This is a genomic window from Pontibacter rufus (assembly GCF_015694705.1).
GTDB lineage: Bacteria > Bacteroidota > Bacteroidia > Cytophagales > Hymenobacteraceae > Pontibacter > Pontibacter rufus.
This window is the reverse complement of record NZ_JADQDR010000009.1, coordinates 173,015-230,685: the sequence shown is the minus strand read 5'-3', so window position 1 is coordinate 230,685 and position 57,671 is coordinate 173,015. Positions and strand designations below refer to the sequence as shown.

Genomic DNA, 57,671 nt, shown 5'->3' with positions numbered 1-57,671 from the left:
AACAACTTCCGGTATAGGCCTGCACTTTGCCATTGGAGGCATTATTCTGGTTCTCGGAAGCATTCAACTGATGAGTAGCATCAGAAACCGTTCTCCCGCGGTTCATTGGTCGCGTGTATATCCTCGCCTCTTTGCTTGCCGCCATCGGCGGGTTGCTGTTTATACTTGTTAAAGGAACCTTCGGCGGCACGGTGATGAACATCGGGTTCTCGCTCTGTGGGCTGCTGATATTCATGGCGGTCATAGAGACTTACCGGCATGCGGTGGCAGGGCGGCTGGAGAGGCACCGGGCATGGGCTTTGCGCCTGTACGCGCTGGCAATCGGTTCGTGGCTGTACCGCATGATTATGGATTTTGGTTGTTGCTGGCAGAGGGCATGGGGCATACGCATGGTTTCAGCGGGCCATTGACAAAGCCATGGCCTTCTGCTTTTATCAGCCGAACTTACTTGTAGCCGAGGCCTTTATCCGAGCACACCTGTAGCGCTTCTACTGATGGGGTTGGACCTAATGTATCGCAAAAGCATTCTACAGATTCGATTTTGCTGATGATTTTATAGTCACACTTTCTAACAAAATTGGCTGAATCAATTCTTAGGCTGAACGCATAAGGCCAGCCGCTGCTGAATGACAGCTCAATTGATTCGTACACCGATTTGATTGTTGCTGAATTGCATCCAGAAAGTAATATAAGAAGCAAGAATAACTGAATAGACTTTATCATTCTTATTATTGCCAACGCCATCGCATCATCTATTAGTACATTTGGAAAGTTTCCGTGCTGCTTATCTTAGCAATACCATAATTTTCTTCATCGCGGAATTTTACCACACCTGATTTTATATTTCCCTTATCTTCTCTAAGTTCCTGCGCTATCTTTCCGATTTCTTTAGAAATTTGTTCTTTTCTAGCTGAATTATAATCATCAAATTTGGGGTCTATGAGTGATACAATTAATTCACCATTGTTTTTGATGTTAATTTCAATTTTCTCAGTTTCATATTTTTCCGATATAGATTCTTTTAATTCATACATATATTTTAATTCTCCGGTCATTTCTGAACAGCTGAATATAGTAATTAGGAGAATTGTCAAGATTGCGGTAGTAATTCTTTTCATTCTGTCGGCTTTAGATTTGTTATTAAAGTTTTTGTGGAACTTACGCCTAATGGGTGGTACAGGCTGTAGACAAGGCGTTGCCGAGTATGGAGCCTGTGCCGTGTTAGTTGAGGCCATTTTTATTGCTAAAATGCTCGCCTAACTTTAGATTCATAGGATATTATTTACTATAAGCTCTCTTCAAGTTTATTTCTCAGGTCAATCCTGGAAATATCGACGGCTATTATCTTCCCTGTCGCGTCAACCAGCATATTGGCCGGAATACCTTTTATCTCAAAGCGCCTCATGTCGTCTCCGTTTGGCCCCTTTAGTTCTGATATGTGGTGTACATCCAGCCCGTCTTGCGCAATGGCTTTGAGCCACATGTCCCGCTTGTTGTCCATCGACACGGCTATAAAACCGAAGCCTTTGCCTTTATACTGCTCGTAGAGGGTGTAATACCTGGGCATCTCCATGCGGCAGGGCCCGCACCAGCTGGCCCAAAATTCTACCAGCGTCAGTTTATTGTGCTTGAAGATGGCCGACTCATCCACCTCCTCTCCCTGAGGCGTTTTGCCCAGCAGGTCGAGGTTGCGGATGCGGCTATGGACAAAGCGTTGGTTATTTTTGTTGCGCTCCTCATTCTCCTTTAGATACTCATCCAGGCAGCTTCCCTCATGGCCCTTGCGGTAGGCGGCAGGTAAAGCATTGAAGTACTTCCTGAAGCGTTCTGTCGCCATGCGGTCATTCCTGTTGTCGATTATGGCAAACATGGTCGCCTCGGGACCTGCGCCCTGCCCGATAAACAGGTCGGCGGCATAGGACAAGTAGTTGGGGAACCGGTAACGCATGTTCTCCACTGAATCCGCCCACTGCTGCACCAGCGCCTGATCACCAGAATCATAGGTCTTCCTGAACTTGACCACCATCGTATCCTTGTCATCGAAGAACTTGGCCCATAGGCTGTCCCGCATCAGCAGATACTTTTCCAGTTCCGCCTGTATGGGGGAGGCTGAAGAGACAAAAACATGAGCAAATGGAGAAGGCATTTGCTCATTAACATAGAACTTATTTGTTCTAATCTTATGCTCAGCATCTATGGTCAGATGGATGCTGTCGGAAGGCAGGAATACGTTCACTCCGATAAATGCTGCAGGGGTTTCCAAAGTAACTTCGTAGAAGCCGGAATCGGGTAGCTCCCCTCTGAAAGAGAAGCTGCCGTTTTTCACGAAGGTTGAGTCAACCAGCTCGAAGTCACTTGTCACATCTGACTTAAGTTCCACCTCGCATCCCTCACAATTCCGGACGTTCCCTGTGATGCGGTAGGGATATTCTGCCCGCTCTTTTTCCTGCTTGGTGCAGGAAAGCAGAAGGAGCAGACCGGCTACAACTTGGAATGCATCGCGGAAGGAAATCATTTTGTCATGTTTTATGGTATCAACGGCTGAGCAATGGTGCGTTTAGGCACTATAGTTTTGTTGGGCATAGATTTACTTTATTTCATCACAGGGTATCATGTATCTAATGAAAAAGACGCCATCGAACATATCTGCCCAAACACCTATCGCATTTTGTTGCCCGAATCCTTTCATAGGGAAATAATCTGAAAATGAAGGGTTCTCACTTCTAAACCGCTTGAAATCAATAAAAGCATAAGCAAGCTTTTCGTCTATCCAAGTTTCAAAACCATTCTTTTTCGGCTTTGGTACAGTTTTACTTTCTGACTGACCCACTCTTTTGTAGCTTCCTGCTTTGGATGAAAAGCCCAGCACATACGTCTGCTGATTGCGAAGACTATCTTCTGTAAAAACTGTTCCCATCCAATCATGCGCATATTGTTTGTACTTCAATGCTGAGTCTGCATTTTTCATAATATGTACATTGGCAGCCCAAACAATTATTTTTTCGTTTGGATACTCTACTTCTGCAAGCCAGCGTAGGTTATCGGCCATTTGTCTGTCTCTTACAACAGCATAGGCATGGAAGTCATCCATATAAAGAAGCTCTTTGGCGTGCTCTTTTATATTTTTAAGGAGCATGTAATCAAAAGTTTCTAATTCAGAACTGTCAATCTGGGAGAGTACCGTTTCAGCCATAACAATGAACCGTGACAGGGCAGCTTTATCAGCAGTCATTTTTATTCTAAGCTGTCGCTGCGTGAGGTTATGCAACGCTGGTTTAAATTCATTTACATACTCACTGCTTTTTACAAAGGGGATATTTAGCCTGTGTAAATAACTGTCTATGGTAAAGGTGAGGCTATCTATGGTATGTTTAAATATTAGCTGATTATCAAAACCTGCAATTTCTAAGGGAGTATCAGACTTGTAGGTAAATGGAATATAGGTGTAGAGCAAATCAGAGCATTGCTGACATGCAGTCCAGACCCCAAATAGGTTTTGCTGAAGGAACCGCTGTATATTCTGCTGATTTTTGGGCAACTGCTTCCAACCTTCATTTAATCCGTAGAAGTCACCTTCAAAAGCTAACACGTTAAATCCCTTTTTCTCATGTAGGAATTTTATAAGCCGTGTCTTCGCCTGCATGGTAGCACCATCACCATGGTCCTGCTCCCCGAGCATAACTACTCTTGCATCACCGATTGCTTTGCTTATTTCTTCTAAGTCAGAATCATCGGCATAATCTGCCTCTATTGAATTGATAGGCACGGTACTCTCCTGCACATATTTCTTCAGTTGCCCTTGCGCAAAAGATTGAAAGGATAAGATTACAAGGAATAGAGGTAAGTGATACTTTTTCATCTAATATAATTTTTGCCTAACGGTTTAGGTCGAGTTGACAATTAATTTGGATGATTTTTAGTCGTTGTTGTTAGTAGTTAAAAAGCTTATGCGACGCTACGAAATCAGTGACACTGATTGGCAGCGCCTTTCCCCACTATTGCCTGGCAAGTCCACCGATGTGGGACGCACGGCCAAAGACAACCGCCAGTTTATCAATGCCGTGCTCTGGATTGCCCGCAGCGGCGCCCCTTGGCGGGACCTTCCCGAGCGCTTCGGCCCCTGGAACTCTGTCTACCAGCGATTCCGCCGTTGGGCCAGCAAGGACGTATGGCAACGCATCTTTGATGCTTTGCGGGAGCCGGACCTGGATTGGCTCCTGCTCGATTCCACCACCACCAGAGCCCACCAGCACGCGGCAGGACAAAAAAACGACAGCTCAAGCCGAGTCCTTAGGTCGTAGCCGCGGCGGCTTCTCCACCAAGATACATGCCTGTTGCGATGCGCTTGGCAACCCCCGCCGGTTCATCCTCTCTGCTGGTCAGCAATCAGACCACCGGCAGGCAGCGGCGCTTTTAGCTCAGGATGTGCCGGGAGCAGTGATAGCAGATAAGGGCTATGACAGCGGCAGCTTCGCTAAAGTCATCGCTCAGCGTGAAGCCCAAGTAGTCATTCCCTCCAGAGCCAATGCCAAAGAAGCCCGACCCATTGATGAGAACCTCTACAAAGACCGTAACAAGATCGAGCGCTTCTTCAACAGAATCAAACACTACAGACGTATCGCCACCCGATACGTTAAAACCGCAACATCTTTCATGGCTTTCCTAAATCTCGCGGCTGCTATGACATTGCGCCTCTAATTGTCAACACAACCTAGTACATGAGGTGAGCAAGGCATCGCCGCAGCTTTGCTCATGTGCTTTGTTAGCGGCCACAGTTCTTTAGTTTTCTGTTTCGTCAAACCACTCTTGCCCATTTTCAAGACGCTGCAAGAAATCAGTAAAGGAATCTCCAATGTTGATGTGATATTCTTGACTTAGGTCAATCAAAGATGTTAGCACAACTCGAGAATCACTTTCCTTATTTTCTTTCTAAAGCTATTAACTCACCAGCTCTATTCGAACCTATACCAATAGTATTTGGAAGGTTTTTAAGAATAAGATACTCTTCATTCTGCTGCTTTAACTCGTTCAAGTCCCATAGGCTCACATACTCTTCGCCAACTAAATCTTCGAAGCTCTGATAGTTGATAAGAAAACTTTTATAATCTTCGGGCAAAGTGAAACCTACTGCACTCTCTAATTCTTTGATGGCTTCATTGGAAGCTTCTTTCCGCTTAGGGACTTTATATTTAGCGAGCATAGCTTCTATATGGGGAATAAGATATTCTTGTTAAAGCCTTTTTTTACTTCCTGTTACCGCTAAAGGCTTGGCCATAAGGCGGCGCCGCTGGCTTATGGCCAAGCCTTTAGCATATTTTGTTCTTTTATGATTCAGGAAACCACCAACCTTCATGTTTGTGCTTATACTCTTTTCCCCTATCATCAATAATTTTTATTACACAGCTGAATGGATTTTCAAGAAAGTTATCATCATTCACGTATGGTCTGGACTTTTGTAAATCAAATTCTATCACCATAGTCGCTGCTTTTACAAATTCTATTGTTGAGCCACTACTTTCTACCAAAGAAGGAAACCATTCATTCCAAAAGCCGGTTAAATTGTGCATTGGTTTAGTGAGCAATTCTTCTGGTTTAGCTGTCTTGTTTAAGATGTCCACTTCAAGCCTATTCAATTTGGTTTCCCTTATCTGCTTCAGCAAATGTCCCAAGAAGTAATCATCATTTATGTAATTCATGAAGCTAATAAAAGAATGGCCGAAGTTATGAGAGATACTTTTTAATGGTTTGTGGCTTGGCATCTTTGTCTTTTATTACTTTCTATTTATGCTAACTATAGTGTATAAGGAGTTGCACCGGTTATTGGCCCTTTAGCTGGAGTGCTCGGAGCCTGCTTTTTACAATCTTCAGGCTTCAGATAAGGTGCCGGCTTCATGCTTATATACATTTTGAAATAAAGATATAACATTCCTATAAATTATCAAGTGAATTAACAATACTTTCCAGTCCATGGCTGGTGATGTGGGTGTAAATCTCTGTTGTCTTGCTGCTCTTGTGCCACGCAGCGACTGGATGTAGCGCAGGTTTATGCCCTGCTCCAAAAGATGGGTGGCAAAGGAGTAACGCAATGAGTTGGGCGTCACTTCTTCTGTAGCCCTGACTTCTTCAGACGGTCTCATAGGTAAGGCTCCTATGGAATATCTGTTAAGAAATCTTGAGGCTTTTCATACTGTTTTATGCAGGACTTTCATGCTTGTTCTGCTAAAATCATTTATTTATTGTTTAAAAGGTTTTGCACGTTTGAGTAGCCTATCCAAGTTCCTAACAAGACCTATTTAGGAGAAATGATTGCTCACCATTGTCTATAGTTTGAACTTATTTTTAAGCAACTGCATATCCTCACTTACTTTCTGGTCCAATATTTTAGCATAGTGCTGCGTGGTTTTGATGTTAGTATGGCCCAGCATCCGGCTCACTGACTCTATAGGCACTCCATTTGAAAGCGTGATGGTGGTGGCGAAAGTGTGGCGGGCGATATGAAAGGTCAGCGGCTTATGGATACCGCAAAGATCTGCTATCTCCTTCAGGTAAGCGTTCATCTTCTGGTTGCTGAGCACCGGGAGCACCCTGTCCAGATTTAGACACTGCGGGTGTTCATTATATTGCTCCAGGATGGACAGGGCAACAGACAGCAGGGGAATTCTGGAGACTGTATCGGTTTTCTGGCGGCTGGTATAAACCCACTTCCCTCCATCCGGACCAGTAACAATTTCAGTACGCTTCAGCTTCTGCACATCAGCGTAGGCAAGGCCGGTAAAGCAGCTGAAAAGGAAGATATCCCGGACCTGACTAAGCCGCTCTATCTCAAACTCCCTTGCTGCTATCTTTTGCAGCTCTTCTTTTGTGAGGAAAGCTCGCACCACTTCCTTTTTGCTCATCCTGAATCCCAGAAAAGGGTCCCGCTGCAACCAGCCATTCTTCAGGCAGATGTGGATCACCTTCTTGAAGTTGCCCAGGTATTTCATCGTGGTATTATGAGCGCAGTTCCTTACGCTCTTGAGCCAGAACTCATAATCTGATATAAACCCGAAGTCAAGCTTTTTGACATCTATGTCCGCTGCTTTGTACTTCCATTTGATGAAGTTACTCGTATGTAGCAATGATGTTCTGTAGCGCTCCAGTGTACCCGGAGCAAAGTCCTTGCCCACCAGCTGCTTTACCTGCTCATTATGCTTTTGGAATACCTCCAGCAGCATGACTGGCTTCTCCTCTACTCCCAGCCACTTGTCTTTGATTGCCTCTATGGTTACCTGCTTATGCTCCTGCAGAAGCTCTTGCTGGTAAGCATATACCCTGGACCTGAGCATGTCCAGGTAGGTGTTAATCCTCCTGGCCTCCTCAGAGCTTCCTTTCATCCGCCCTGCCTCTACAGACCATTTGCCGGGGGTGACAGTACGGTGCGTGCAGGTTTCAAAGCGCTGTCCGGCGATGGTGACGCGCAAGTAGATGGGCAGCAGGTTGCTTTTGGTTATCCTGGATTTCTTGCCATAGAACAGGATGCTGATTTTAGTCTCCATTTCGTTTCCTCCTTTTCTGTTTAAGTTAACATTCATTTGCAGGCTCCACAAGATGTACATTATCTGTACATCTATCTGAAAACCAGAAGGATATGGTAAATTCGGGTACCAAAAACCAAAACTGTTTTTGGTACCCGAATTTACCCCCTTAGGATAGAGAAAAACTGAATAATTTAGCTAAGGTGCGGAAACGAAAAAGCCCGTAAATCAACGATTTACGGGCTTTTTGCTCTTTTTGGTATTGCTACCGGCAGAGAGAGCGGGATTCGAACCCGCGATACCCTTTTGAGGTATACACACTTTCCAGGCGTGCTCCTTCAACCACTCGGACACCTCTCTGTTTCTGGTGCAAAGATAAAAGATAAACTCCCATACTTGCAAACAAACCGCAGCTTATACTTGTGGTTCCGTCAAATAGTCACTTCGCCCCGCAGGTTACGGCTGAGCATCCGGTTTGCCTGGGCCTGGCCGAGGCCAAAACTCAGCACGTACATCATTTTGCTGATAGCAGCTTCGGTGGTGATATCAGCGCCGCCTACTATACCCATATCCTGTAAATGTTTACTCGTTTCGTAACGGCCCTGATCCACGCGCCCTTCATCGCACTGCGATACGTTCAGGATCAGCATACCTTTATTTAGTGCTTCCTGCAGCAGTTCCAGAAACCAGGCTCCCGTAGGTGCATTGCCCGCCCCGAATGTTTCCAGCACCACACCGCGCAGTTCCGGGGTATGCAGGATGCTGCGCACCACCTGCGATGTTATACCCGGAAACAACTTCAGCACGGCCACCCGATCGTCCAGCAACTGGTGCGCCCGAAAAGGTAGCTTTGGATGTGGCAGAATACTTTTGGTGTTATAGTCTATTTCTATACCTGTTTCGGCCAGAGGCGGGTAATTACCGGATTTAAACGCATCGAAGCGCGTACTCTCCGCTTTCTTGGAACGGTTGCCGCGCAGCAGCAGGTTACGGAAGTAAATGCATACTTCAGGCACCATGCTTTTACCTTCCTTTTTGGTCGCTGCAATCTGCAGGGCCGTAATCAGGTTCTCGCGGGCATCTGTGCGGATGCGGCCAATTGGTACCTGTGCCCCAGTGAAGATAACGGGCTTTTGCAGGTTGTCGAGCAAATAACTGAGTGCCGATGCGCTGTATGCCATGGTATCGGTGCCGTGCAGTACCACAAAGCCATCGTAATCATTATAATTTTCAGCTATAAGGCGGGCCAGCAGCAGCCAGTCCGACACTGATACGTTGGACGAATCGATGGCCGGCTCGATGCTCAGCACCGTGAGGAGGTAGTTAAACTGGCGCAGTTCAGGCACATGGTCCATGATCTGTGTAAAATTGAAAGGCACCAGATGTTTTACAGACTTATCGAACACCATCCCAACTGTGCCACCGGTGTACATGATAAGTATGGAAGCTTCGGGATGCAGCGGGGCTGCCGTATCAATATCAACTTTTACGACCTGCATGGCTATTTGGCAAAAAGGTTCAGGGCATTAGCGCTGGTCTGCGCAGCTACTTCCTCCACAGGTTTATTCATCAGCGCCGCCACCCGTTCCGCCACCAGCGGCAGGTAGGCAGGCTGGTTGCGTTTACCCCGGTGCGGCACGGGCGCCAGGTAGGGGCAATCCGTTTCCAGCACCACATCAGCCAGTTGCAGGGAGGGCAGCACTTTGTCCATACCACCGTTTTTAAAGGTAGAGACCCCGCCGATGCCCATCAAAAAACCAAGCTCCTTCACCTTAGCGGCCTGCTCCACAGAGCCGGAGAAACAATGGAAAATGCCCCGCAGCGATCCGTCCTGTGCCGCGGCGACAAGTGCATAGGTTTCATCAAATGAATCGCGGGTGTGCAGCACGACCGGTAAGTGGTGCTTTTTGGCAAGCGCCAGCTGCACTTTCAGGGCCTCCTGCTGTTCAGTCAGGAAAGTTTTATCCCAGTACAAATCAATTCCGCACTCGCCTACGGCTGCAAAGGCACGTTTATCCAGCCACTCCTCCACCAGGTATAATTCGCGTTCAAAATCCTTTGCCACCGAAGTCGGATGCAGTCCCATCATGGGAATACATTGCTGTGGATATTTTGCCTCCGCCTCCAGCATGGCATCAATAGAGGTATGGTCGATGTTGGGCATGTAAATCTGAGCCACACCCGCTGCGGCCGCATCGTCTATGGCCGCGGCTCTGTCCTGGTCAAATTCTTCGGAATAAATATGGGCGTGTGAATCAATGAATTTCATAGGATAATTATTTTGCAAAGCTCAAGCAGGAAGAACCGCTTTCTGCGCTGCAAATTATGGATAAATTGTTTAATCGCTTAATGGTTATATGGCTGCAGGCTGTTTTACGGCGATAATTTCAGGTATAGCCGGAAAGTTTTTCAGTATACCGATAGAATTTCTGCTAACAGATAATGACTTTTTTGTGAGAAGATACCAAAGCAGCTCTTTACCTTTCTAACGCTTTCAATACCTGCGTCCTTTCCAGATGACTTTTATTGGCAGGAAGAAAAATATGATAAGTATAACAGAGGACACCACCAGGTATAACTCAAATAAAATGTAGAGCCACCAGGGAGCGCTGCGGCCCAGCCGCCGCAGGCAAACGGCCGCAAAGATGCTCTGCAAAAGCAGCTTTGCCCCCAAAATAATAAGCGCTGTGCCTACGGAAGTATACAGAAAAAAAGGCAGCAGCACCGGATAATAAGCCCCATGGAGTATAAAAATGGCTGCCATGTAAAAAGGCAGGTGCATTGACCCTCGCATCCAGCGCAGGCGCTGGTGCAGAAAGCCGGCAAAGGAACCGGCCGGTGTAGACAGCGCCAAGACATCCTGATCGTAGATGTTACGGAAATTCCAACCCTGTGCAAGCACCTTGTTAAAAATGGCGATATCCTCCGTAATCGAGAAATCTATACTTTCGAAGCCTCCCACCTGCTCATAAGCCTGCCGCCGCAGCAGCATGTTGTTGCCCATGGCCGTAACCGGCAGCCCCAGATCCGACACCACCTGCATCAGCCCCAGCGCATAAAGCCAGTCCAGTGTTTGCAGCCGGTCAAAAACTCCGCTGCCTACCGTGGTGGTGATGCCGGTAACTACGCCAACTCCTTCCTTCAGTTCTGTCAGCATGGCCTGCACCCACTGCGGTGGTACGGCAATGTCCGCATCGGTATAAAAAAAGTAATCGGTGGAAGCGAGTTTAGCGAGTTGTGCCAGCACGTTGGCCTTGCCCCGCGCTTTGCCGAGGGTATGTGTAACAGGAATACAGGAATAAAGGGGCCTGTCGTGGATATAAGCCTCCACTACACCACGTGTAGCATCGGTAGAGGCATCGTCGCCAATCAATACTTCAACTTTTTCCGGAGGATAGTGCAGCTTGCTTATGGCCTCTAAGCACCTGATAATTGTATGTTCTTCATTTCTGGCAGCAATGAGGATGCTGATACGGGGCTGATATTCCGGATGCGAAGTATAGCGCCTGCGGTTGAACAGCAGCAACCAAAACAGGGCCAGAAAAAGCAGAAAGTAAAGTATAAAATAGGCAACCGATACAATCATAGGGTTTTAAAGCTGTAACCGAGCCCGCAAAAGTGATCCAGAAAACGCGGCAAGGCATACATCATATTGCGCTTTGCTTTCAGGCTATCGTGAAATACGATGATGCTGCCGCTTTGGGTGTGTTGCAGCGTGTTTTGCAGGCACTTTTCGGAAGGCAACGTGTTGTCGTAGTCGTTGGTGAGCACATCCCACATCACCAGTTCATACTTGCCCCTTAGCTGCGCTGCCTGCCGGCTGCTGATACGGCCGTAAGGTGGCCTGAAAAGCTGGGGGCTCCGCGCTGGTTGCAACTTGTCGAGTGCTGCCTGGCAAGCCGCCACATTTTGCAGGTAGTCCTGCAGCGGCGTCCGCCAGCCTTTCAGGTGGTTATAAGTATGATTTGCCAGCACATGTCCTTGCATGAGCACCTGCCTGGCTACTTCCGGATGTTTTACCAGGTTATCGCCTACACAGAAGAAGGTAGCTTTTGCCTCAAACTTCGCCAGCTGTTCCAGTACCCAGGGCGTTACTTCCGGAATCGGGCCATCGTCGAAAGTCAGGTATAAGCTTTTTCCCCTGGCTTGCCGGCTCCAGGTATAGCCGGGCATTAGCTTTTTCAGCAGTGTCGGGGTTTTGTAAAGGCGCAGCAAAGGGGTAGTTGGAAGATTTGGAACCTTGAAGATTTAAAACTCAGAAGATGGAATCACCACTTCAAAACATACGTAGCGCAGCTATACTTTAACATTTTCAAATTTACACATCTTCAAATCTACAGATTTAAAACTATTTAAACCGGCAGGAGAGCAGCGTGATATCGTCGTTAAAAGAGGCTTCTTCGTTGTAGAGATTTATTTCGTGGAGCAATTGCAGGTGCAGCATCCTGGAACTCAGAAAACGGTTGCGCTGCATGAACTTAATGGTGCCTTCAATGCCAAACTCCGCTTCGTTCGCATCAAACACTTCTGTCAGCCCATCGGTATAGCACAGCAGCACCGAATTATGGGGGATAGACACTTTAATAACGGACAGAAACGGCAGCTCATCAAAAACGCCCAGCATGGTGCAGCCATCGTGCAACAACTCATGCACATGGTTGCCGTGCAACAGAATCGGTGCGTTGTGCCCGGCATTTACGTAGGTCAGTTCGCGGGTCTTCCGGTTATAGACGGCGATAAAGGTTGTAATAAATTTTTCGGCAATGGCATTGCGGTAAATGAGGTAATTGAGTTCCGTAACAACGGTTTTCAGGTCTGAGGTCTGGCGCAGGATGGTGCGCAGTCCTGCCTGGAAGTTCGACATCAGCAGGGAAGCCGGTACGCCTTTTCCCGACACATCGGCCACGCAAAACAGAAACTGATCCGCATCTATCTCTACAAAATCGTAGTAGTCGCCGCCGATTGAAGAATGTGGTATGTAACTGGCATGTATGGCTACGTCGCTGTCGTTGGGCAGGCTCTTGGGGAACAGCATGGCCTGCACCTCGCGCGCAATCTCAATTTCACGCCGGATAGACTCCTGTGCCAGCCGTTGCCGCGCCATTTTGTGGTTTTCGATGGCTACCAGCATGATGTTACTTACCGTCTGCACAAAATCCAGCGCATCGGTATTGTGATAGTGAGGCTGCATTTTGCCTATCATTACAAAAGCCAGCACTTTGCCGTTGTGCAGAATAGGAATCACGATCTCAAAAGCCAGCCATTTTTTACCCACGCTTAGCTCAGAAGTATACGTAATCTCAGTGATGTTTTTTATCGAATCCGGAAGCTGCTGTTTTGAAAAATCCTGATCCGTGCCGTAAGATGCCTTACAATCCCAGCCTTCATCGTTCACAAAGAGCGAGAGACGGCTGATATGGAGTTGCGCCAGCAGTGTGAACCTGTAAATTTTGTACAGCGCCGCCTCAGGCAGGTTGTCGTTGATGGCGCGGGTTATTTCCAGCAGGGCCGTTAATTCCAGTTTCTTCAGGTTAAGCTCCTGCTGCATGTTGGGTACAATGATATCAGGCATTCGAAATCGGGATTTTATGATCGTAAGCATCACGGAGGCCATTGCCCGGCGGGTTAAAGGCCAGCAGCGGTATACGGATGCCAATGCTCGGTAAAAATACTAAAAAAAGCACAGCCCTGACATCAATTAAGAAATATGCTCATCTGTTAATGTGATAATGTACCAATCATCAAGCTATTATGTAGCAGCTCCTGCAAGTTTGCTTTTACCTGACCGCCTAACCAAAAGCCTTGCTACAACAGCATGATGCGGCATTGGATGAAGACACGGGCCCCGTTGCCATTTAAAGAGAATTGTGCACCATAAGGCCGGCCTTGGTTGCCAGGAAATAATATTCCCGGCATTGCCTGCCAAAATCCGCCTCTACATAGGCATGTTCAGTATCCTGGTCCGGGTACAGGATTTTAACATAGCCCTTCCGGATCAGGGATTGTAGGGCCGCGCAGATTTCCTCATCGCTTAAAGAAAGCGTACTTTTCAGGTCAGGGTATGATGTAACGAAGTATAGCTCGTCCAGAATATCGAATTCGTTTTCGCTCATGGGGTTCGGATGATTCTTCCTTTCCAGCGGTAACGGCCCGCCAGGCCTGCAACTGCTGTACAGATTACGTACGGAATGTATACGCACTGCAGCGGCAGCATGTACCAAAGATAGCGCCGCCTGCCCAGGAAGGTAAGTATACGCTCTAAAAATATAAAATCTATTGCAAACTTGGCAACATAGGCCGCAATAAACCAGAGTAGTGGCAAGCGGCCCAGCCACAACAGCACCACAGCAGCAAACAGCAGCAGGTTAACCACAAACACAACCGCCGCCATTACCTGCACATTTATACTTTGATAAGCTTTCCATTTACTGGCCCACCGCACCCGCTGCGACAAAAAGGAAGCCAGCGATTTACGGGCGCAAGTATAAACTATTGCTTTATTATTTTTCAGGAAAGCTATTTTGCCCGGATATAGTTTGCTGACCTTGTGAAGCAGAAATTCGTCGTCGCCGCTGGCTATACTTTCGTTGCCGGAAAAGCCGCCGGCCGCTTCAAATATTGCTTTGGTATAGGCCAGGTTCGCGCCGTTGCACATGTTCGGTTTCTGAAGCCGGATGGAAGCGCCGCCCACGCCTATCAGGGCAGCAAACTCCACCAGTTGCATCCGCTCGAACAAAGTATAGGTATGGTGAAAACAAACCGGCCCGCTGATGAAGTATGGCTGCTGTGTCTGGTACAGGTAAGCGAACTGCCGCAGCCATTCCGGGCCCACGCGGCAGTCGCCGTCGGTAAATACCAGCAGTTCACCCTGCGCCAGCTCCACCCCTTTTGCGACAGCAGCTTTTTTACCATACAATTTAACATAACTATTCAACCTTATACTTTTTATGACCATGCCGGCGCTAAGTATAAATTCCTCCACCAGCTCCGCAGTTCCGTCCTCAGAATGGTCATCTATTATGAGTACTTCCAGTAACTGCTGCGGGTATACCTGCGTCGCCAGGTCCTGCAGCAAAGGCAGCATATTTGCGGCTTCGTTGCGAACAGGAATGATAACAGAAATGGCTGTAGCTGGACGAAAGCCGGCGGGCGTATCTGTGGACGGTATTTTTTTCCAGGCTTGCCTGCAGCGCAGAATCAGCCAGCCATAGGCAGCGAGCGATAATAACAGCAGAAACAATATCAGCATAAAACACCCCTGCAAATGGAATATGGAGCAGCGTTCAGCAACAGCAGCGCTCTTAATTGAAAAAACTTATCCGGCTTAGCGTATTGTGAGATCATGGTCAGGATGGAGGCGGCGCGATACAGCGGCAGGCAAATACCCGGCAAAGAAACTTATAAAAAGATTATCTCTGCAAATATACTTTTTAGCCCGCACGAATAATGCTAATTTGCGCCTCTATGATTTACGCTGCTGTACCCCCGCCCCACAAATTTATACTTGGCATCGACCCAGGAACCCAAATAATGGGCTATGGTTTGATTGAAGTTACCGGCTCTAAAGTGCAGGTGGTGCAGTATGGCGTTATAAACCTGAAGAGCTACAGCAATCACGCCATCAAGTTAAAGAAAATCTTTGACCGCATGATACAGCTCATCGACGAGTACCTGCCCGACGAATTGGCTATCGAATCTCCTTTTTTTGGCGTTAACGTGCAAAGTATGCTGAAGCTGGGGCGGGCCCAGGGCGTGGCCATTGCCGCCGCTCTCTCCCGCGACATCCCTTACGTGGAGTATGCGCCCAAAAAGATCAAGCAGTCTATCACCGGCAACGGCAATGCCTCCAAAGAGCAGGTAGCCAGTATGCTGGTACAGATTCTGAAGATACAGGAAGCGCCCAAACTGCTGGATGCCACCGACGCATTGGGCGTAGCGCTTTGCCACCATTACCAGAAAGGTAACAACGCCAAGCAGGGTGGCAAATCGTGGAAAGGTTTTCTGGCGGATAACCCGGACAGGCTGGCACAATAAATTTCAGTTTAACAAATTTGCGTGATCCGGCAGGTCGCAGCATACTTCTCTGGTTCAGCATAAAGTAACTTACCTGTCTGGAGGCTTTAAACAGCTTCTTTAAAGCAGCTTACCCAGTTCTTTAAAGTCTGAAATTCTATAGGTTGCTTCGGTTTGCGCATGCAGGTTATACTTATCATATAAAGCCGTATCAATACCCAACTCCCGCGCTGCTTTTATTTCAGATTCAGGATCATCGCCAACCACCAGCATTTCGGCAGGTGTATAGCCGTTTCTTTCCATAATATCCGCAAAAACATCCTTCTTTGTTTTTGCGGAGGTCATCGGATCAACTATGTGAATTTCTTTGAAGTCCTTTTCGATGCCCATCCCCCTGATTTTACTTAGTTGTAACTTCCTGAATCCTGTGGTTACCAGGAAACGTTCGCCGGGCAAGAGCCCTGTTTCCGCATAATCGCTGAAATATTTTATGGGGCCGCTGTATGTCAGGTCATTCAGCAGGTTGATTCCCTTTTGTGTAAGCTCATGGCTAAACTGATGATGCGCAGCAACCATCTGAAAGGGTTTGCGCATGATATCAGCTTTTATAACATCCATATCAGACTGGTGCTGTCCGCTGGCTGCTATCAATCTAAAAAGGGAGGCAAACAACTGCTCTCCTATCAAAGGGACGGCATAAATGGTGTTATCCAAATCGTAGATAATTGCTTCTTTCATCACATTTTAATCAGCTATAAATCAGTATGGTATAAACCAGCTTGTGTAAGTGCAGCCTTTTGTGAATTCATATACCAAATAAAACAGCTTGCATTCCGTACGTAATCTAATCTGCGGTGACTGCGTATGCAATTGCATCTATTTACTCAAAAATTACCCCGAATACCAAATTAGCTATAACTTTACGGCCGAAACCCGATGTACCAAATGGCGAGTAGCGCTTTGATCTATAAAATTTGACTTTACCTGATGCGTAAATATGTAACGACAAGGAGGCTGGACCGTGTTTTTCTTGAACTCTACAGAATCTATATTTTCATTGGCCGCTTTTTTAAGGAAGTTTTCCTACCCCCCTACGAAGCAAAAGAAATCCTGGCCCAGTGCTACGAGGTAGGCGTGCGCTCGCTGCCGCTTATCTCCTTAACGGGCTTCATCATTGGCATTGTTTTCACCAATCAGTCGCGTCCCTCCCTGGCCGAGTTTGGCGCAACCTCCTGGCTGCCTGCCCTTATCTCCATTGCTATTGTGCGGGCGCTGGCACCGCTGGTAACAGCCATTATCGCAGCCGGCCGTGTGGGCTCCAGCATTGGCGCAGAATTGGGCTCTATGAAGGTAACGGAGCAGATTGACGCCATGGAAGTGTCGGCTACCAATCCTTTTAAGTTTCTGGTGGTAAGCCGCGTACTAGCCACCACCCTGATGATACCTGCCCTGACGATGTACACCATGTTTGTGGCCCTGATGGGTGCCTACCTGAGCGTACATCAGAACGAGCTGACAAGTATAACCACGTATTTTGTACAGGTATTCAGTGCTATTTCGTTCCTGGATATTTTTGCATCGGTTATAAAATCTTTCCTCTTTGGTTTTACAGTGGGCATGGTAGGGTGTTACAAAGGTTATCACTCTTCTAAAGGGACAGAAGGCGTGGGAAAAGCGGCTAACTCATCGGTGGTAACGGCCATGTTCCTTATTTTTATTGAGGAGCTGCTGACCATGCAGATCATCAACGCCATCCGCGCATTTTAACTATGAAAAAGGAAGAACCAAAAATAGATTACAGCAACAAAGTCATAGAAATCAGGGGGCTGGAGAAGTCCTTTGACGAACTGGACATTCTGCGGGGCGTGGATCTGGATCTGTATCAGGGTGAAAACCTGGTGGTGCTGGGCCGCTCCGGCACCGGTAAATCCGTACTGATCAAAATTATCTCTGGATTGCTGAAGCCGGATGCCGGGCGCGTGAACGTGCTGGGGCAGGAGGTGGAAACACTCAATGCAAAAGAGTTGCAGGCCTTGCGCCTCAAAATCGGCTTCTCTTTCCAGAACAGTGCGCTTTACGATAGTATGACCATCCGCGAGAACCTGGAATTCCCGCTGGTGCGCAACTCCCGCCACATGAGCCGCAAAGACATCGACCGCATTGTGGAAGTGGTGCTGGATGCGGTGGGCCTGTCGCAAACTATTAACCAGATGCCTTCTGAGCTTTCCGGCGGCCAGCGCAAGCGTATCGGTATTGCCCGCACCTTAATTCTGCGGCCCGAGATTATGCTTTACGATGAACCCACGGCCGGCCTGGACCCAATTACGAGTATAGAAATTAACAAGCTCATCAACGAGGTGCAACGCAGGTTTAAAACATCATCCATCATCATCACCCACGACCTGACCTGCGCACGCGCAACCGGCGACCGGATAGCCATGCTGCTGGACGGACAGTTTCAGCGCCAGGGTACTTTTGAGGAAGTGTTCGACACCAATGACGAGCGTATACAATCGTTTTACAATTACAACTTTATACAATAGATGAACACAGCAGAAAATAAACGCGCCATTGTGGTAGGAATATTTATCCTCCTGGCTATAGTGATATTTGTTGCCGCTGTGCTGACACTGGGCGGCCAGCAGAAAAGGTTTATTCAGAGCATCAGCATCAGTACTGTTTTTGATGATGTGGAAGGTCTGAAGCCCGGCAACAATGTATGGTTTTCGGGAGTGAAAATAGGCAATGTGAAAGAAATAAAGTTCTATGGCACCTCCCAGGTACAGGTTATCATGGACATTGAGGAGAGCTCTCAGAAGTATATCCGCCAGGATGCAAAGGCCAAAATAAGCTCTGAGAGCCTTATCGGCAATCAGATTATCGAAATAATGGACGGAACACAGCAGGCCCCGCCTGTAGTAGATGGCAGCATGCTGCAATCTGTGCCAAGCCTGAATACGGACGATATCATGAAAACGCTGCAGGAAAATAACGAGAACTTTGTTGGGATAACCAAGAACCTGGAGCAGATAACATCGCAGCTGGTGCGGGGCGAAGGAACTATAGGCGCGCTGCTGGCCGACACAACGCTGGCTGATAATTTCCGTTCGATGGTGGCCAGCCTGCAGCAGACATCCGCCAATACCGTGAGGGCCTCCAATGCGCTTACGCGTTTTACATCCAAACTAAATACAGAAGACGGGCTGGCCAGCGAGCTGCTGACAGACACCACCGTTTTCAACCAGTTGCAGGCTTCTGTGGCGCAGCTGCAGCAGGCTACTACTTCGGCTACACAAATGGCCAACAACCTGCAGGAAGCCTCGGGCAAGCTTAACGGGCAAAACAGTGCTGTGGGCGTGCTGCTGAATGACCAGGAGTTTGCCAACCAGTTGCAAAGCACCATGCAAAACCTGAAAACCGGTACCGAAAAACTCGACCAGAACATGGAAGCCCTGCAGCACAATTTCCTGCTGCGCGGCTTTTTTAAGAAGCAGGACAAGCGTAGAGAAGAAGCCCTGGAAGACTCGCTGGAGCAGCTTAACAAGTAATATTCAAGTATACTTTAAATAAAAGTGCTGCCAGCGTATAAATCTGGCAGCACTTTTATTTAACTGATTATTTGCAATTAATTTTTCCGGGTACAGCTTAACCAAAAAGGTCAGTGCTCAGGTAGCGATCTCCTCTATCACAGACAATAAACACGATAACACCAGACTCTAGCTCCTGTGCTAACTGGCAGCTGGCATACAACGCGCCCCCGCTGCTCATACCTGCAAGTATACCTTCTTCTTTGGCCAGCCTTCTTGTCATGTCGGTTGCCTCCTGTTCACTTACATCTATAATCCGGTCAACTCTTTCCTTTTCATATATTTCCGGCAGGAATTCCGGCGACCAACGACGAATGCCCGGAATATTAGAGCCTTGTTTAGGTTGCGTGCCGATGATCTGAACTGTCGGGTCCTGCTCTTTGAGGTACCTGGATACTCCCATTATAGTACCTGTTGTGCCCATCGCAGAAACAAAATGAGTAATACTCCCCTGCGTATCCCGCCATATCTCCGGCCCGGTTGCTTTATAGTGCGACAAGTAATTATCCGGGTTAGAGAACTGGTTGAGCATAAAATAGCCTTCATTTGCTGCCATTTCTGCCGCCAGGGTGCGGGAGTACTCTATCGTTTTGGCTGCTGGGGTTAATATAAGCTCCGCACCGTAGGCCTGCATCGCTTTAACACGCTCCGCAGTAGAGTTGTCTGTCATGATTATGGTAATCTGTACCCCCAGCGCCCGCGCAATCATAGCCAGTGCAATGCCGGTATTACCGCTGGTGGCCTCTACCAACCGGTCACCCGGTCTGATATCTCCTCTGTCGAGTGCGCTCTTGATCATGCTGTAAGCAGCCCGGTCCTTTACACTTCCACCTGGATTCTGGCCTTCCAGCTTTGCATAAATTTTTACGTTTTTAGCAGGATTGATATTCTTAATCTCCACCAATGGTGTATTGCCAATAAGATCGAATAATGTCATAGTTCCATTCTGAAATTCCGGACTTCAGTCTCTTCAATGTTCATAGACTGTATGCTGGTTTTATAATAAACTTTTGTGAACGGGGGCACACTCCTCGTAATCCACACATTACCTCCTATGATACTGTCATGCCCGATAATGGTCTCGCCGCCTAAGATAGTCGCTCCTGCATAAATAGTAACATTATCTTCAACAGTCGGGTGACGCTTTTTCTCAGCATCCAGCTTGCTTATACTTAGCGCTCCCAAAGTTACACCCTGATAAATCTTTACCCCATTCCCTATTACGGTTGTTTCTCCTATTACTATCCCTGTTCCGTGATCTATACAAAAGAACTCTCCTATTTCAGCCCCGGGATGTATATCAATCCCCGTTCTGCTGTGAGCATGTTCTGTAATCGTTCTTGGAATAACCGGGACTTTCATCATGTATAAGGCATGTGCTACTCTGTAAGCTGCGATGGCATAAAAGCCAGGATAGGATCGTATTACCTCATTAAGACTTTTTGACGCCGGATCTCCCTCATACATTGCCACCGCATCTTGCGAGAGCATCTTATGAATATCAGGTAGTTTATCGAAAAAATGTGTTGCCAGTTGCTCCCCATTGAGCGGATTTTCAGGTGAACTTTTAAACAGCATCTGGCCCAGTTGCATCTTCAGCTCTTTCATGTGCAACTCCAACTCCTCAGGCGTACCGAACACTTTCTTAGAGAAGTCCGGGAAAAGCGTACCCAGCAGCTCAATAAAAAAGTTTGAAACTGCTTCAGGTCCCGGGCAGTCAGGGCATCTGGCATGGGAAGCATACAAGTCCTGCAAAAATCTTTTATCCATACTCTTAAGCTTTATTCCGGGTTTAATCAGCTTTGCTTCTCCACAGAACTACAACATGCTGAAAACAAGACCTCCACAAACTTCATAAAAGCCTGTGCACTGATAACGATGCTTACTTCTACGTTTAAAACGTTCTGACAAAACAAAATAAACCACAAGTCTCCTCTTTTGTTATACAAGTGGCAGTCCTTTTAAGTAAATGTAAAGCAGCAAAACTCTAAGTGGCACAGGGAAGATACAAAAAAAGAGCCAGACGATGCTGGCTCATAAATTTTCCCGTTAGAATTCTCATCAGAAATATCTGCTTAAATAACCCGGACCACGTTTTAAAGGATATTGATGCTTATAGAGCAATTCTTTATTCCTGATAAGCAGCCTGTATATTTTTGGCTGTCTCTTCAAACTCTTCTTTGCTGAATTTCTTTTTATTGGCAAAGTTCATGTCCTGCATGCTGTTGAGCGGAATAAGGTGTACGTGTGCATGGGGAACTTCCAATCCCACCACCGCTACACCAATGCGCTTGCAGGGCACTGCCTGCTCTACTGCCGCAGCCACTTTTTTGGCAAACGCCATCAGGCCAAGGTACATATCTTCATCCAGGTCGAAAATATAATCTGTCTGTTGCTTGGGTATTACCAAAGTATGGCCTTTAGCCGTAGGAAATACATCCAGGAAGGCCAGAAAGCGATCGTCTTCAGCTACTTTATAAGCCGGAATTTCGCCGTTAATGATCTTTGTGAATATTGAAGCTTCCATACTTACCTGCTTATTTCCAGGATCTTGAACTGCAGCTTACCGGCAGGCACCGTAATGTCGGCCACATCGCCCACAGATTTACCCAGCAGGCCCTTTCCGATAGGCGACTTAACAGAAATTTTACCGGCTGCCAGGTTGGCCTCTTCTTCTGCCACCAAAGTATAATCCAGCACCATGTTATTTTTCAGGTTCTTGATTTTTACTTTAGATAAAATCAGCGCTTTGCTCGCATCCAGCCCTGATTCGTCTATCAGCCGGGCGTTGCCCACTATTTCTTCCATCTTGGCGATTTTAAGCTCCAGGTGGCCTTGTGCATCTTTTGCGGCGTCATATTCTGCATTCTCGCTCAGGTCACCCTTATCGCGGGCTTCGGCCAGCTGACGGGCCACTTCGGCACGGCCTTTGGTTTTGAGCTCAGCCAATTCAGCCTTTAACTTTTGCAGGCCCTCTGCTGTGTAATACGAAATGTTGCTCATAATTAGTCTTTACGTTTAAAACACAAAAACAAAAAGAACGGTTATGGCGCGCATAACCGTTCTTTTTGCCAAGTATGTAACTTAATTTAAATTTTTTCTGAGGTGCGGCTTCACTGCAAAAAAGTTCGGCCGCCGCTGTATACCATAAGCTGGTATTTGATTAAGGTATAAACTCCGGGCTACTCCCGGTTGTTCCTGTTAAAGCAAAGATACAAATTTTTATGAACAAGTCCAGCAGGCCCGTTTAATTTAAATCAGTACGTTTTGCCGGCTGTTTATGCTCCGCAGTGTATTACCGGAACTTGCCTGGCGTTCTTCTCATTCGGGCTAAAGATGCAGCAATTGCCGGATTTTGGACACCAGCACCTCGTTTATCCTGATATACGATTCGTGGGTCCAGCCGGCAATGTGGGGCGTCAGCAGCACGTTGCCGGCCGAGGCCAGGTAACTAAACTGCGCCTGCTGCTGTGCTGACAATGTGTGCAGCTTTTCGTTTTCCAGCACATCCAGTGCGGCACCCTTTATCCGTCCGTTTTGCAGGTGCTGTATCAGCGCCGCCTGATCCACCACATCGCCGCGCGATGTATTCAGAAACCAGATAGGTTTATTAAACCCTTTAAAGAAGTTTTCACCGGCAAACCCAAGGTTTTCAAATATGTACGGAATATGCAGGCTTACCACATCTGCCTCTGCCTGCAACTCCTCCAATGACACGCGTTCCGCCGGCGCTGTTACTTTTTCAGGGGCAAAGCGGTCATAGGCCAGTATCCGGCAGCCAAAGCCACTCAGCACGCGGGCAAAGCTCTGGCCCATGTTGCCGAAACCGATAATGCCTATAGTTTTGCCGCCGATTTCCTCCCCCCTGTTCTCCTCCCGCAGCCATACTTTGTTTTGCACCTGCCGGTCGCTGCGCGGAATGTTGCGCAGCAGCGCCAGCAGCAGCCCAAGTGTAAACTCCCCAACAGCCTGACTGTTTCCCTCATTAGCGGCCAGCAAAGCAATGCCACGTGCCTGCAGGGCGGGCGCATCAATGTTATCTACGCCCGCGCCCGCCCTGGCTACAAACTGCAGCCGCCCGGCCAGTTCCAGCGTTTCGGCTACAATACGCATTTTGCTGCGCACTATCAGTCCATCAAAGTCCTGCAGCGCCTCGCGTACTTCTGCCGGTTTTATATCCGGCCGGTAATCTGCCGTTACACCTATACTTTCAAGCATCGGAAAAAGGCTGGGATGCATTTCATCGATAATGAGGATGCGCGCCTGTGGCGTTCTGAATTCTGGGTTCTGATTCACGGATAATCTATATTTTGCTACTGGATGTCAGAAAGAGCGTAATACTATACTTTGCCTCAACTAAGTATAAAGACAAAGGAAAGTATGCTAAAGGTAGAAAGACGCAAAGTAAAAATCATCCTCTAAATCACTCTGCTATACTTGCCTCTCACTTTATACTTATACTTAGTTTTGCCTAAATACTGGTAATCCAGTTGATTAGGAAAATTAATTCGTAATTCGTAATTCTTTATAAATTATACAGCAAATGCGCCACACTGAAATAGATGGCCAGCCCCAGCAGGTCGTTGGCAGTGGTGATAAAGGGACCAGCAGCCACGGCTGGGTTTACACCAAACCTGTCGAGTACCATCGGCGTAATGGTGCCCATCAGCGAGGCCAGCATCACCACCGAAAACAAGGCCGCCGAAACCACTATAGACAGCGTGAGCTCATGGCGAAACAGGTACGTAAGCGCAAATACCAGCACCGAAATAATAACCGCATTCAGCAGCGCCACTGTCAATACTTTAAACATACGCTGGGCGAAATTCTCGAATACCACTTCGTTAGAGGAAAGTGTCTGGATGATGATGGAGGAAGACTGTATGCCCACGTTGCCGCCTGTGGCCGTAATAAGCGGCACAAACAGGGCCACCGCCGGCAACAGCGCAATATCGTCCTCAAAGAAGCCCATGAACTGGGCGGCCAAAAGTCCGCCTATCATACCAATAATCAGCCAGGGCAGGCGTGAGCGCGAAATACGGAACACGCTGTCGTCTTCTTCCACTTTTTCGGTGATACCCGTCATCAGCTGACGGCTCAGTTCGGCCTGCTCCTGCATTACGTCTACCACGTCGTCGATGGTGATGCGGCCCAATAGGCGGCCCTGGATATTCACGACAGGGATAGCTTCCAAATCATACTTCTGCATTACGCTCACCACCTCACTTTCATCCCGGAAAGATTCTATTGAAATCACATCAGGATTGTAAATATCTCTCACCAGCGTGTCGTCTTTGGCCAGCAGCAGCGTTTTCACACTCACACGGCCTACCAGCACATCGCGGTTATCCACCACATACACCGTGTAGATGCGCTGCACGTCTTCTGCCTGCCGCCTGATTTCTTCGATACATTGGCGCACACGCCAGTTAAGGTTTACTTTGATGAGTTCTTTGGCCATCAGGCCGCCGGCGCAGTCTTCTTCATAATGCAGCAGGTCAAGTATGGCAGCAGCTTTCTCTTCGTTTTCCAGCAGCGCAATCACTTCTTCGCGCCTTTGCACCGACTGCTCATTCAGGATGTCAACGGCATCATCAGAGTCCATCAAATCTATGTAGCGGGCAATTTCCTGGCTGGTGAACGTTTGCAGAAAGCCGGCTCGGATGTCGTAATCCAGGTCAGACAGTATCTGTGCGCCTACTTCCGCGGGCAGCAAATCCATCACATACTTCGATTCCTGCTCATCCAGCTCATAAAGCACCGTAGTAATATCGGCCGGGTACAGGTCGTCCATCGTGCCAAGTATAAATGCCTCATCCCGACGCGCAATAGCATCCTCAACCTGCTCTACATACTCGCGTGTGATTTCTACCTGCATGTTATACTTGTAAGTTCTGCGCTACCAGCTGCGTTAAGCCTACAAAATCAGCTACAGACAGCTGCTCGGCGCGTTTATCAAAGATGGGCTGTGCCTGTACTTCGGGTGGCAGATGATACGTTTTAAGGCAGTTGCGCAGCGTTTTGCGGCGCGTGCCGAAGCTCTGCTTTACCACCTGGAAGAAAAGTTTTTCATCGCATGCCAGCTGCTCCACCCCGTTACGCACCAAACTGATAACCGCTGACTGCACCTTCGGCTTCGGGTGAAACACGTGCTCGCTTACCGAGAATTTATAATCGATGGTATAAAATGCCTGCAGCAGCACGCTCAGGATGCCGTAGGTTTTAGAGCCGGGAGGCGCTGCAATGCGTTCAGCCACCTCCTTCTGCAGCATACAGACTACCTCGGTTACCACCTGGCGCTGCTCCAGCACTTTAAAAAATATCTGGCTGGAAATGTTGTAAGGAAAGTTGCCGATGATGGCAAATGGGCCCGGAAAGAGTTTGCTTAAGTCTGTTTTCAGGAAGTCGGCGGAGATGATGCGGTCGCCGAGCTGCGGGAAGTGCTCTTTTAGGTAGGCGATAGATTCGCGGTCGATGTCGATGACGGTGGTGCGGTATTCCGGGTGCTGCAGGAGGTACTGCGTGAGCACGCCCATGCCGGGGCCAATCTCCAGCACATCCTGCACACCCCGGTGCAGCGTCAGTTGCGCCACAATCCTCACGGCAATGTTCTGGTCGACCAGGAAATGCTGGCCTAAATGCTTCTTCGGGCTTACTTTACTCACGATTTGCTTTTATAATTTACGCCTGCCTCAAACTTTTCGGTTTAAAGCCGTTATACTTAATGTTTACGCCGGTTCCGGGAAATGTACCAGCCCGGCGGATTTTCTCATTACGTTTTATACTTACTATATTGCAGCACCAAAGATACAAACGACAAATGCCAACACAACTCAAATACAATACAAGCATAGCGAAAAATACTGACCTTGCCTTAATTGTGCCGCCAAACCGGGTAGCACAACTGCCCGAACTACAGCCTGAGGAAGCAGAGTATGTACAACAGCAGATACAGCAGGAAGACAGGCAAATCACGCTGAACCGCTATACGCAACGCATTTATATAATTGTAATGCTGGAGGCTACAACGGAAGCTGCCCGCCATGAAACACTGCGCCAGGCAGGCTATACTTTACTCAAACAGCTGCGCACCGACAAGGTAGCAGAGCTAACTATACTTAATAAAACCGACTCTGACGCAAGTTTATACTTAGCCGAAGGTTTATACCTGAGCAATTACCAGTATCAGAAACATAAAACAAAGGACGCCAAACCCAGCCCGTTGCAAAGTATAACTATAGCGGATGAAGGTATAAGCGAAGAGGAAGTACAGGAACTGGCAAATCTGCTGGAGGCTGTGTATAAAACACGCGACCTGGTGAATGAGCCACACAGCCACCAGACGGCTGTGCAGCTAAGCGAGGAATTTGTGGCACTGGGCCACGAGGCAGGTTTTAAAGCCGAAGTGCTGGACGAGCTCCAGATCCAAACGCTGAAAATGGGCGGCCTGCTGGCCGTGAACCAAGGCTCGGAAGACACGCCCACGTTTACCATTATGGAGTGGAAGCCTGAAAACGCACAAAATGCCAAACCCTATGTGCTGGTGGGCAAAGGCGTGGTGTACGATACCGGCGGCCTGAGCCTGAAACCGACGCCGCAATCTATGGACTACATGAAGTCGGATATGGCTGGCGCGGCGGCTGTGGCCGGCGCGCTGTATGCGGTAGCAAAAAACAAACTGCCGCTGCACGTTATCGGACTGGTGCCTGCTACTGACAATCGCCCGGGCGGCAACGCCGTAGCACCCGGTGATGTGATTACAATGCACAACGGCATGACCGTAGAGGTATTAAACACAGATGCCGAAGGCAGGCTTATACTTGCCGATGCACTCAGCTTTGCACAAAAGTATAACCCGGAGCTGGTATTTGATTTAGCCACTTTAACCGGTGCCGCCATGCGCGCCGTGGGTAAGGAAGGTATGGTGGCCATGGGCACTGCCGGCGATGAAGTGATGCAGCAACTCAAAGAATCAGGCAATGCGGTGCATGAACGTCTGGTAGAGTTTCCGCTCTGGGACGAGTATAAAAAGTATATGGAATCTGATATCGCCGATTTAAAGAATATTGGCGGAGCGGATGCAGGCGCCATCACGGCGGGTATTTTCCTGCAGCACTTCACCAATTACCCATGGGTGCACCTCGACATTGCGGGCACTGCTTACCTGCATGGCGAAGACACTTACCGTGGCAAACTGGCTACCGGCTCCGGTGTTCGCCTGGTGTATACTTTCCTCCGCTCTAAGATTAACAAGTAAAATGGATAACAAACAACGCATACGCTTAGGCATCAGCATCGGCGACACCAACGGCATCGGGCCGGAAATCGTCATCAAAACATTGTCCGACCAACGCATCCTCAACTTTTGCACGCCGGTTATTTATGCTTCGGCCGCCATACTTGACAGAGTGCGCAAAAGCCTGAATGCAGAGCATTTTCATTACCAGCAGGTGGATTCAGCCGGTGCGCTGACGCATAAAAAAGTAAACCTGATTAACTGCCTGGAGGCGGAACCGGCGTATGAGCCGGGTACGCCAACGCCCGCATCCGGCAAAGCGTCACTCGATTCGTTGTTGGCTGCCTCCCGCGATTTAAAAGCAGGCTTGCTGGATGGCATTGTTACCGCTCCCATCAATAAAGATAACATACAGGCAGAGGATTTCCGGTTTCCGGGCCACACCGAGTTCCTGACTTCCTACTTTGATGCCGCCGACAGCCTGATGCTGCTGGTGAGCGGCGATTTGCGCGTAGCCACAGTTACGGGGCATATCCCGGTAAAAGATGTACCGGATAAGCTGACGGAGCAGTTGCTGATACGCAAAATCACCATCCTGCTGGAGTCGCTGCGCAAAGACTTTGGCATACTGAAACCGCGCATTGCGGTGCTGGGCCTGAATCCGCATGCCGGCGAAAAAGGCCTGCTTGGCAGCGAGGAGACAGAAATTATCCGTCCCACCATCGTACAAATGAAAGAGCGCGGACACCTGGTGTTTGGCCCTTATCCGGCGGACGGCTTTTTCGGGATGCAGCAGTACAAGCAGGTAGATGCCGTTCTGTCGATGTACCACGACCAGGGGCTGATTCCGTTTAAAACGCTGGCCATGGAAAGCGGCGTGAATTTTACCGCCGGTCTGCCGGTGGTGCGCACCTCCCCCGACCACGGCACGGCTTACGACATTGCAGGCAGGTACATAGCCGACCCAACCTCTTTCCGGGAAGCCCTGTTCCTGGCCTGTGATATCCTAAAAAAACGCCAGACAGCTTAAATACCGCCGTTTTAATAGGCAAAATGTTTTATTTCTCAGAATTATGTTCTAATTTTGCGTCTTGCAATAAAAAGTCGGTGGTGAAGAAGATAAGAGACTATGAAATCGGCATTGCCAAACTCAGCAACAAGACACATACCTTTGTGTTTGAGCTGGATGATGCTTTCTTCGAGCTCTTTGGCAGAGAGCTTATACTGGGCGGCAAATTAACAGCCAACGTAACACTGGATAAGACAGAAACGCTGCTTACCTTTTACGTTGACATTAAAGGCCACGTGCGCCTTACGTGCGACCGCAGCCTGGAGGAATTTGACCAGCCGGTGGGCGTGCACGAAGTCTTCAGGATTAAGTTCGGTCCGGACAATGCAGAGCTGGACGACGACCTGTGGCAGATTACAACCGGAACGCAGTCCGTTAACATGGCGCAGCACCTGTACGATTATATCGGTTTGTCGCTGCCAATGAAAAAACTGCACCCGCGCTTTGCAGCTGAAATGGATGAGGATGACGACAGCGATATTCTTATTTATTCATCCAGGCAGCAGGGCAATGAAACGGAAGATGGAGATGACAGCGATGACGAGGATGATACCGACCCGCGCTGGAACGCCCTCCGGAACCTTAATTAGTTTTTTAGAAGTATAAAAGTATAAACACAAGCAAATAAATAAAAATGGCACATCCTAAACGTAAGATCTCCAAGACCAGAAGAGATAAAAGAAGAACACACCAGAAACTTTCTGAAAAAGCCATTGCCATTTGCCCTACCACAGACACACCGCACCTGTACCATCATGCGTATGTGGTAGAAGGAGATTTGTTCCACAAGGGCAAGCTGGCTATTAAAAATTATACAACTAACGCCCAGTAAGCACCAGCCTGCGCTCATTTTTAGTTCTGTATAATTTTTAAACTACCCTGTAAATGAGGATCGCCTTAGATGCTATGGGCGGCGATTTTGCACCTGAGGCAGTTATCAAAGGTGCATTGTTGGCTGCTCAGCAGCTTAACGAAGATGACGAAATTCTGCTCATCGGCAAGGAAGACGTTATCAGGCCGCTGCTAGAGGAATACGGATACACCGGTACCGGCATAAAAGTATACCATGCCAGCCAGGTAATTGAAATGGGCGAGCACCCCACTAAAGCGCTCACGCAGAAAACCGATTCCAGCATTGCCGTTGGATATGGCTTACTCAAAGCCGGACAAGCAGATGCTTTCTGCAGCGCAGGCAATACCGGCGCCATGTTAGTGGGGGCCATGTTCAGCGTGAAAGCGATTGAAGGTATACTCAGGCCATCTATTGGCGGTTTAGTTCCAAAGCTCAAAGGCGGCTACGGTATTATGCTGGACGTGGGCGCCAATGCGGAATGTAAACCAGAGGTACTGGAACAGTTTGGAGAGATGGGTTCCATTTACGCCAGGTATGTACTGGAAATTGAACGTCCCAAAGTAGGCCTGATGAACCTGGGTGAGGAAGAAGGCAAGGGCACTGCCAACACACAGGCCGCCTACCAACGCCTCAAGGCCAACAGCAGCATCAACTTTATCGGCAACATCGAAGGGCGCGACCTGTTTAACGACAGAGCCGATGTAATTGTGTGCGATGGCTATACAGGAAATATCATCCTGAAAATGGCCGAATCGCTCTACGATATCCTCAACGAGAAAAACATCCACGACCCTTTCTTTGATGAGTTTAATTATGAAGCCATAGGTGGCAGCCCGATTCTGGGCATCAACGGAATTGCCATTATCGGGCATGGTGTCTCCTCTCCGCTGGCTATCTGCAACATGGTGCTGCAGGCCCAGAAAATGGTTGCCTCGGATATTTCACGCCGGTTCAGAGAGAACTATAGTGTCTGAACATCCGGCCCTGCTAAAGAAATTATACCTGGTATAACCTGCAACAGCAATTCTTTTATAGAGCCTGGCAGGTTATGCCAGGTTTTTTTTCTTAAATTGCCCCTCTTAAATCATTTAACAGAAAGACTAATATGAGTAAAATTACTGCCGCCATAACCGGTGTGAGTGGCTATGTTCCGGAATACGTTATGACGAATAAGGAACTGGAGACGATGGTAGAAACCAACGACGAATGGATTACCTCTCGTACCGGCATTAAGGAAAGGCGTATCCTGAAGGGAGAAAACCTGGGTACTTCACACATTGCGGTTCCGGCAGTAAAAGAGCTCCTGAAAAAAACCAACACCAATCCTGAAGAGATAGAGCTGCTGATTTGTGCCACCACCACACCCGACATGGTGTTTCCGGCTACTGCTAATCTCATTACAGCTGAGGTTGGAGCTGTTAATGCTTTCGGCTACGACATACAGGCCGCCTGCTCCGGCTTCTTGTATGCGCTGGCCACAGGCGCTAAGTTTATAGAATCAGGGCAGTATAAAAAAGTAATTGTTGTCGGTGCTGATAAAATGTCGGCCATCGTGGATTATACCGATCGCACAACCTGCATTATATTTGGCGACGGTGGCGGCGCCGTGCTGCTGGAACCAAATACAGAAGGCTATGGTGTACTGGACCAGGTGTTGAAATCGGACGGAACAGGTGCACAGTTTCTGCACATGAAAGCCGGCGGCAGCCGCAGGCCTGCCACTATCGAAACTGTGCAGGCACGCGAGCATTATGCTTACCAGGAAGGCCAGCAGGTATTTAAGTTTGCCGTGAAAGGGATGGCCGATGTATCCGCAGAAGTGATGGAGCGCAACAACCTGACGGCAGATGATGTAGCCTGGCTGGTGCCACACCAGGCGAACAAACGTATTATTGAGGCTACCGCCAACCGTATGGGCGTCAGCAACGACAAGGTGATGCTCAACATACATAAGTATGGCAACACCACCAGCGGCACCATTCCGCTGTGCCTGTGGGAGTATGAAAGCCAACTGAAGAAAGGAGACAACCTGGTATTAGCTGCCTTTGGAGGGGGCTTTACCTGGGGCGCTATTTACCTGAAGTGGGCTTATGATCCGAAGTAAAAGACACTTTTTATAAATATAAAAGCGGCCTGAAGCCGCTTTTTTTGTGGTTTAAACACTCATTCGTAGGGACAGGTCGCAACCTGTCCCTTTCCCGATCAATTGCAGCTTATCAAATCGTTCTCCCCCAAAAGTTCAACCTTCGCTCCGGCTGTCGCAAGTTTAGCATAGCGTAACTTGCGACGAATGATGCTGCAGGTTTATAACTTGCTTTCTGCGACGGCAGAAAAGTATAATTTTGCAGAATTATACTTCAATCCGTTTCAGACAGTGTATGGACGCCGCAACACTTGCTTCTGCAAAGCAAAGAAGTTGAAAACTTCTGCCATGAATAATCGACAGCAATGCCAGAACAATTGCCAAACCTGGACTTGCAAAATCCGAAACAGATTATGCTCAGCAATTATTCTGCCTGGAAAGCGCTCTAAGACACAAAAAGGCCCGGCATTAGCCGGGCCTTTCTGTTGTTTATATGTGCAGGAAAATTACTTCACTTTTTCTACAATGCTTTTGAAAGCCTCCGAATGGTTCATGGCCAAATCAGCAAGCACTTTGCGGTTCAGGTTGATGTCGGCCTTCTTGAGAGCGCCCATCAGCTGAGAGTAAGAGATGCCGTGCTCGCGGGCACCGGCGTTGATGCGCTGAATCCAGAGTGATCTGAAGTCTCTCTTCTTAACTTTTCTATCGCGATAGGCATATACTAAGCCTTTTTCTATCGCGTTTTTCGCAACGGTCCAAACGTTCTTGCGACGGCCAAAGTAACCTTTGGCCATTTTCATCATTTTTTTTCTTCTGTGTCGTGCGGCAACGACATTTACCGATCTTGGCATTTCTTTAAAGTTTTAGCGGCTGGCGATTTTGTAAATCTTAAAGCCAGACACTGGGTTCGTACTAATAATTAACCTCTAATTTGTGTAATTAGATTTGAAGCATCAGCTTCACTCTGTTTGTATCAGCTGAGCTAACAAGGCCGATGTGCGTCAGGTTACGCTTCTGTTTGGTGGTTTTCTTGGTCAGGATGTGGCTCTTATAAGCGTGCTTGCGCTTAATTTTGCCGGTACCTGTCAAAGAAAAACGCTTCTTTGCACCAGATTTGGTTTTAACTTTTGGCATGGTATATAATTGATTAAAATAAATTACTTTTTCACCGGTGCGGCTGCTTTCGGAGACAGGATCAGGAACATTCGTTTTCCTTCCAGCTTCGGCAGCTGCTCTACCTTGGCTACGTCTTCCAGGGCCTGCGCAAACTTAAGCAACAGGATTTCGCCACGCTCCTTAAACACAATGCTTCTGCCCACAAAGTGCACATAAGACTTTATCTTAAAGCCACTCTCCAGGAAAGCCTTAGCATGCTTCAGCTTAAACTCAAAATCGTGATCATCGGTATTCGGGCCGAAGCGGATCTCCTTGATAACGACTTTCTGAGCTTTCGCCTTCATCTCGCGCGTCTTCTTCTTCTGCTCATACTTGAATTTTGAGTAGTCGATGATGCGGCAAACCGGCGGATTAGCTGTAGGCGAAATCTCAACCAGGTCAAGGTTTTGCTCATTGGCCATTTGCTGGGCTGCCCTGTACGGGTACACTCCCTGCTCTACATTGTCACCAACCAGCCTTACTTCCCGGGCCGTTATCTTATCATTGACTTTGTATGGCTCCTCCACTTTTCCGCGTGGGATATAGCGCCTGTTTTGCGTAGCTATAGTTGTATCTCCTTAAATTAACGTTTATTACATTCAGGTTGCGAATTTCGCAAATAATCTACTGATATAAAAATATCCTGGGCTAATTGTTCAGTATCTCTGCAATTTTCTGGTTGAACATGCCGATAAATTCGTCTACGGTCATACTTCCCAGGTCGCCCTCGCCGTGCCTGCGCACCGATACAGAGTTGGTTTCCTGCTCCTTCTCTCCTACAATCAGCATGTAAGATACTTTGCGCACTTCGGCATCGCGTATTTTGCGTCCGATTTTCTCATCCCGGTTGTCTACCGATCCACGGATATCCTGCTGTTGCAGGCGATCATTCACCTGCTGGGCATATTCCTGGTATTTCTCTGAGATAGGCAGTATGGCAAACTGCTCCGGACTCAGCCACAGCGGAAAGTTGCCGCCGCAGTGCTCGATCAGTACCGCCACAAAACGTTCCAGAGAGCCGAATGGTGCACGGTGAATCATTACAGGGCGGTGTTTCTGATTATCAGCGCCAATATATTCCAGATCGAACCGTTCCGGTAAGTTATAATCTACCTGTATGGTTCCGAGCTGCCATTTACGGCCCAGCGCGTCTTTTACCATAAAGTCGAGCTTCGGACCGTAAAACGCCGCCTCGCCCAATACGGTTACAGTACGCAGATCCTTCTCCTGAGTAGCCTCGATGATAGCTGTTTCGGCTTTTTCCCAGGCTTCGTCGCTGCCTATATATTTAGCTTTGTTTGCCGGGTCGCGCAACGAAATCTGAGCCGTATAATCTTCAAAGCCAAGCGCCCTGAACACATACAGCACCAGGTCAATCACCTTCAGAAATTCCTCTTTTACCTGATCCGGGCGGCAGAAGATATGGGCATCGTCCTGCGTAAAACCACGCACACGCGTTAAGCCGTGCAGCTCACCCGATTGTTCATAGCGGTACACGGTGCCAAACTCTGCCAGGCGTACCGGCAGCTCTTTGTAAGAACGCGGGCGTACTTTATATATCTCGCAGTGATGCGGACAGTTCATCGGCTTGAGGAAAAACTCCTCGCCCTCGTTAGGTGTTTTGATGGGCTGAAAAGAATCGGCGCCATACTTCTCGTAATGGCCGGAAGTAACGTAAAGATCCTTGCTTGCAATATGCGGCGTAACCACAGGCTGATAACCTAAGCGCATCTGTGCTTTGCGCATAAACTGCTCCAGGCGCTCGCGCAGCAACGTGCCTTTGGGCAACCAGAGCGGCAGGCCCATACCTACTTTTTCAGAAAAAGCAAACAGTTCCAGTTCCCTGCCCAGCTTGCGGTGGTCACGCTTTTTGGCTTCCTCCAGGCGCTCCAGGTGCTCTGTCAGTTCCTTTTGCTTCGGGAAAGTTACGCCGTAAATGCGTGTCAGCTGCTTGTTCTTTTCATCGCCACGCCAGTAGGCACCGGCCACGTTCATTATTTTAGCTGCTTTTATAACACCGGTGTTGGGGATGTGCGGGCCGCGGCAGAGGTCGGTGAAATTGCCCTGCTCATAAAAGGAGATGGTGCCGTCCGCCAGATCTTTGATCAGATCCAGTTTATACTCATCGCCTTTCTTCGTGAAATAATCAATGGCTTCGGCTTTGGAAACATCGCGGCGGGTAAATTCATTTTTGTTGCGGGCAAGCTCCAGCATTTTCTGCTCTACACGGGCAAAGTCCTCCTGCGAAAATTCCCGTCCGCCTAAGTCCACATCATAGTAAAAGCCGTTCTCTACGGGCGGGCCAATGCCAAATTTCACGCCGGGGTACAGTTCCTCCAATGCCTCGGCCAGCAGGTGTGCCGACGAGTGCCAGAAAACGTTTTTTCCTAAATCATCATTCCAGGTAAGCAGCTGCACCGCCGCATCTTCGTTGATGGGCCGCGAAAGGTCCATCACGGTATCGTTTACCTTAACAGCAAGTACATTTCTGGCGAGTCCTTCGCTTATACTTTGTGCAACCTCAAGGCCGGTTACGCCTGCTTCATACGGGCGCACAGAACCATCTGGCAGTGTGATATTGATCATGTATTTTAGTCCTTTATCTTATCTCTAATTCTTCTATAACTTCCGGCTTTCGCGGCTTCTGCAATTTATAGTTCAGCCGGGCAATGGCCTGGTAAGCATACGTATACCCGGGCTCTACCTGCAGCAGGCGCCGGTACGTGGCCAGAGCCTGTGCCGGCTGCCCGGTTCGCTCGTAACTGCCGGCCAGCGTTGCCAGGTATTTGGGCGAATCTTTATACTGTTTCTCTGCTTTCAGCAGATGGTTCAGCGCCCCTTCCCCATCGCCATTTGCATAAAGTTGCAAGCCAATAAAGTAATGCGCGCGCTGCAAGGTATCTATCGTTGCGACAGCCTGCAGAAAGTATTGCCGGGCACTGTCGGGCTTTTGTGCTGCCTGATACAGAAGCCCTTTATAGTATAGCAGCAGCGCATCATCAGGGTTCAGCTTTTCGGCGCGGCTCAGGTATGTTTCCGCACCCGCATAATCCTGCCGCGCCACCAGAATGCCGGCAAGTTCCCGCTGCGCTTCCATTAACTGCGGCATTTGCTCCAGTGCCAGTTTGTAGTTACGGATGGCTTTCGCGGTATCGCCGGTGGCGGCCAGCAGACGGCCCTTGTAATAATAGGCAAACTCGCTGGCCGGCGAAAGTTCCTGCGCTTTACTAATATATTCCAGCGCCTGCCTATACTTGTGCTGCTGCAGGTATAACTCTGCCAGCAATACATACAGCGAGGCGTTCTGGTAAGAATTACGTTCTGCCTGCAGCGCCAGCGGCAGGGCTTCCCTACTCTTCCCCATCGCCCGTAGTACCTGCGCTTTCACAAACAAAGCGGCTGGTTCGTTTCTGGTCAGCACCACGGCTTCATTTGCATCCTCCAGGGCCTTGTTTAATTCGCCTTTGCGCAAAAGTGCCACCGCACGCCGTGCATACAAACTGCCATCGCGGCCGGACTGCCGGATTGCGGCATTCAGGTTTGCCAGCTGCGCCTGCGGATTGTCCTGCACCTGCTGCAGGTTTACCATCTGCTCCCGCGCTCCTTCCTTCTGGCTGCACGCAGCCACCACAAGCGATAGCAACAACAGCAAACGGGAAAAACGCACCATATCCAACTATTTAATTTTGCTCAGATGCTTTACAGGTTCTGATTTATACTTTGCCCGAAGGCTATACTTTGTAATAAGCGCTAAATTAAGAAACTTTGACTGAATAGAAACAACGGGCATGCGCCGAATGCCGGTTATACCTGAAAACAAAAAGCCTGCCACCGGTAGGAAGCAGGCTTTTTGACAGATTTCTGAATATCACCCCGCGTATTCTTCGTCCAGCATAATTTTGCAGCGCCTGCTCAGTTCAAGTTCCTCCGTGGTTTCCAGGTTCACCAAAAGGGCTTTCCGGAGGGTACTCATGCAGGCGTTTTTATCTTTCATCTCTTTATACACACAAGCCAGATCATAGTAGTAACGGATGTTGCCCGGGTTATACCTGATGGCTTGGCTGAGGGCATTCACCGCATCCTGGTTCGTCACTTTCTCTTTTATGCCGCCAAATAAAAGTTTGGCTGCCGCCTGCTCTGCCAGGTTCAGGTTGGCCACCTTAAAGCACCAGCGGCCCAGTACATACCAGGCGCCATCGTGCTGGCTGTTAACTGCCAGCGCCTTGTCTATGTATGGCTTTATCTGGTAAATAGCTGCCAACCGCTGCCGCGGGCCTGTTACCATAGCGGTGCAGCCAAGCGAAAGTGCCATCACATAATTGGATTCAGCATCTTCCGGGTTTATAGTATATGCGTGCAGCGCAAGGGTTCTGGCTTTCTCAAAATGGCTGAGTTTGCTGCTTTCATCAGCAAAGCGGTCGCCGATGCGGCAATGCAGGTAACTGGCTTTGCAGAGTGCCTCGTAATTGTTTTCAGAGGCGCTCAGCACCTGCTCATACAGCGCCAGCGCTTCGGTATCTTTGTAAGCTGAAAGCAACTGACCGGCACGGTAAAGTAATTTCTCATAATCTGTGGTCGAGCCGTCTGCCATTAGGGCAGGTGCATGACCACAGATCATAAAAAATATCAATATTGCTTCACAAAGTCTTTTCATCACATCATTACGGGATACGTAACTTACAGCTTCTAAAGGACTTTTGCAAATTTCTCCGGCAAATACTAAAACAGGTTAAGTTGCTTTTTCTTCTTCAAAGTCACTTTTTCGCTGGCAGCGCTGCTATCTTCATCTACGTCATCCGGCACAGGATGTTGGGTACCGCTGGCCCGTGCCGCCTCCTGCGCCAATTGCTCCAACTCAGCAGGTAAGGCTGCCGGAGCCGCTTTCGGCTGGACAGGCTTTTTGGTTCTGGACTTTTCTGTTTCCGGTATTGCCACTTCCTGCTTCGGCACATCTACCTCCAGTATTTTATAATAGCTGAGTTTGTTGCCCATTGCTTTCCAGCCTTTCACGTCGATAAACTCGCTCAGCAGCAGCTTCTCGGTTTCCTTGTCGCTTTTGCGGTCGCGCTTAAATTTAATCTCTGCCAGCGGCTCCGGATGCGTAGACACCGCCTCCAGTCTGGAATTCTTGCTTTCAGAAATAAAGGTAAAGCGCTTGCCAAGCGTAGAGGTCTCTATCCTGAAGCGCTTCACAAAGTATACTTTATGCTCGCCTTCGTAATAAATAGCCGAAACTACCAGCTCCGGATCATACTTCTGCAGCACCTTTATCTTCTCCACAGTATAATGGTTGGCCAGGTCGAAGGAAGTCTGCTCATAACTACCGTCTTCATAAATCACCAGGATGGTATCATCCGTGTTAAAGGAGCCCAGGTAGCGGCCGCGGCCTTCGGTGTTCAGCCGGCCGATAACTTCGTCGTAGAAGATTTCACGCCCGCCCAGCGTAGAATCGCCGAGGCTTTTCTGCACCACTTTCTTCACCGGGTATTTGGTGATGATGTTCCCGTTAGAGCCTTTGCCCTTGATCATCAGCTCCGCGAAATCAAAATCGAAGGTTTTGTTGCGGGCAGCGGCAGCCGGGACCAGCGTAACGGTTACCACCTCCGACTCGGAGTTGGGGTTAGCGGTAAGGTAATGTACTTTAGAACCTTTGCTGCCTTTGGTTAAATCATACTCTTTCTCGCGGGTAATGGATTTCACAGAAAACCGCTTGGCATACGACACACCGGTTTTACCATCTGCATAGATCATGTTGTAGACCATGTGCTCATCGTTTTTGTTATAAACGCTCGCAAGTATAATGTCTTTGCCCACAAAGGTTTTTTCGGCCACTTTGGTTACCGTAAACTTGCCATCCTTGCGGAATACGATGATGTCGTCCATGTCAGAACAATCACATACAAATTCGTCTTTGCGCAGGCTTGTTCCGATAAAGCCGTCTTTGGCATTCATGTACAGCTTCTGGTTGGCGATGGCGACTTTCTGGGCCGTTATCACGTCAAAAGTTTTGATTTGCGTTTTGCGGTCGCGGCCCTGGCCATACTTCTTCAGCAGCCCTTCAAAGTATGAAATCGCGTAGCGGATCAGGTTGGCCAGGTGATCATCCACTTCGGCCATCTCCTCTTCCAGCCTGCGGATATACTCGTCGGCTTTAAAGGAATCATACTTAGAAATACGCTTGATTTTAATCTCTGTCAGGCGGATGATATCGTCCTGCGTTACTTCGCGGCGCAACAGCTTCTTAAAAGGATCCAGCCCTTTGTCGATGGCCTCCAGCACCGCCTCCCAGGTCTCGCACTCTTCGATGTCGCGGTAAATGCGATTCTCGATAAATATTTTCTCCAGCGATGCATAATGCCACTTATCCTCCAGTTCGGCCTTACGGATTTCCAGCTCACGCTTCAGCAGGTCTACTGTCTTAAAGGTGGAAATGCGCAACAATTCGTCCACATTCAAGAAGTGCGGCTTGTCGTCTATAATCACACAGGCGTTGGGCGAGATGGATACTTCGCAGTCTGTGAAGGCATAAAGCGCATCCATTGTCAGGTCAGGCGACACACCGGAAGGCAGGTGCACCTGAATCTCCACGTCAGCCGCCGTGTTATCGACTACTTTCTTGATCTTGATCTTGTTGTTTTCACTCGCCTTCACGATGGATTCCATGAGGCCCGTTGTGGTGGTACCGTAGGGAACGTCGCGGATAATGAGCATGGTTTTATCCACTTTCTCAATGGTAGCGCGCACCCGGATTCTGCTACCGCGCAAGCCGCCGTTATAGTTGGTTACGTCTACCTGGCCACCTGTTGGGAAGTCAGGCAGCAGCGTGGTTTTGCGCCCTTTCAGCACATCAATAGAGCCTTTTAGCAGCTCCTTAAAGTTGTGCGGCATCACTTTGGTAGACAAACCCACGGCAATACCTTCCACGCCCTGCGCCAGCAACAGCGGAAATTTCACCGGCAGGGTCACCGGCTCGTTCTTGCGCCCGTCGTAGCTCAGCTGCCATTGCGTTGTCTGCGGGTTGAAGACCACATCAAGGGCAAATTTGGAGAGACGCGCCTCAATATACCGCGCAGCGGCCGCACTGTCGCCGGTGCGCACGTCGCCCCAGTTACCCTGCGTTTCTATCAGCAAATCCTTCTGCCCGATATTCACCATCGCATCGCCAATAGACGCATCGCCGTGCGGGTGGTACTGCATGGTTTGCCCGATAACGTTGGCTACTTTGTTGAAGCGGCCATCGTCCATCTCCTTCATCGCGTGCAGGATGCGGCGCTGCACCGGTTTCAGGCCGTCCTCAATAGCGGGTACCGCACGCTCCAGAATTACATAAGAAGCATAATCGAGGAACCAGTTTTCGTACAGGCCAGCCACAGGGGTTACGTTATGGATTTTGGTTTCTCCTTCCGTAAACTCCATCGCCAGTTCGTCTTGTCCTTCTATTTCTTCGTTGTTTAATTCGTCGTTATGCATATACTTCCTCTACTATGTCTTTTTCAATTTTCAGATTATCGATAATGAAGTTCTGGCGCTCGGGTGTGTTTTTACCCATAAAATAGCCCAGCATCTTCTGTATCGTGGTGTCTTTGTGGAGGATTACCGGCTTTAGCTTGATGTTCTCGCCAATAAACTTACCAAATTCATCCGGCGAAATCTCGCCCAGCCCTTTAAATCGTGTTATTTCCGGCCGCTTGCCCAGTTTCTCAATAGCCTGCTGTTTCTCTGTTTCGTTGTAGCAGTAAATAGTGTCTTTTTTATTGCGTACCCTGAAAAGCGGCGTTTCGAGGATGTATACATGCCCGTTCTTCACCAGATCAGGGAAAAACTGTAGGAAAAACGTGAGCAGCAGCAAACGGATGTGCATGCCGTCCACGTCGGCATCGGTGGCGATTACGACGCGGTTGTAGCGCAGCCCGTCCAGGCCTTCTTCTATGTTTAATGCGTGCTGCAGCAGGTTAAATTCCTCGTTCTCATATACTACTTTCTTCTTCATGCCAAAGCAGTTGAGCGGCTTGCCACGCAAACTGAATACAGCCTCCACATCCACGTTGCGGGATTTGGTGATAGATCCGCTGGCCGAGTCACCCTCGGTAATAAAGAGCGTGGACAGCAATGATTTCTCGTCTTTGTCTTCGTTGAAATGCAGGCGGCAGTCGCGGAGCTTGCGGTTGTGCAAGTTGGCTTTTTTGGCGCGCTGGTTGGCCAGCTTTTTCACGCCCGCCATGTCCTTGCGCTCACGTTCGCTCTGCTCGATGCGCTTCTTCAGCGCCTCGGCTGTGGCAGGATTCATCCTCAGATAATTATCGAGGTGCTCCTTTATGAAGTCGTTAATGTAGGTATTCACGGCCGGTCCGTCTGGCCCCATGTCAATAGAGCCTAGCTTGGTCTTCGTCTGCGACTCAAATACGGGCTCCTGCACTCTAAGTGAAATCGCACCTATCACAGAACCACGGATATCTGTAGCATCGTAATCTTTCTTATAAAAGTCACGAAGCGTTTTCACCAATGCGGTACGGAAGGCCGTGAGATGGGTGCCGCCCATGGTGGTATACTGCCCGTTCACGAAGGAGTAATATTCCTCGCCATAGTCGTTGCCATGCGTTAAAGCTATTTCTATGTCCTCTCCTTTCAGGTGGATGATCGGGTAGCGCATACTTTCCTCATCGGCTTTGTTGCGCAGCAAATCCAACAGGCCGTTTTCGGAATAAAACTTCTTGCCGTTGAAATTGATGGTAAGCCCGGCATTGAGGTATACATAGTTCCAGATTTGGTTTTCCAGGTAATCGGGGTTGAACTGGAAGTTTTTGAAGATAGTCTCGTCCGGCACAAACACGGTCATAGTGCCATTGCGCTGATTCGATTCCTGCAGTTCAAAATCCTGTGTGAGCACGCCTTTCTCAAACTCAGCAGCTTTCATCTTCCCGTCGCGCACCGACTGGATGCGGAACTGGCCCGAAAGGGCGTTTACCGCCTTCGTTCCCACACCGTTCAGACCTACCGATTTCTGAAAGGCTTTGCTGTCGTACTTGCCGCCGGTGTTTATCTTGCTCACGCAATCGATGACCTTGCCCAGCGGAATGCCGCGGCCATAGTCGCGTACCTGCACTTTGTGATCGGATATTTTGATGTCAATGGTTTTGCCGAAGCCCATTACGTGCTCATCGATAGAGTTATCGATCACCTCCTTCACCAGGATATAAATACCGTCGTCGGGCGATGAGCCATCGCCAAGTTTACCGATGTACATACCCGGGCGCAGGCGGATGTGCTCGCGCGGCTCCAGGGAGCGAATACTGTCTTCGTTGTAATTGTGTGCTAACTCTGCCATGCTGTAAGCGTAAGTATGTTCGTTAGTAGAGGAATATCAATCAGAAGTATAGAATTACATAGTAGCAGCGAGGCACAAATTCAGCAAGGAGCGCCAGGCCTACCTGCAAAGAAAAGAAATTATTTTGCTAATTTTATTAGTTTAAATCTTTTTATACTTTGCTACTGTCCTTTACTTGTACAAATATAACTATAATTTGCGGCTTCAGGTTCATCTTAAACCAGTTTTTTCTGACCTTACGGGTACCTGTATAACTAATTTTTTTAGCAAAATAAAAGCTGAAATATTTTTTGTTCAGCTTTTTACAGTTTATGTACGGGCCGGCTTATTTGAACATCAGTTAATTCTTTATACCTGGCCTGCAAAGAAATGCTTTTAAATCAGCCGGTTCGTTCCTTTAGCTAAAACTACAGTTCTGTATTTTAAAATTGGTTTCTCAGGCTATCGGAAATCCCTGGCTGGTAAACAAAACAAGTTCAAATATGCGCGAAGCGCAATAAAGAAAACAAACATTCTATGGAAATAAAGTTACCCGCTTATTTAAAATTCACCATCATCCTGCTGGGCATCATCCTGTTGATTTACCTCCTGCAGATGTTTAAATCCATACTAGCCCCGCTGGCTTTCTCGTTGCTTTTTGCGCTGCTGCTGCTGCCGCTGTGCCGGCACATGGAGCAGTTGCGCATACCCCGGCCCCTGGCCATACTTGTCAGTATTATCCTGGTGATTGTGGTGCTGGGCCTGGTCGTCTGGTTTCTGTCGTCGCAGCTGATGAGCCTTACCACCGAGCTGGACAGCATTACGGGCAATGTTGGTGACCTGATTACGCGCGTGCAGGCTTTCCTGTACGAGAAGTTCGGCATTGTTCCCTCCAACAGAACAGAGCTTATCCAGAATATGGTAGGCAGCCTGCAGGATATTGCCACCAGCTTTCTGGGCAATACCATTTCCATGACAACAGGCGCCATAGCAGCGCTCACGATTGTACCGATTTTCGTTTTCTGCCTTTTATACTACCGCGATCACCTGGAGCAATTCCTGTTTAAATTCACGACCAAAGATCACCGCGGTGGCCTGCTGCAAACCATTGCCAGCATACAGCAGGTGGTGCAAAGTTATATTTCGGGGCTGATGATCGTGATTGTCATTGTATCGTTGCTCAACTCGGCAGGCCTGCTGCTATTGGGAGTGAAATACGCCATTTTCTTCGGCATTTTTGCCTCCATACTTACTATTATTCCTTACATTGGTATTATGATTGGCGCCCTGATGCCCGCCCTCTTTACCCTGGCTGCCAGCGGGCATATGGTGGATGCCCTGCTGGTAGTAGGTGTGTTTGCCTTTGTGCAGTTCCTGGAAGGAAATTTTATTACACCGCTGGTGGTAGGCTCAAAAGTAAGTATAAATCCCTTTGCCGCCATTGTCGCCTTGCTGGTCGGGGGCGAAATATGGGGCGCACCCGGTATGATCATTGCGCTTCCTTTTGTTGCTATGCTCAAAGTGATATTTGATGCCTACGAGCCCCTGGCGCCTTTCGGCTTTCTGCTGGCCGACGTGGATGATGTGAAACCCAAAAAGAAAGGAAAGGTACACCACTGGTTCGATGAAATATGGAACGGACTGGGCCGCGGCAAGAAAGATGTAACCAAGTAATACGAATCCTGTTTGCAAAACCTTGTATGCAGCAGCCGCTTTGAAACGTATTGCTAATTAAATTGGTTTATCAGAAAGTGCAGCGCCTGCGCCGCCAGACATAACAGATATTAAAGACGAAGAAGCTTGTACGCCATCATCGACATTGAGACCACGGGCAGTCAGCCTGCTCAGGACAGAATTACCGAGATAGCCATATTTATACACGACGGCGAAAAAGTGGTGGACAAGTATAACACCCTGATAAACCCGCAGCGGCCCATCCCCTATTTTATATCGCAGCTGACCGGCATCACCGACGAGATGGTGCAGGATGCGCCCAAGTTTTACGAAGTAGCCAAAGACATTGTAGAGTTTACAGACGGCAAAGTGTTTGTAGCCCATAATGTGCGTTTCGATTACTCTTTCATTAAAAAGGAGTTTGCCGATTTGGGTTATACTTTCCAGCGCAAAACGCTGTGCACCGTGCGGCTCAGCCGTTCGCTTATTCCGGGCCTTCCCTCTTACAGCCTGGGCAAGCTCTGCCACAGCATCGACATTCCGCTGAACCAGCGCCACCGCGCCATCGGCGACGCGGAGGCCACCGCCAAACTATTCGACAAGCTCATCAAAATAAACCGCCCGGTGGTGGACGGCAACATGCACATGGCCTCCGAAGCATCGGAGAAGCTGCTGAAGCAGGAAATCAAAACTTCGCTGCTGCCGCCCAATATCAAAAAAGAGCAGGTAGATGCTTTGCCGATGATGCCGGGCGTGTACTATTTTTACAACGAGGCAGGCGAGGTGATTTATGTCGGCAAAAGCATCAACATCAAAAAGCGCATTATCCAGCACTTCAACATCGACTACAAAAGCCGTAAATCGCTGGAGTTTAAGAACAGCATTGCCGATATTACTTACGAGCTGATGGGCAACGAGCTGGTGGCTTTGCTGTTCGAGTCGGCGGAGATAAAGCGGATGAAGCCGCATTATAACCGGCAACAGCGCCGCAGTGTGTTCAACACCGGCATTTTCGTGTATGAAGACGGCAACGGCTACAAACGCCTGACTTTTGGCAGCGTGAACAAAGCCGACAATGTAAGTATGACGCCCCTCATCGCGCTCTCAAATCAATTTAAAGCCAAAGGATTTCTGTTTCATAAGGTGGCTAAGTATAACCTTTGCCAGAAACTTTGCGACCTGTATAAAACCAATGGCGCGTGCTTCGATTACCAGGTACACCAGTGCCAGGGCGCCTGCATTGGCCAGGAAAGTCCGGAAGAATACAACAAGCGCGTGGACGCCGCCATCGACTCCATCACTTATGAACACAACAGCTTTGTGATTGTCGGCAAGGGGCGCGAGCCCGGCGAAAAATCGGTGGTGGTGGTGGAGCACGGCACCTACCTGGGTTTTGGTTTTGTAGACGAAACTTTCTCTGCCCAAAGTATGGAGGATTTTAAAGGAGCCATCAAACGCTACAACGACAACAAGGACATACAGCAGCTCATCCGCGGCCACATGCGCGGCAAACATAAGGACAAGGTGATTGTATTTGAATAAACAGCATGCCAGGGCGACGGCTTCCAACGCTGTTTACTTAAATATGTTAGGCGGCATTTTTCTCAAATTTCCTTATACTTTCCAGCTCTTTCTGTTTGTTTGCTTTTTCTTGTTCTAAATCATAGTCGTCTTGCAGTCCGAGCCAGAATTTAGGAGAATTCCCAAAGTAGTAACTTAATCTAAGTGCTGTATCAGCGGTGATTCTTCTATTTCCCTTTAAGATCTCAGATACTCTGGTCTGCGGAATATTAATATCTTTGGCAAGTCGGTAAGCAGTAATATTGAGAGGAACAAGAAATTCTTCTTGCAACACTTCTCCCGGATGAATGTTCGGTAACTTTTCCATGTTCTTTAATGATAGTCAACTATTTTTACCTCCGAGGCTTGCCCGTTGTTCCACTGGAAGGTTATCCTCCATTGGTCGTTTATTCGGAGGCTATAAAAGTCTTTTAAATTCCCTGCCAGCTTTTCTAACCGGTTTGAAGGAGGAATCCGCAGGTCAGCGATGTTCTGTGAGTTATTCAGCATCCTTAGTTTGCGCCTTCCAATTGCCTGGATTTCCCTTGGGAGCTTAGCCACTCTTTCTCCGTTCCAAATCTTTTCTGTCTCTTTTGAGCCAAAAGATATTATCATACTTCTGCTTTACGGTAGTAACGCTAAAAGTAAGTATATTTTTCTGATTCTTTAATTTCAGAATAGAAATTTCCTAATTGCTATCCAACATGCTTGTGTATGCCCAATTTTTTATTTCTCATTACTAATTCTTTCATATTCTGTGCAATCCTCACAAAGTGTGAAATCATTGACATATTCGAACTCATTCCCGCACTTTTCACATTTAACATCTTCTATAAGTTCGTATTCAAGACTATGTACTTCAGTCATCTACGTTCTTAAAGCTAAGTCCAACGGTTCTGCTTTACGGCGGGCGGGATAAATTCTTGAAAGTCCCGCGTTGCTACTGCTCCCTATTAGGAAGTTGCAGGCTTGCTTTTTGAATAAAACCCGCCTGACGTAAAGGTTTTGTTGTGTGCCGTAATTTTTCTATTCAACTCTTCTTCAAGGGAAGTTAGAAAAGCCTTTGTGAGTTTAAATGACTCCGCACCTAAACTATTTATGATTTCTACTTTACTTTTTCTGTATTTCTTAATTTGATAATCAAGAAGGTGTTTAGGATAGACCTTTCTATATTCATCCATATCTAAATCAAATTTTTCTGAAGCTTCATAAAGAAAAAGAGGGCCAGAAAGCTCATCCATTTCTGAATCAATAAAAATTCCTCTATGTGTATTGGCATGTCTTAAATTAATAATATTTTTGAACTTAACATAAAATGCATTTAAAATATTTATTCCCTTATATGATTTCAATTCCTTTCTTTTTCTTATATTCTCCCAGCTGCAATCCTTTGGGTGAATCCCCAAGTTGAATACTTCATTTATCATTAACTTCATTAACTCTAAAATTGTATGAATTTTATGAGCAAATACTTCATAATGATATTGTATATACCTTAACTGGTTTATTCCATTGGAAATCAAATAACTCTTATCGCTGAATCTCTTTATAAAGACATTAACAAAAATAAGCTGTTCATTATTATAAACTAACTTTGACTGTATGTCAAACATGTTCATGATATTTTTGTCTATATCTGATAAAAAATGAAAATTATTCTCTCCAAGTTTAATGTTCTTATTATCAATAGCTACTTTTTGTATCTGGACAACTAAGTCAGAAAGTTTTAAAGTAAAACTGTTATTTAAAATATCTTCGAATTCCATATTTTTCTTTATGACACACAACTAGCAGCTAGCAGGAACTACTCCTGCTAGCTGCACTATATATGGCAGCAGTTTAGCTTATACTTCCAGCATCATACTTCTCCTTGCACCAGCTTAGTATAAATTACAACCAATATAGCACTTTCCCAGAGATAGTCCTTAAAATAATCGCCAACGTAGCCGCAAAAGCGAATTTACCGGCACTTCTTTTTGTTTTCAGGTAAAAACACCTTAGTATTGACGTATAAATAAAATGACTATCACCTTAAACCTAAAATAATTACTGTGAGCGAAACAAAAACAAGATTCAGACCTGGTGTACTTTACGGAGACGAAGTATCGGAACTGTTTAAGTATGCCAATGAAAATAACTTTGCCCTGCCGGCTGTAAACGTTATCGGCACCAACTCTATTAATGCGGTGCTGGAAACTGCCAGAGATGTAAATTCCCCCGTTATCATCCAGTTTTCCCATAGCGGCGCGCAGTTCGTAGCGGGCAAGGGACTGGCAAACGACGCGCAGCGTGCCGCTATTGCAGGCGCTGTATCAGGTGCGCTGCACGTGCACCTGCTGGCCGAAAGCTATGGCGTACCCGTGGTGCTGCACACCGACCACGCCGCCAAAAAGCTGCTGCCCTGGATTGACGGTCTGCTGGATGCCGGCGAGAAATATTATGCCGATCACGGCAAGCCGCTGTTCAGCTCGCATATGCTGGATTTGTCGGAAGAGCATATCAAGGAGAACGTAGAAACCTGCGCCAGCTACCTCAAGCGCATGGATAGAATGGGCATGACCGTAGAGATTGAACTGGGCGTAACCGGGGGCGAAGAAGATGGCGTGGACAACTCGGATGTGGACAGCTCCCGCTTGTATACACAGCCCGAAGAAGTAGCCTATGCCTACGAGGAACTAAAGAAAATAAGCCACCGCTTTACCATTGCCGCTGCTTTTGGCAATGTGCATGGCGTGTACAAGCCCGGCAACGTGGAGCTTCGCCCCGAAATCCTGAAGAACTCGCAGGAGTATATTCAGCAAAAATTCGGTACAGGCCCTAACCCGGTAAACTTTGTGTTCCATGGTGGCTCGGGCTCCGAGAAAGCCAAGATTGCAGAGGCCATTACGTACGGCGCCATCAAGATGAATATCGACACCGACATGCAGTGGGCTTTCTGGGAAGGCATCAAAAACTACTACGAAGCCAATAAGGAATACCTGCAAACACAGCTGGGCAACCCTAAAGGTGAAGATGCGCCTAACAAGAAGTACTACGACCCACGTGTATGGCTGCGCGAAGGCGAGAAAACATTCATAGAGCGGCTGAAAGAGGCTTTCACTGACCTGAACGCGAACAACCGCAACTAATCAGGGCAAAGCCGGTGCAACAGGAGCAATTCTCTTGTGCACTGTACGCCCGCTTTAAGCACAAACAAGTATGGCCGGATATATATCCGGCCATACTTGTTTGTGCTTATCTTTTATGTTCCTGCAGCCACTCGTAAACTTTTTCAGTATCTTCTTTCCGGCATAGCTCTGATCCGGGTGACATGGTGGCCGCTGTTCCGGCAGCAACGCCATAGCGTACCACATCACCCATATTGCAGCCTTTAATCAGGCTCAGCACCATCCCGGCTACCATGCTGTCGCCGGCGCCTACGGCACTCTGCTGTGGCACAGTAGGCGGCATTACGTAGCTAATGCCCTCTTTAGATGCCAGCATGGCCCCGCGCGGCCCCAGCGACACAACCAGCAACTGGCACTTGCCCTGTTCCAGTATCTGCCTGGCTATCTGCTCCTGTTCCAGTGCCGAGATCTGTTCTTTGCCAACCAATGCCGCCAGTTCGCCCAGGTTTGGTTTCAGCATGAATACCCCTTCGCCTGCGGCCTTCAGCATGGCTTCTCCGGAAGTATCCACCACCAGCCGGAAGCCGCGCCGGTTGGCTATAACAGCCAGCCGGAGGTAGTAATCATCAGGTACGCCCGGAGGCAGGCTGCCACTGGCCACCACATACTTTGGCACTTCGGCATCCGGCATCTGCTCCAGTAAGTCAATAAACTGCCGCCATTCTTCTTCCAGTATCTCCGGGCCGGGCATCCCGAAACGGTACTGGTTGCCGGTGCTGTCTTCTTTCACCATCAGGTTTTCGCGCGTATGATTTTTCGTCCGGACAGCATGAAAATCAACGCCCTCCTGCTTCAGCAGCTCACACAATATTTCTCCTGACGAACCGCCCGCCAGAAACCAGGCACAGGAGTGGCCACCCAGTTTATGTATGGCCCTGGACACGTTGATGCCGCCGCCGCCCGGCTCAAATGTTGGCTCGCTGCAGCGCAGCTTTTTATCAGATTGCACCTGTGTCACATGCGTGCTTTTGTCCAGCGCAGGGTTCAGGGTAATGGTGATGATATTGTTATACATAATCTTGTTTTTCAGTACTAAAGAGCTGCATTTGCAGATGCTTTGCTGGTTTTTACCGGCAGGCAAAGGTAGCTGAAGTATAAATTACCGGCAAATCGGATTCAGGTTATACATCCAACAACGTCAAACAGCTTCTATGCTATTTATTGCTACCTTGATAATATTTCCGGGCAGCCGGCTTCTGTGGCAGTGCCAGTTCAGGAGCATAATAGCGTCTTATCATATAGAAGACAATTACTATGCTCCGCACCAAGCGCTCAGGCCTGCTGCTTCACTACCTGCGTCAGCTTTTCCAGGAAATGCTGCACAGCGGCTACATCGTCCAGCCTGTAGGCTGCGGCGGTCTGCTCGTCGTGCTCTCCCACTATAATTCCGATGCCGTGGCCCTGCAGCGTGGCAAAAGCGTCTTCATCCGTTAAATCGTCACCGATGTATAGCGGGATGATGCCGGTCTGGTTTAAGTTCAGTTCTTCCAGCAGCCATTCCACGGCTTTGCCTTTGTGCCAGTCCAGGTTAGGCTTGAGCTCCATAATCTTTTTGCCGGGCCCTTTTTTCAGCTCAGGATACTGCGCAATAACTTCGTTTGTAATTTGCAGCAACCGGTCGACCTGGTTGTCGGGCACGTTACGGTAATGTACAGCAATAGCATAGCGCTTAAGCTCTACCAGCACGCCACTGATATCTTGCAGCCGCTCTTTTAATATTTCATGCGCCTCTTTCAGGGCTGGCAGGGCTGCTTTGGCGCCGCCCGGCTCGGTATGCAGGTTATTGGGTCCGGAAATATCAAACCCATGCGAACCGGCAAAGTATAAATTATCCAGTTGCACCAGTTGCGCCACATTGGCGCGGTCGCGGCCGCTCACTACAGCCACCGGGCATACTGCCGCCAGTTGTTGTAATGTTTCGCGCATCTGCGGACTAAGTATGGCTTTTTCCGGGTCTTTCACAATAGGGCTCAGGCAGCCATCATAATCCAGAAAAACAGCCGGTTTTTTGCCGTGGAGCAAACCCGGAATATCTTTTAGAGCTGAGGGCAAATCCTCCGCGTTATACCTCTGCACAGCGGCATCTGATTGGTCTTTCATAGGTTATTATTATTTTGTTTCATATCCGGCGCTCTGCAGGCGCCTTGCATTCAGGTATAGGTTAGCAGTGTGATTACGGGCAGCCCGCTGTCTATCCTCCAATCCAGTCCTCTCTGGAAAGCTATGCCCAACTGCGCCATAAGTATAATATAGCTGTAAGTATAATATTAAAAATGCGATGCTATACTTGCTGCATGCTTAAAATCTATACTTTTACGGAAAGCCCGCTTCACATTTTTGCCACAGGCTGCAATTTTATTTATCTGCTTCGGGCATGGATTGCTGCGGCTGTTTGTTATCCTTTATCATTTTGCCAGATTTTTCTAACTCTTGCAGTCTTTCTCCTGTAAACTATAAAATTACGCAAAGCTTTTTTAAATGATGCTGTAGCGGAGATTATCGAAGTATAAATTAAAGATCAGTTTGTTCCGGCGCGCCTGCCATGTATGCACAACGGGCATAAGCTGGTTAAGTAAAAAGTAGTAGTTTTGTTCCGATATCATTTCTCTTACATTATGCTGAACACCAACATTATGCTGAAGAACCATACACCTACCGACACCAAAGCCTGGCAGCAATTGCAGAAGCATTACCAGGAAGTAGCGCCAAAGCACCTGCGCGACCTCTTTGCACAGGATCCGGAGCGATTCAACAAACTGTCACTGCAAGCCGAGGACATGCTGTTTGACCTTTCCAAAAACCGCATCACCAACGAAACGCTGGACCTGCTTACCCAACTGGCCGAAGAAACAGAAGTGCCGGCAGCCATTGAAAGTATGTTTACGGGCGAAAAGATAAATGCAACGGAAGGGCGCGCGGTACTGCACACGGCCCTTCGGAATTTTACGGATGAGCAACTGGAAACGGACGGCGACAATGCCCTGCAGCAGGTGCGCGAAGTGCAGCAGCAAATGAAAAGCTTCTGCGACCGCCTGCACAGCGGTGCGTTGAAGGGCTATACCGGCAAACCCATTAGCCAGATTGTGAACATTGGCATCGGTGGCTCTCACCTGGGTCCGCAGATGGTAACGGAAGCACTTAAAAGCTACCAGAACCGTCAACTTGAGGTATACTTTATCTCGAATGTGGATGGCACTGATGCAGCCGAAACGTTGCGACTGCTGAACCCCGAAACCACGCTGTTCATCATCGCCTCCAAGACTTTTACCACCAAAGAAACACTGGCCAATGCCCACACCGCCCGCAGCTGGTTCTTAGATCAGGCCAAAGACGAAGCCTATATCAGCAAGCATTTTGTGGCGCTTTCAACCAATATTGAGGCAGTTACCAAATTTGGTATTGCGCCCGAAAACATTTTCCAGTTCTGGGATTGGGTAGGCGGCCGGTTCTCGCTGTGGTCGGCCATTGGTCTTTCCATTGCCTGCGCCATCGGCTACAACAATTTCGAAGAAATGCTGCGCGGCGCCGAAGGGATGGACAAGCACTTCCGCACGACGCCGCTTCGCCGGAACATACCTGTGCAAATGGCTTTGCTGAGCATCTGGTATACTAACTTTTTTGGCTGCCAGACGCACGCTGTATTGCCTTATGATCAGTACCTGCGCCTGCTGCCCGATTACCTGCAGCAACTGCAAATGGAAAGCAATGGCAAGAGCGCTGACCGCAATGGCCAGTTTGTAACGTATAACACGCAGCCCATTGTATGGGGCGCTGCCGGCACCAACGGACAACACTCTTTTTACCAGCTCATTCACCAGGGCACTTTCCTGATTCCGTGCGACTTTATTGCCCCGGCGCAAAGCCATAACCCCTTAGGCGAGCATCACCCTGTCCTGCTGTCAAACTTTTTTGCCCAGACTGAAGCCTTGATGAAAGGCAAAACGGCTGATGAGGTGCGTGCAGAACTGCAGAAGAAAGGCAACCTGGCGGATGAAGCAATAGAGGCGCTGGTGCCACAGAAAGTATTCGCCGGAAACAAGCCTTCCACCTCCATCATGTTCCCCAAACTGACGCCATTTATACTTGGAGGGCTGATAGCCATGTATGAGCATAAAACGTTTGTGCAGGGCATAATCTGGAACATTTACAGCTTCGACCAGTGGGGCGTGGAACTGGGTAAGCAACTGGCAGGTACCATTGAGGAGGAACTGCTGAGTAACAAGCCAGGAAGCCACGACAGCTCTACCAATGGCCTGATTAACTACTACCGCGAGCACAAAAGCTAAATTTCCTGATAAGTATAAAGGGCCTTTGCTGGTGCGAGCTTACAGCTTGTACTTTTTCCAGTAGATGTAAAAGTACGAGCTGCAAGCTCGCACCAGCAAAATATAAAGGGCTCCTGAACAGCTGTTCAGGAGCCCTTTATATTTGTAAGATACTTTTAATCTGATGAAACAAAAGGCCATTAAGCTGTTAGATAAAATCAGCCTATACATTAACGAACAGGCAATTTAAAATTAGCACATTAGCACATCAATAAATCAGCACATTAACTTATTTATACTTCCGGCTATTTGTTCTCAAAATTATGGATGATGAGATCGGCGCCACTTAGCTGCAGATCTACGGCATTGTTGTCTCTGTCGATACCCACTACCAGGGCGAAATTTCCGGCTTTGGCTGCCTGAATGCCGGTAACAGCATCTTCAAAAACAGCCGCTTCACCGGGCGCTACGCCTAAACGTTTGGCAGCTTCCAGGAAAATATCGGGGGCAGGTTTCGGGTGCAGCCCCTGCGTCAGTACAGTCAGGCCATCTACACGCTCTTCAAAAAAACGCTCCAGCCCGGCCCTTTGCAGAATGTCGTGGCAGTTTTTGCTAGAGGATACCACGGCAATGCGGCGCCCGGCTTTCTGTTGTTGTTTCAGCCACTCCACCGCATCTTCGTATACTTCTACGCCCTGCTTTATCAGTTCCAGGAAATACATGTTCTTCAGGTTACCCAAACCCACTACGGTCTCTTTGCCCATGTAGTCGTCGGGCGTACCTTCGGGCAGTTCGATGCCCCTGGACTTAAACAAATCACGCACGGCCTGGTGGCGCGGAACACCGCTTACGAAAGTACGGTAATCCTTGTCGGCATCCATTGGCTCGTATTCCTTTCCCTCTTCTTCGCCGCGCTTCCGCAAAAACGTGTCGGCCATGCGCTTCCAGGCATCAGCATGAATTTTGGCGGTATGTGTCACCACACCATCCATATCCAGAATCAGCGCTTTTATATTTTTCTCCTGCAAAAGTTCATTAAGGGTGTTCATGCTGGTTAGGTTTAGGGTTAAAGGTTAAATCCGGTTTTCCTGGTACTGAATTCAATAGCCCAAGGTAATTAAAATTTTCGCTTGGCGTATGATTCTGCGGCTAAAGCAAGACTGGTTTAAGAGAAAATCTTTAAAACATGTGTGCGTTAAGGGCCCTGATCCGGTTTGGAGCACTGCGATTAAGCAGCTCCGGGAGTAAAGCCGGATAAGTTTTATCCTTTCTTTTTCTCTTTTGCCACCCGTTCCAGCATTTTCAGCACCAGCACTTCGGTATCAGAAAGATATTCGTTTTTTGAGTCCGGGGCATCGTGCCGCTGCAGGTATTGTACTAGCTTGTCTTCTCTGAACAGGTTTACTACTTCGGGATGAATATAATACTTACTGCACACCGTCGGCGTGTTGCCCAGGTGTTTGGCAACCTCCTTTACGGCTGTTTTGATACTTTTTTCCTTCTCCAGCTCAGGATTTTCTTCCATCACCTGCTCCAGGCACTCCACCATGCGTACCGTACCGCCCCAGGTTCGGAAATCTTTGGCTGTAAATCCTTCCTGCGTCACCTCGCGCAGGTACTCGTTTACGTCTCCCGACTCCAGTGTGTGCCGCGCTCCCTCTTCATCATAATACTGAAACAAATCATACCCCGGAATATCGCGGCACTTTTTCACCAGGCGGGCCAGGCGGCGATCTTTCAGATCTATCTCGTGCTCTACTCCTTTTTTCCCTTTAAAGCTGAACTTTATTTTGCTGCCCTCTATCTTCACGTGCCTGTCGCGCAATGTGGTAAGACCATACGAATGATTGGATTCGGCGTACTGCCGGTTGCCAATCCGGATGAGGGCATTGTCCATAATGGTGAGCACCAGCGCCGTTACTTTGTCGCGGCCCAGTTTTTTTAGCTGTATATCCTGTGCCATACGTTCCCGTAGCTGTGGCAGGTGCTTGCCGAAAGAAATCATGCGCCCGAACTTGGTCAGGCTCCGCGCCTGCCGCCACTCCGGGTGGTAAATGTACTGCTTGCGGCCTTTATCGTCGCGGCCCGTTACCTGCAGGTGTCCTTTGGGCGATTTGGATATCCATACTTCCGTCCAGGCCGGCGGGATCACGAGGGCGTTAAGCCGCTCCAGAATCTTTTCATCAGTAATGCGTTCACCATGCTCGTCCAGATAAGTAAATCCTTTTCCGGATTTTTTGCGGGTATAGCCGGGTTTATCGTCGGATGTATAGCGAAGGCCGGCCCAGGCAGCAGATTTGCTGGGGTCGGCATATAATTCATGTAAATCTTTTTTGCTGGTCATGTGCTGAAGCCCTGCTAGGCTTTCCTCCTCCTGCACTACATACTGTGCAAGCTGCTAAAAGTTATACCTGAAGTATATGCCCGGGCAGCGGCAAAACGACAAAAGCTGTATCTTTGCCTTAACCATTGTACATCTACAACCGCCTGCCATGCATAAGAACATGTCTTACCTCTACGCTTTTTTCGGTTTTTTTCTGATTGCCTGCGGCGCTGTGGCCGTAGATCTGGCGGGTAGCCAGGCCAGAACAGCCCTGATAACGGGCGCCATTGGCGGTTTGCTGGGGCTTATGGCTGGCCATTTCCTGAACAGGGGCAAACGCTGGGGATTTATACTTGGCGCAGCTGAGGCTGGCCTGCTTACGCTGCTGCTGGCCTGGCGGGCTGCTACCTATTTCATCAGGTTGCTGCAGGATGTGCGGCAAAGCCAGCAGGCCATGGATACCCAAACGGCAGGGATGGCTTTCCTGCTGACAACAGCCATGCTGATAATTGCGCTGCTGACCTTTACCGTGTCCATTATGTTTGGCAAACAGGTGCTGCGCGAAACCAGGTAAGCCTGGTTGCCTGTTCTAAAAATAAAATCTTCAGTAAAAGATGGCCGCCGAGCTGCATCAGTCTCCAAATAACGACACCGCTGTCAAAACTTTTTTGTAATAATAGAAAAAATATATATTTAAAAAGCCCTTGCTAAACGCCAGGGCTTCTTTTTTGCCAATTCTGCTGTACCCGACGATCTTCAGCCGCAACCTTTTGTAAGTACATCTGCGTACAGCAGTTGGCACGACATTAGCAGGGCTATATTTTATCATTTTAAAGTACACAAATTTTAGCATGAAGAATTCTTTAGCATACCCGATATGGATAATAGCCCTTGTCTGCACCTTTTTAATGAGCAGCTGTGAGAGCAACGAAGGCGTCATTTTCTCTCCGCAGGATGACATCAAGCTGGGCCAGCAGGTAGCGCACGAGGTTGACTCTACGTACCAGGCCAAAGGGCAGCTGCTGAACCGTACCAGCACCAACGCAAATGTGCAGCAGGCGTACGCAAGCCTCGACCGCATCGTAAACCGCATCCTCAACTCCGGGGAGATAAAGTATAGAACCGAGTTTCCGTGGACAGTCAACATTATCAACGACGATGAAACACTTAATGCCTTTGCTACCCCCGGCGGCCATATTTATGTATACACCGGCCTGATTAAATTTTTGGAGAACGAAGATCATTTGGCGGGCGTGCTGGCCCACGAGATAGCGCATGCCGACCGCCGCCACAGCGTGCGGCAGTTGCAGCGCGACTACGGCATTGCCATCCTGTTGTCGGTAGCATTGGGCAACGATCCGGGCACCCTGAAGCAGATTGCTGCACAATTGGGTGGCACATTAGCCGGTCTCAAGTTCAGCCGCGATGCCGAATCCGAAGCCGATGCTTACTCGGTGCGATACCTGGGCGGCACCAATTACTATGCCTGCGATGGGGCTGCCGGATTCTTTATACAACTAAACCAGCAGGCACAGCAGGGAACGCCTCCCGAATTCCTGAGCACGCACCCGAATCCGGACAACCGCATCGAGAACATCCAGCGGAAAGCACAACAGGAAGGCTGCAAAATCACCTCTGCTGCCGACACAGATTTCAAAGAGCTGAAAGCCGCCATCAGCAAACTATAAAACTGGCGGCCATGCTTTAGAGTATAAATAGCTTTGGGTTTATACGATGAAAGAAGAATTCAAGGAAAATGCCGCCAGGGCCATACTTCAGGCAGAAGATACATTCGACTCCCTGGCGTTTAAGCTGAAGCGCCGCCTCGGCATGCTGCAGCCGCTCCAGATCCTGCCTTATCGCAGCTATGGCACCGAAACCAGACTATATGTGAAAGGACGTGTACTGGCCGATAAAGGCATTACGCAATCAGAGCAGGATGATACGCTCTGGGAGAACCTGCTAAACATGTACCGCCGCTTCGAAAGCAACGAAATCCCCAACGCACGCGTGCAGCTAAACCTGCAAAACACCACTTACCAGATTACGACTGATGCAGAAGGCTATTTTGTACTCAACATCGAACCGCCTAAACCGCTGCACCTCGACAACATCTGGCACCCGATTGAACTGGAACTGACAGATGCGCCCGTAACACTGACCGAAGAAGTTAAAGCCACCGCTTACGTGCTGGTGCCCCCGCCCGACGCAGAATATGGCATCATCTCCGATATTGACGATACCATTGTGCGCACCGGCTCCACCAGCCTGCTGGAAACAGGCCGGAATGTGCTCCTCAACAATGCCCATACGCGTATTCCGTTTCATGGCGTATCGCAGTTTTACAAGGCGCTGCAACTGGGGCGCAACGGCAAGCGCAACAACCCGTTTTTTTATGTGAGCAGCAGCCCCTGGAACAACTATGATTTGCTCTACCATTTCCTGGAGCTAAACGACATACCACAGGGCCCGCTCCTGCTCCGCGACTTTGGCCTGGACAAAGACAAGTTCCTCCATTCGGACCACATGAGCCACAAGTATAAGGAAATCGAAAACATTCTGGTTACTTATCCCAAACTCAACTTTATACTTATCGGCGACAGCGGACAGCAGGATGCGGACATTTACCAGGAGGTGGTACGCAAGCATCCCGGCCGCATCATGGCCATCTACATCCGCGACGTAAACATTCCCAAACGCACCAAAGCCGTAAGCACCATTGCCGATGAGCTAAAGCACGACGGCGAAGTGGAACTGGTGCTGGTGAAGGAAACGGCTGCTGCCGCCAAACATGCCGCCAGCAAAGGCTTTATCTTTACCGAACAGGTACAGCACGTAGAAAAAGAAGCGGAATTGGATGAAGCCAGG

57 protein-coding genes and 1 tRNA gene (1 of these 58 cut by a window edge) are annotated in these 57,671 nt (G+C 48.5%); 19 read left to right on the top strand and 39 right to left on the bottom strand.

The annotated features are described in order from the left end of the window. Nucleotides 1–113 precede the first annotated feature (113 nt). Complete coding sequence (locus I2I11_RS21305) at nt 114–410, top strand: DUF2306 domain-containing protein (protein WP_370582985.1); 297 nt, start codon at nt 114–116, stop codon at nt 408–410. A gap of 345 nt (nt 411–755) precedes the next feature. On the opposite strand, the gene I2I11_RS16100 is transcribed toward I2I11_RS21305, so the two are convergent. From I2I11_RS16100 to I2I11_RS16090, 3 genes are all read right to left on the bottom strand, one after another. Continuing rightward, entirely contained in the window at nt 756–1,118 is a 363-nt protein-coding gene (locus I2I11_RS16100) for a hypothetical protein (RefSeq protein ID WP_196268751.1), read from the bottom strand. Nucleotides 1,119–1,285: 167 nt separating this feature from the next. Then, nucleotides 1,286–2,515, bottom strand: a complete 1,230-nt coding sequence (locus I2I11_RS16095; RefSeq protein ID WP_196268750.1) for a TlpA disulfide reductase family protein — start codon at nt 2,513–2,515, stop codon at nt 1,286–1,288. A 72-nt stretch (nt 2,516–2,587) separates the two neighbouring features. Next, nucleotides 2,588–3,859, bottom strand: coding sequence for an erythromycin esterase family protein (locus tag I2I11_RS16090; protein ID WP_196268749.1), 1,272 nt, complete (start codon nt 3,857–3,859; stop codon nt 2,588–2,590). A gap of 88 nt (nt 3,860–3,947) precedes the next feature. Here I2I11_RS16090 and I2I11_RS16085 point away from each other — a divergent pair. Further along, nucleotides 3,948–4,698, top strand: a protein-coding gene (locus tag I2I11_RS16085) for an IS5 family transposase (protein WP_370582984.1) whose coding sequence is annotated in 2 segments (ribosomal slippage) — nt 3,948–4,264 and nt 4,263–4,698 — 753 coding nt in all. Because the reading frame shifts where the segments join, the coding sequence is not laid out codon by codon here. A 220-nt stretch (nt 4,699–4,918) separates the two neighbouring features. Here the strand turns inward: I2I11_RS16085 and I2I11_RS16080 are convergent. From I2I11_RS16080 to I2I11_RS16025, 12 genes are all read right to left on the bottom strand, one after another. Continuing rightward, nucleotides 4,919–5,200, bottom strand: a complete 282-nt coding sequence (locus I2I11_RS16080) for an SMI1/KNR4 family protein (RefSeq protein ID WP_196268747.1) — start codon at nt 5,198–5,200, stop codon at nt 4,919–4,921. 124 nt (nt 5,201–5,324) lie between these two features. Further along, nucleotides 5,325–5,759: a hypothetical protein gene (locus I2I11_RS16075; RefSeq protein WP_196268746.1), complete on the bottom strand. Its 435-nt coding sequence runs from the start codon at nt 5,757–5,759 to the stop codon at nt 5,325–5,327. A gap of 105 nt (nt 5,760–5,864) precedes the next feature. Further along, nucleotides 5,865–6,137, bottom strand: a complete 273-nt coding sequence (locus I2I11_RS16070) for a site-specific integrase (protein WP_230680349.1) — start codon at nt 6,135–6,137, stop codon at nt 5,865–5,867. Nucleotides 6,138–6,320: 183 nt separating this feature from the next. Beyond that, nucleotides 6,321–7,571 (bottom strand): site-specific integrase, encoded by a 1,251-nt coding sequence (locus I2I11_RS16065; protein WP_230680348.1) that lies wholly within the window; start codon nt 7,569–7,571, stop codon nt 6,321–6,323. Between the two features lie 215 nt (nt 7,572–7,786). Then, a tRNA-Ser gene (locus I2I11_RS16060) sits at nt 7,787–7,874 on the bottom strand. Nucleotides 7,875–7,945: 71 nt separating this feature from the next. Beyond that, a complete protein-coding gene (locus I2I11_RS16055; RefSeq protein ID WP_196268745.1) occupies nt 7,946–9,013 on the bottom strand; it encodes an asparaginase in 1,068 nt (355 codons plus the stop codon). Nucleotides 9,014–9,015: 2 nt separating this feature from the next. Continuing rightward, nucleotides 9,016–9,783, bottom strand: coding sequence for a TatD family hydrolase (locus I2I11_RS16050; protein WP_196268744.1), 768 nt, complete (start codon nt 9,781–9,783; stop codon nt 9,016–9,018). A gap of 225 nt (nt 9,784–10,008) precedes the next feature. Next, nucleotides 10,009–11,100: a glycosyltransferase gene (locus I2I11_RS16045; protein ID WP_196268743.1), complete on the bottom strand. Its 1,092-nt coding sequence runs from the start codon at nt 11,098–11,100 to the stop codon at nt 10,009–10,011. Further along, entirely contained in the window at nt 11,097–11,729 is a 633-nt protein-coding gene (locus I2I11_RS16040; protein ID WP_196268742.1) for a polysaccharide deacetylase family protein, read from the bottom strand. Before I2I11_RS16040 ends, I2I11_RS16045 begins: the two co-directional genes overlap by 4 nt. Nucleotides 11,730–11,862: 133 nt before the next feature. After that, nucleotides 11,863–13,086 carry a PP2C family protein-serine/threonine phosphatase gene (locus I2I11_RS16035; RefSeq protein ID WP_196268741.1) on the bottom strand — a complete coding sequence of 408 codons (1,224 nt, stop codon included), beginning with the start codon at nt 13,084–13,086 and terminating at the stop codon, nt 11,863–11,865. Nucleotides 13,087–13,369: 283 nt separating this feature from the next. After that, the gene (locus tag I2I11_RS16030) at nt 13,370–13,627 is read right to left on the bottom strand and encodes a hypothetical protein (RefSeq protein WP_196268740.1); all 258 of its coding nucleotides are present in this window, start codon (nt 13,625–13,627) and stop codon (nt 13,370–13,372) included. Beyond that, a complete protein-coding gene (locus I2I11_RS16025; protein WP_230680347.1) occupies nt 13,624–14,763 on the bottom strand; it encodes a glycosyltransferase in 1,140 nt (379 codons plus the stop codon). The genes I2I11_RS16030 and I2I11_RS16025 overlap by 4 nt, the downstream gene beginning before the upstream one ends. A gap of 215 nt (nt 14,764–14,978) precedes the next feature. On the opposite strand from I2I11_RS16025, the gene ruvC reads away from it, so the two are divergent. Beyond that, complete coding sequence (gene ruvC, locus I2I11_RS16020) at nt 14,979–15,548, top strand: crossover junction endodeoxyribonuclease RuvC (protein WP_196268739.1); 570 nt, start codon at nt 14,979–14,981, stop codon at nt 15,546–15,548. A 99-nt stretch (nt 15,549–15,647) separates the two neighbouring features. Here the strand turns inward: ruvC and I2I11_RS16015 are convergent, their stop codons facing one another. Next, complete coding sequence (locus I2I11_RS16015; protein ID WP_230680346.1) at nt 15,648–16,265, bottom strand: HAD family hydrolase; 618 nt, start codon at nt 16,263–16,265, stop codon at nt 15,648–15,650. A gap of 249 nt (nt 16,266–16,514) precedes the next feature. On the opposite strand from I2I11_RS16015, the gene I2I11_RS16010 reads away from it, so the two are divergent. The 3 genes from I2I11_RS16010 to I2I11_RS16000 are packed head-to-tail and all read left to right on the top strand — an operon-like array spanning nt 16,515 to nt 19,075. Then, nucleotides 16,515–17,294: an MlaE family ABC transporter permease gene (locus I2I11_RS16010; RefSeq protein ID WP_196268737.1), complete on the top strand. Its 780-nt coding sequence runs from the start codon at nt 16,515–16,517 to the stop codon at nt 17,292–17,294. Nucleotides 17,295–17,296: 2 nt separating this feature from the next. Further along, on the top strand, nt 17,297–18,070 hold the full coding sequence (locus I2I11_RS16005) for an ABC transporter ATP-binding protein (protein WP_196268736.1): 774 nt from the start codon (nt 17,297–17,299) through the stop codon (nt 18,068–18,070). Next, the gene (locus tag I2I11_RS16000; protein WP_196268735.1) at nt 18,071–19,075 is read left to right on the top strand and encodes an MlaD family protein; all 1,005 of its coding nucleotides are present in this window, start codon (nt 18,071–18,073) and stop codon (nt 19,073–19,075) included. It abuts the gene before it with no gap. Between the two features lie 97 nt (nt 19,076–19,172). Here the strand turns inward: I2I11_RS16000 and cysM are convergent, their stop codons facing one another. The 7 genes from cysM to rsmA form a co-directional block, all read right to left on the bottom strand. After that, nucleotides 19,173–20,051, bottom strand: coding sequence for a cysteine synthase CysM (gene cysM, locus I2I11_RS15995; RefSeq protein ID WP_196268734.1), 879 nt, complete (start codon nt 20,049–20,051; stop codon nt 19,173–19,175). Beyond that, nucleotides 20,048–20,884 (bottom strand): serine O-acetyltransferase, encoded by an 837-nt coding sequence (locus I2I11_RS15990; RefSeq protein ID WP_196268733.1) that lies wholly within the window; start codon nt 20,882–20,884, stop codon nt 20,048–20,050. The genes cysM and I2I11_RS15990 overlap by 4 nt, the downstream gene beginning before the upstream one ends. Nucleotides 20,885–21,242: 358 nt before the next feature. Next, nucleotides 21,243–21,641 (bottom strand): HIT family protein, encoded by a 399-nt coding sequence (locus tag I2I11_RS15985; protein ID WP_196268732.1) that lies wholly within the window; start codon nt 21,639–21,641, stop codon nt 21,243–21,245. Nucleotides 21,642–21,643: 2 nt separating this feature from the next. Continuing rightward, nucleotides 21,644–22,117, bottom strand: a complete 474-nt coding sequence (greA, locus tag I2I11_RS15980; protein WP_196268731.1) for a transcription elongation factor GreA — start codon at nt 22,115–22,117, stop codon at nt 21,644–21,646. Nucleotides 22,118–22,444: 327 nt separating this feature from the next. Beyond that, on the bottom strand, nt 22,445–23,410 hold the full coding sequence (locus I2I11_RS15975) for an NAD(P)-dependent oxidoreductase (RefSeq protein ID WP_370582983.1): 966 nt from the start codon (nt 23,408–23,410) through the stop codon (nt 22,445–22,447). Between the two features lie 229 nt (nt 23,411–23,639). After that, nucleotides 23,640–24,992, bottom strand: a complete 1,353-nt coding sequence (gene mgtE / locus I2I11_RS15970) for a magnesium transporter (RefSeq protein WP_196268730.1) — start codon at nt 24,990–24,992, stop codon at nt 23,640–23,642. A 1-nt stretch (nt 24,993) separates the two neighbouring features. Then, nucleotides 24,994–25,779 (bottom strand): 16S rRNA (adenine(1518)-N(6)/adenine(1519)-N(6))-dimethyltransferase RsmA, encoded by a 786-nt coding sequence (gene rsmA / locus I2I11_RS15965; RefSeq protein WP_196268729.1) that lies wholly within the window; start codon nt 25,777–25,779, stop codon nt 24,994–24,996. Between the two features lie 155 nt (nt 25,780–25,934). Between rsmA and I2I11_RS15960 the strand changes: the two genes are divergently transcribed. The 6 genes from I2I11_RS15960 to I2I11_RS15935 all read left to right on the top strand — a co-directional run bounded on the left by I2I11_RS15960 (nt 25,935) and on the right by I2I11_RS15935 (nt 31,376). After that, on the top strand, nt 25,935–27,371 hold the full coding sequence (locus I2I11_RS15960) for a leucyl aminopeptidase family protein (protein WP_196268728.1): 1,437 nt from the start codon (nt 25,935–25,937) through the stop codon (nt 27,369–27,371). Nucleotide 27,372: 1 nt separating this feature from the next. Continuing rightward, nucleotides 27,373–28,380, top strand: coding sequence for a 4-hydroxythreonine-4-phosphate dehydrogenase PdxA (pdxA, locus tag I2I11_RS15955; protein ID WP_196268727.1), 1,008 nt, complete (start codon nt 27,373–27,375; stop codon nt 28,378–28,380). An 80-nt stretch (nt 28,381–28,460) separates the two neighbouring features. Beyond that, nucleotides 28,461–29,009 (top strand): YceD family protein, encoded by a 549-nt coding sequence (locus I2I11_RS15950; RefSeq protein ID WP_196268726.1) that lies wholly within the window; start codon nt 28,461–28,463, stop codon nt 29,007–29,009. 44 nt (nt 29,010–29,053) lie between these two features. Beyond that, nucleotides 29,054–29,251 carry a 50S ribosomal protein L32 gene (gene rpmF, locus I2I11_RS15945; RefSeq protein ID WP_196268725.1) on the top strand — a complete coding sequence of 66 codons (198 nt, stop codon included), beginning with the start codon at nt 29,054–29,056 and terminating at the stop codon, nt 29,249–29,251. A gap of 53 nt (nt 29,252–29,304) precedes the next feature. Then, the gene (gene plsX / locus I2I11_RS15940; protein ID WP_196268724.1) at nt 29,305–30,246 is read left to right on the top strand and encodes a phosphate acyltransferase PlsX; all 942 of its coding nucleotides are present in this window, start codon (nt 29,305–29,307) and stop codon (nt 30,244–30,246) included. Between the two features lie 131 nt (nt 30,247–30,377). Next, nucleotides 30,378–31,376 (top strand): beta-ketoacyl-ACP synthase III, encoded by a 999-nt coding sequence (locus I2I11_RS15935; protein WP_196268723.1) that lies wholly within the window; start codon nt 30,378–30,380, stop codon nt 31,374–31,376. A 485-nt stretch (nt 31,377–31,861) separates the two neighbouring features. Here the strand turns inward: I2I11_RS15935 and rplT are convergent, their stop codons facing one another. From rplT to I2I11_RS15895, 8 genes are all read right to left on the bottom strand, one after another. Continuing rightward, nucleotides 31,862–32,206 carry a 50S ribosomal protein L20 gene (gene rplT / locus I2I11_RS15930; protein ID WP_196268722.1) on the bottom strand — a complete coding sequence of 115 codons (345 nt, stop codon included), beginning with the start codon at nt 32,204–32,206 and terminating at the stop codon, nt 31,862–31,864. Between the two features lie 88 nt (nt 32,207–32,294). Next, nucleotides 32,295–32,489, bottom strand: coding sequence for a 50S ribosomal protein L35 (gene rpmI / locus I2I11_RS15925; RefSeq protein ID WP_196268721.1), 195 nt, complete (start codon nt 32,487–32,489; stop codon nt 32,295–32,297). 23 nt (nt 32,490–32,512) lie between these two features. Then, a complete protein-coding gene (infC, locus tag I2I11_RS15920) occupies nt 32,513–33,037 on the bottom strand; it encodes a translation initiation factor IF-3 (RefSeq protein ID WP_196268720.1) in 525 nt (174 codons plus the stop codon). Nucleotides 33,038–33,158: 121 nt separating this feature from the next. Further along, nucleotides 33,159–35,096 carry a threonine--tRNA ligase gene (thrS, locus tag I2I11_RS15915; protein ID WP_196268719.1) on the bottom strand — a complete coding sequence of 646 codons (1,938 nt, stop codon included), beginning with the start codon at nt 35,094–35,096 and terminating at the stop codon, nt 33,159–33,161. A gap of 13 nt (nt 35,097–35,109) precedes the next feature. Then, nucleotides 35,110–36,180 (bottom strand): tetratricopeptide repeat protein, encoded by a 1,071-nt coding sequence (locus I2I11_RS15910; protein WP_196268718.1) that lies wholly within the window; start codon nt 36,178–36,180, stop codon nt 35,110–35,112. A gap of 198 nt (nt 36,181–36,378) precedes the next feature. Continuing rightward, complete coding sequence (locus I2I11_RS15905; RefSeq protein WP_230680344.1) at nt 36,379–37,101, bottom strand: tetratricopeptide repeat protein; 723 nt, start codon at nt 37,099–37,101, stop codon at nt 36,379–36,381. A 128-nt stretch (nt 37,102–37,229) separates the two neighbouring features. Beyond that, nucleotides 37,230–39,980 carry a DNA gyrase/topoisomerase IV subunit A gene (locus I2I11_RS15900; RefSeq protein WP_196268716.1) on the bottom strand — a complete coding sequence of 917 codons (2,751 nt, stop codon included), beginning with the start codon at nt 39,978–39,980 and terminating at the stop codon, nt 37,230–37,232. After that, complete coding sequence (locus tag I2I11_RS15895) at nt 39,973–41,835, bottom strand: DNA topoisomerase IV subunit B (RefSeq protein ID WP_196268715.1); 1,863 nt, start codon at nt 41,833–41,835, stop codon at nt 39,973–39,975. Before I2I11_RS15895 ends, I2I11_RS15900 begins: the two co-directional genes overlap by 8 nt. Nucleotides 41,836–42,351: 516 nt before the next feature. Between I2I11_RS15895 and I2I11_RS15890 the strand changes: the two genes are divergently transcribed. Together I2I11_RS15890 and I2I11_RS15885 are read left to right on the top strand one after the other, a co-directional pair. Then, nucleotides 42,352–43,488, top strand: coding sequence for an AI-2E family transporter (locus I2I11_RS15890; protein WP_196268714.1), 1,137 nt, complete (start codon nt 42,352–42,354; stop codon nt 43,486–43,488). A gap of 126 nt (nt 43,489–43,614) precedes the next feature. Continuing rightward, a complete protein-coding gene (locus I2I11_RS15885) occupies nt 43,615–45,030 on the top strand; it encodes an exonuclease domain-containing protein (RefSeq protein WP_196268713.1) in 1,416 nt (471 codons plus the stop codon). A 46-nt stretch (nt 45,031–45,076) separates the two neighbouring features. On the opposite strand, the gene I2I11_RS15880 is transcribed toward I2I11_RS15885, so the two are convergent. The 3 genes from I2I11_RS15880 to I2I11_RS15870 all read right to left on the bottom strand — a co-directional run bounded on the left by I2I11_RS15880 (nt 45,077) and on the right by I2I11_RS15870 (nt 46,814). Continuing rightward, nucleotides 45,077–45,376, bottom strand: a complete 300-nt coding sequence (locus I2I11_RS15880) for a HigA family addiction module antitoxin (protein ID WP_196268712.1) — start codon at nt 45,374–45,376, stop codon at nt 45,077–45,079. 5 nt (nt 45,377–45,381) lie between these two features. Continuing rightward, a complete protein-coding gene (locus tag I2I11_RS15875) occupies nt 45,382–45,663 on the bottom strand; it encodes a type II toxin-antitoxin system RelE/ParE family toxin (protein ID WP_196268711.1) in 282 nt (93 codons plus the stop codon). A 338-nt stretch (nt 45,664–46,001) separates the two neighbouring features. Next, complete coding sequence (locus I2I11_RS15870; RefSeq protein ID WP_196268710.1) at nt 46,002–46,814, bottom strand: Cthe_2314 family HEPN domain-containing protein; 813 nt, start codon at nt 46,812–46,814, stop codon at nt 46,002–46,004. Nucleotides 46,815–47,099: 285 nt separating this feature from the next. Between I2I11_RS15870 and fbaA the strand changes: the two genes are divergently transcribed. Next, nucleotides 47,100–48,176 carry a class II fructose-bisphosphate aldolase gene (gene fbaA, locus I2I11_RS15865; protein WP_196268709.1) on the top strand — a complete coding sequence of 359 codons (1,077 nt, stop codon included), beginning with the start codon at nt 47,100–47,102 and terminating at the stop codon, nt 48,174–48,176. Between the two features lie 106 nt (nt 48,177–48,282). Here fbaA and I2I11_RS15860 read toward each other — a convergent pair whose 3' ends face one another. The 3 genes from I2I11_RS15860 to I2I11_RS21445 all read right to left on the bottom strand — a co-directional run bounded on the left by I2I11_RS15860 (nt 48,283) and on the right by I2I11_RS21445 (nt 50,818). Next, entirely contained in the window at nt 48,283–49,230 is a 948-nt protein-coding gene (locus I2I11_RS15860; protein ID WP_196268708.1) for a 1-phosphofructokinase family hexose kinase, read from the bottom strand. 257 nt (nt 49,231–49,487) lie between these two features. Beyond that, nucleotides 49,488–50,315: a trehalose-phosphatase gene (gene otsB / locus I2I11_RS15855; RefSeq protein WP_196268707.1), complete on the bottom strand. Its 828-nt coding sequence runs from the start codon at nt 50,313–50,315 to the stop codon at nt 49,488–49,490. A gap of 374 nt (nt 50,316–50,689) precedes the next feature. Beyond that, entirely contained in the window at nt 50,690–50,818 is a 129-nt protein-coding gene (locus tag I2I11_RS21445; protein WP_255531386.1) for a hypothetical protein, read from the bottom strand. A 30-nt stretch (nt 50,819–50,848) separates the two neighbouring features. Between I2I11_RS21445 and pgi the strand changes: the two genes are divergently transcribed. Further along, the gene (gene pgi, locus I2I11_RS15850) at nt 50,849–52,501 is read left to right on the top strand and encodes a glucose-6-phosphate isomerase (protein WP_196268782.1); all 1,653 of its coding nucleotides are present in this window, start codon (nt 50,849–50,851) and stop codon (nt 52,499–52,501) included. 284 nt (nt 52,502–52,785) lie between these two features. Here the strand turns inward: pgi and I2I11_RS15845 are convergent, their stop codons facing one another. Both I2I11_RS15845 and I2I11_RS15840 read right to left on the bottom strand, forming a co-directional pair. Further along, nucleotides 52,786–53,529: an HAD family hydrolase gene (locus tag I2I11_RS15845; protein ID WP_196268706.1), complete on the bottom strand. Its 744-nt coding sequence runs from the start codon at nt 53,527–53,529 to the stop codon at nt 52,786–52,788. A 212-nt stretch (nt 53,530–53,741) separates the two neighbouring features. Beyond that, nucleotides 53,742–54,824 carry a DNA topoisomerase IB gene (locus tag I2I11_RS15840; RefSeq protein WP_196268705.1) on the bottom strand — a complete coding sequence of 361 codons (1,083 nt, stop codon included), beginning with the start codon at nt 54,822–54,824 and terminating at the stop codon, nt 53,742–53,744. Nucleotides 54,825–54,972: 148 nt separating this feature from the next. Between I2I11_RS15840 and I2I11_RS15835 the strand changes: the two genes are divergently transcribed. The 3 genes from I2I11_RS15835 to I2I11_RS15825 all read left to right on the top strand — a co-directional run. Beyond that, entirely contained in the window at nt 54,973–55,377 is a 405-nt protein-coding gene (locus I2I11_RS15835; protein WP_196268704.1) for a hypothetical protein, read from the top strand. A gap of 277 nt (nt 55,378–55,654) precedes the next feature. After that, nucleotides 55,655–56,491 (top strand): M48 family metalloprotease, encoded by an 837-nt coding sequence (locus I2I11_RS15830; RefSeq protein ID WP_196268703.1) that lies wholly within the window; start codon nt 55,655–55,657, stop codon nt 56,489–56,491. Nucleotides 56,492–56,537: 46 nt separating this feature from the next. Then, nucleotides 56,538–57,671, top strand: the 5' portion of a protein-coding gene (locus I2I11_RS15825; protein WP_196268702.1) for an App1 family protein phosphatidate phosphatase. The gene runs 9 nt beyond the window's last position; 1,134 of the gene's 1,143 nt are visible here — the first part of the coding sequence; its start codon is at nt 56,538–56,540; the stop codon falls past the right edge of the window.

Coding starts and splice junctions, on each gene's coding strand:
- I2I11_RS16100 (WP_196268751.1), bottom strand. CDS start 1,118: ATGAAAAGAATTACTACCGCAATCTTGACAATTCTCCTAATTACTATA.
- I2I11_RS16095 (WP_196268750.1), bottom strand. CDS start 2,515: ATGATTTCCTTCCGCGATGCATTCCAAGTTGTAGCCGGTCTGCTCCTT.
- I2I11_RS16090 (WP_196268749.1), bottom strand. CDS start 3,859: ATGAAAAAGTATCACTTACCTCTATTCCTTGTAATCTTATCCTTTCAA.
- I2I11_RS16080 (WP_196268747.1), bottom strand. CDS start 5,200: ATGCTCGCTAAATATAAAGTCCCTAAGCGGAAAGAAGCTTCCAATGAA.
- I2I11_RS16075 (WP_196268746.1), bottom strand. CDS start 5,759: ATGCCAAGCCACAAACCATTAAAAAGTATCTCTCATAACTTCGGCCAT.
- I2I11_RS16070 (WP_230680349.1), bottom strand. CDS start 6,137: ATGAGACCGTCTGAAGAAGTCAGGGCTACAGAAGAAGTGACGCCCAAC.
- I2I11_RS16065 (WP_230680348.1), bottom strand. CDS start 7,571: ATGAATGTTAACTTAAACAGAAAAGGAGGAAACGAAATGGAGACTAAA.
- I2I11_RS16055 (WP_196268745.1), bottom strand. CDS start 9,013: ATGCAGGTCGTAAAAGTTGATATTGATACGGCAGCCCCGCTGCATCCC.
- I2I11_RS16050 (WP_196268744.1), bottom strand. CDS start 9,783: ATGAAATTCATTGATTCACACGCCCATATTTATTCCGAAGAATTTGAC.
- I2I11_RS16045 (WP_196268743.1), bottom strand. CDS start 11,100: ATGATTGTATCGGTTGCCTATTTTATACTTTACTTTCTGCTTTTTCTG.
- I2I11_RS16035 (WP_196268741.1), bottom strand. CDS start 13,086: ATGCCTGATATCATTGTACCCAACATGCAGCAGGAGCTTAACCTGAAG.
- I2I11_RS16030 (WP_196268740.1), bottom strand. CDS start 13,627: ATGAGCGAAAACGAATTCGATATTCTGGACGAGCTATACTTCGTTACA.
- I2I11_RS16025 (WP_230680347.1), bottom strand. CDS start 14,763: ATGCTGATATTGTTTCTGCTGTTATTATCGCTCGCTGCCTATGGCTGG.
- ruvC (WP_196268739.1), top strand. CDS start 14,979: ATGATTTACGCTGCTGTACCCCCGCCCCACAAATTTATACTTGGCATC.
- I2I11_RS16015 (WP_230680346.1), bottom strand. CDS start 16,265: ATGAAAGAAGCAATTATCTACGATTTGGATAACACCATTTATGCCGTC.
- I2I11_RS16010 (WP_196268737.1), top strand. CDS start 16,515: ATGCGTAAATATGTAACGACAAGGAGGCTGGACCGTGTTTTTCTTGAA.
- I2I11_RS16005 (WP_196268736.1), top strand. CDS start 17,297: ATGAAAAAGGAAGAACCAAAAATAGATTACAGCAACAAAGTCATAGAA.
- I2I11_RS16000 (WP_196268735.1), top strand. CDS start 18,071: ATGAACACAGCAGAAAATAAACGCGCCATTGTGGTAGGAATATTTATC.
- cysM (WP_196268734.1), bottom strand. CDS start 20,051: ATGACATTATTCGATCTTATTGGCAATACACCATTGGTGGAGATTAAG.
- I2I11_RS15990 (WP_196268733.1), bottom strand. CDS start 20,884: ATGGATAAAAGATTTTTGCAGGACTTGTATGCTTCCCATGCCAGATGC.
- I2I11_RS15985 (WP_196268732.1), bottom strand. CDS start 21,641: ATGGAAGCTTCAATATTCACAAAGATCATTAACGGCGAAATTCCGGCT.
- greA (WP_196268731.1), bottom strand. CDS start 22,117: ATGAGCAACATTTCGTATTACACAGCAGAGGGCCTGCAAAAGTTAAAG.
- mgtE (WP_196268730.1), bottom strand. CDS start 24,992: ATGCAGGTAGAAATCACACGCGAGTATGTAGAGCAGGTTGAGGATGCT.
- I2I11_RS15960 (WP_196268728.1), top strand. CDS start 25,935: ATGCCAACACAACTCAAATACAATACAAGCATAGCGAAAAATACTGAC.
- pdxA (WP_196268727.1), top strand. CDS start 27,373: ATGGATAACAAACAACGCATACGCTTAGGCATCAGCATCGGCGACACC.
- rpmF (WP_196268725.1), top strand. CDS start 29,054: ATGGCACATCCTAAACGTAAGATCTCCAAGACCAGAAGAGATAAAAGA.
- plsX (WP_196268724.1), top strand. CDS start 29,305: ATGAGGATCGCCTTAGATGCTATGGGCGGCGATTTTGCACCTGAGGCA.
- I2I11_RS15935 (WP_196268723.1), top strand. CDS start 30,378: ATGAGTAAAATTACTGCCGCCATAACCGGTGTGAGTGGCTATGTTCCG.
- rplT (WP_196268722.1), bottom strand. CDS start 32,206: ATGCCAAGATCGGTAAATGTCGTTGCCGCACGACACAGAAGAAAAAAA.
- rpmI (WP_196268721.1), bottom strand. CDS start 32,489: ATGCCAAAAGTTAAAACCAAATCTGGTGCAAAGAAGCGTTTTTCTTTG.
- thrS (WP_196268719.1), bottom strand. CDS start 35,096: ATGATCAATATCACACTGCCAGATGGTTCTGTGCGCCCGTATGAAGCA.
- I2I11_RS15910 (WP_196268718.1), bottom strand. CDS start 36,180: ATGGTGCGTTTTTCCCGTTTGCTGTTGTTGCTATCGCTTGTGGTGGCT.
- I2I11_RS15905 (WP_230680344.1), bottom strand. CDS start 37,101: ATGGCAGACGGCTCGACCACAGATTATGAGAAATTACTTTACCGTGCC.
- I2I11_RS15900 (WP_196268716.1), bottom strand. CDS start 39,980: ATGCATAACGACGAATTAAACAACGAAGAAATAGAAGGACAAGACGAA.
- I2I11_RS15895 (WP_196268715.1), bottom strand. CDS start 41,835: ATGGCAGAGTTAGCACACAATTACAACGAAGACAGTATTCGCTCCCTG.
- I2I11_RS15890 (WP_196268714.1), top strand. CDS start 42,352: ATGGAAATAAAGTTACCCGCTTATTTAAAATTCACCATCATCCTGCTG.
- I2I11_RS15880 (WP_196268712.1), bottom strand. CDS start 45,376: ATGGAAAAGTTACCGAACATTCATCCGGGAGAAGTGTTGCAAGAAGAA.
- I2I11_RS15875 (WP_196268711.1), bottom strand. CDS start 45,663: ATGATAATATCTTTTGGCTCAAAAGAGACAGAAAAGATTTGGAACGGA.
- I2I11_RS15870 (WP_196268710.1), bottom strand. CDS start 46,814: ATGGAATTCGAAGATATTTTAAATAACAGTTTTACTTTAAAACTTTCT.
- I2I11_RS15860 (WP_196268708.1), bottom strand. CDS start 49,230: ATGTATAACAATATCATCACCATTACCCTGAACCCTGCGCTGGACAAA.
- otsB (WP_196268707.1), bottom strand. CDS start 50,315: ATGAAAGACCAATCAGATGCCGCTGTGCAGAGGTATAACGCGGAGGAT.
- I2I11_RS21445 (WP_255531386.1), bottom strand. CDS start 50,818: ATGATATCGGAACAAAACTACTACTTTTTACTTAACCAGCTTATGCCC.
- pgi (WP_196268782.1), top strand. CDS start 50,849: ATGCTGAAGAACCATACACCTACCGACACCAAAGCCTGGCAGCAATTG.
- I2I11_RS15845 (WP_196268706.1), bottom strand. CDS start 53,529: ATGAACACCCTTAATGAACTTTTGCAGGAGAAAAATATAAAAGCGCTG.
- I2I11_RS15840 (WP_196268705.1), bottom strand. CDS start 54,824: ATGACCAGCAAAAAAGATTTACATGAATTATATGCCGACCCCAGCAAA.
- I2I11_RS15835 (WP_196268704.1), top strand. CDS start 54,973: ATGCATAAGAACATGTCTTACCTCTACGCTTTTTTCGGTTTTTTTCTG.
- I2I11_RS15830 (WP_196268703.1), top strand. CDS start 55,655: ATGAAGAATTCTTTAGCATACCCGATATGGATAATAGCCCTTGTCTGC.